Here is a 57,201-nt window from a genome sequence, read left to right as displayed (position 1 = left end):
CTCGCCATCTGCCCCGATCAACCGAACCGACCGATCTGACTTCCAACCCGGTGCTTTCCACGTCAGATCATGCACACGGGCCAAGTCCAACCAATCACCGTCCGCCCCGGCCACGAACCGCCCCCAAGTCCGAACCCTGTCCCCCACCCCGAACACCAAATCCCTCGCCGCCATAACAACATGCTGCTCCGCCCGAACGCTTTCGGCATGCCCCCACAGCCCGTCGTACCGCGGAACCAAGCCTCCAGGCGCCACGAGCTCGGCGTAAGTCCGCGCCAACCGAGACAGTTCCTCGGCGGACCTGGGCGACGGCTACACCCACACAACCTCGACAACGGCACCCGCACGACGTACGAACGCGAAGGCCTGACGCCTCGCTACCGACTGCTACCTTCGCCAACGACTGAGTGCCATCAATCGCCGTTCGAGTTCCCGGCCGTCGGCAGTGTGCTGTCCGTTGGCCTGGCCCACGATTCGGGGGGTGGACCGAATGCGCGACGGCCGGCTCTCACCGCCAGAGCGGCGGTGCCCGGCGTGCACTGGCGAGCCGCCGCCGACAGCCCCGCCCGCACGCGCGGCGTACCCATCGTCAGTCATGTGATCGAACCCGACTGGGCGCAGCCTGTACGGCGTCACTCCCACCGGCGCAGTCCTCGTACGCCCGGACGGCCACGTGACCTGGCGCTGCGCCACCTTGCCCGTGCCGGGCCAACCCACTGCCGATGGTCGGTTCCTCGCCGCCATTCAGACAGCCACGCGCGGTGACAGTCGCAGGTCACCTGCGATCCGGAGCGATCGCGCGCCCTTACCGTCTGGTGACGCTGCGCTGTGCCGGGATACAGCGGGGTCGGTTAGTGCCATCATCGGAGCGTGGCCGTGGTGATCTCTCCGCTCGAACGCGGCCGGCTCGCGCTGCGCGTCGGCGACGGGGTCGCGGCACGGGAGGCGTTTGCCGCCGCGCTGGCCGAGCGTCGCTCCGGCGAGGCGCTGGAGGGGCTGGGCAAAGCGGCGTACCTTCTCGTCGACCTCGACGAGGTGATGGAGCGCTGGCACGACGCGTACGTCGAGTACCGTGCTGCCGGTCTCGGCGCGGCCGCGGCCCGCGTCGCCCGGGTGGTTGCCTCGGTTCACGGGACCTACGCCGGCGACTGGGCGGTCGCGAGCGGGTGGATCGCGCGGGCGAAGGATCTCCTGGCCGGACAGGACGCTTCCGACGAGGTGGGCTGGGTTGCCCTCACGTCAGGCATGTTCGAGGGCGATCGGAAGCGCAAGCACGCCTTGCTGGAACAAGCTCTGCACGTCGCCGGTGAGGTCGGTGACCTGGATCTCCGGTTCGCGGCGGAGGCCTACTACGGTGCCAGCCTCGTACACGATGGCCGGGTCGAGGAGGGAATGCTGCGACTGGACGAGGCGCTGGCCGCGGTCGTCGGCGGCGAGGTCGACGACCAGATCGTGATCGAGGAGATCTTCTGCCAGATGTTCGCCGCGTGCGAGCACGCCCACGACCTGGTCCGCGCTGATCAGTGGATGCGCGTCGGGGACCAGGTCGCCCAGCGGCGGAGCCTTCCCGGTGTCGCGGCGTACTGCAACACCCACTTCGGCGGACTGCTGACGGCCGCCGGCCGGTGGCCCGAGGCGGAGGAGGCCCTGACCGAGGGCATCCGTCTTTGGGCGCTCGGCAAACGGACCCTGCGCAATGGCGCGCTGGCCAGGCTGGCGGAACTGCGTGTGCGCCAGGGACGGCTGGCCGAGGCGGCACAGCTCCTCGCGGAACTGCCGCTGACTGACGAGACCGCACGCCCGCTGGCGGCCTTGCAGCTTGGTGAGGGTCGGGCCGACGAGGCTCAGGAGACGCTCGAGCGATGCCTGACCGGGATGACGCTTGGCGGCGTCGAAACCGTGCCGTTGCTGGCCCTGCTCGTCGACGCCCAACTCGCGGCCGGCGACCCCGAGGGCGCCCGACGGACGGTCGGCATGCTGGAGGCGTGCCTCGGTCCGCGGTCGTCGTCCTTCGTCCGAGCCACGATCGCCCTCGCCCGAGGCCGCCTGGCCCTGGCTTCCAGGGAAGAGGACCCGCGGCCGTCCCTGCGGGAAGCGCTGGACGGGTTCATCCACGCGCAGTACCCGCTGGAGACGGCACTCTGCCGGCTGCAACTGGCGCTGGCTTCGACCGAGAACCGGCCAGACGTGGCCGTCGCCGAGGCCAGGGCGGCGTACGACGCGTTCGAGCGGCTACGCGCCGCACGCCACGTCGACGCGGCCGCAGCGCTGCTGCGCACGCTCGGCGTAAAGGTCGCCAGCGCGCCGGCCGACGGCGGACTGCTGACCCGGCGTGAAGCCGAGGTCCTCGAGCTCGTCGGCCAGGGCCTGAGCAACCCCGAGATCGCCGGCCGGCTGTTCATCAGCCGCAAGACCGTGGAGCACCACGTGGGCAACGTCTTCGCGAAGCTCGGTCTCCGCAGCCGCAGCCAGGCTGCCGCCTACGCGGCTCGGGAGAAGCAGGGTGCCGGATAGGGGAGTTCACCGATCCGGTCGTGGACCTCGGTGGCCACGCTGGAAGTCCCAGTGATCATCCAGGAGGCACCCCATGAACGACTACACCGCCATTGTCGTCGGCGCCCGCTGCGCCGGATCGAGCACGGCCATGCTGCTCGCCCGCATGGGACACCGCGTGCTCCTCGTCGACCGGGCCACCTTCCCCAGCGACACCCTGTCCACCAACGTGATCCATGCGCGGGGCGTGGCGCTCCTGGACAAGTGGGGGCTGCTCGACCGGATCGTGGCCAGCGGCTGCCCCGCGATCACGCGCTACCGGTTCGACTTCGGCCCAGTCGTCATCGACGGGACCACACGGCCCGTGGACGGGCACACCGACGGCTACGCCCCACGCCGGATCGTGCTGGACCAGATCCTTCTCGACGGCGCCCGTGCGGCGGGCGTGGAGGTGCGCGAGGGCTTCAACATGGACGACCTCCTGATCGAGAACGGCGCGGTCACCGGGATCCGCGGCCATTCCGGTCAGGGCGACGCCGTCGAGCTCCGGGCACGCGTCGTGATCGGAGCCGACGGACGCAACAGCCACGTCGCCCGCCTGGCCGGCGCGACGACGTACCACGAGAAGCCGAAGCTGCAGTATGGCTACTTCACCTTCTTCCGCGACCTGCCGGTCGACGGGATGCAGGCCTACATCCGGCCGTACCGCGCGTTCGGTGTGATGCCCAGCAACGACGGGCTCACCCTGGTCGTGATCGGGTGGCCGTACGCCGAGGCTGCGGCGCTCAAAGCGGATGTCGAAGGCAACTTCTTCGCCACACTCGAACTGGTCCCGGAATTCGCCGAGCGGGTGCGCCGGGCCACGCGGGTCGAGCCGTTCCTCGGTGGCGCGGTGCCGCACTTCTTCCGTACGCCGTACGGCCCCGGCTGGGCGCTCGTCGGCGACGCGGGCGTCACCCGCGACCCAATCACCGCCCAAGGCATCAGCAGCGCGTTCGCCGACGCCGAGCGGTGCTCCACAGCACTGGACACCTGGCTGCGCGGCTCCGCGACGTACGACGACGCGATGGCCGCCTGGCACCGCGAGCGTGACGCGGTCTCGCTGCCGATCTACGAGTTCACCGCCCAGATGGCCGCGCTCGAGCCGCCGCCGGAGGAACTGCAGCAACTGCTCGGCGCGATCCAAGGCGACAAGGAGGCCATGGACCAGTTCGTCAGCGTGAACGCCGGCACCCTCTCACCCGAGGTGTTCTTCGCGACAGACAACATCGCAGCACTCCTCGGACGCACCGCGATGCGAGGCGCGGGCGTGCCGGCATAGCCGGTGGGGCACCAGCCGGTCCATTGAAGCGCGAAGGCGGAGGTCTGCTTCGGGATAACCTCAAGGCAAACAGCGCCCCGACCCGACGACATGGCGCGATCCTTCCATCAGTCGCCGACGACCATGAGGCCGACATCGATGTTGCCACGTACCGCATTCAAGGACGGGCACACACCCTCTCCGCCTTGTCCCACCAGGATCTGTGCGTCGTTTCGCGGCGGTGCGGGAGCGGGACCGCCCGACTTCGCCATAGGGGTCCCTTACGCCGCGGCAGCGGCCATGTCATACCGCTTGTCGACCATGCTGGAGCTCAAGGTGTCGACGGTCAGGACGCTTGCGATAGAGCGCTTGCGATCACGGCGGCGGTCTTCTGCGGGGCCTCGTCAGGGAGAAGGAACACCGAGCCGGGAATCGTCACCAGGGTCACGTTGGGAGCCGCTTGGAGTGTGGCGCGCTCGGCGTCGGTGAGGCCTCCGTCCCCTTTCTCGGCGTGGACCACCCACACGGGATTGCCAGACGCGGCCAACTGGGCAGCGAAGTCTCGGTCTTCGGCGATGTAGTCGAGGTACTCGCCGCACACCAGAACCGCGTCGCTGGCTCTGTTCTGCTTGAAGTCCTCGATGAGTTCCTTCTTGTGCAACTCAGGTGTCTTCGCGGATTTGGCCATCATCGGCATCAACCGGAAGAGGGCGGCCATCGGCCAGTTGCCCACCTTCTGCGACGCCCGTACGACGACGCGGAAGAACCGAGCCTCATCCCCAGTCGTCAAGCTGATGCCGAGGAGAACTACCGGGCCTTGGAAGTGCCCTGACAGCACCATGTCCAGCGCCACTGTCGCGCCGTGGGAGAAACCCACGACCACGTCGCACCCGTGTGCTTTGGCCAGCTCACCGGCCCGACGCGACAGAGCGGGGATGGACACGTCTTCGGACACCGGCGCGCCTGCCATGCCGGGCAGCGTGGTGGCGACCAAGCGAACACCGGACAGCGCCGGGTCAGCCATCACAAGGTTGAACGAGCGAGCCGCGTTGGCCCCGCCCGGTAGAAGCAGGACCGTTCGATCCGCATCCGGCGACCCCGCGGTCAGAAGCTCCCACGACTCCCTCACGACTACCTCCCAAACAGCGCCTCTTACCCCACGAACGTAGAGCGCGACGATCCAGCGCGGAAGATGAGAGTCCTTAAGGTCCTGTTACGCACGCAGCAACGGGTTCCCGGCAGTAGTCGAGGGGATCGCCAAGCCAGTCCTGGCCCACGGGCTGCCAGACCGGGGTCAAATCGCCGCGTTGGCCTCGGTGTGCCACTCGGGCGACGTTGGAGCAGACCACCGAGGAGCACTTCGACCAGACGTTCGGTGTCAACGTCCGAGGCACACTGTTCACCGTGCAGAAGGCGTTGCCACTGCTCAACGACGGAGCCTCGATCGTTCTGGTCGGTTCGACCGCAGGTGATCGCGGAGTCGAGGCATTCGGCGCGTACGCCGCGTCGAAGGCGGCCGTCCGGTCCTTCGCGCGGACGTGGTCCAACGAACTCAAGGACCGCGGCATCCGGGTCAACGTGGTCTCGCCGGCCTGGATCGAGACTCCCGGAGGCACCGCCGCTTTCGGCGACGAGGAGACCGCCCGCACCGTCAAGGAGAATGTCGCCGCAACCGTGCCTCTAGGACGCATGGGTCAACCTGAAGAGGCCGCGGCGGTGATCACATTCCTGGCCTCGGAACAAAGCAGCTACGTCGACGGCGCGAACATCTACGTCGACGGAGGCACGAACCAGATCTGAGCAGACACCACACGGCAGGCGGCAGTTGACCTATCCCAAGTTCTCTGCCGCCACTCCAGGGCATCTCGAGCGACGATCAGCCGGCGGCGTGTCGACACCGAACCGAGTGGTGGGGTGCCTAAGCGTTCTGCGGCCCTGGGCTCCTGCACTGCTGTCGAGCGCCGCCTGGAGTTCGGTAAGGATCTCCTTGCGGGCCACGGCTCGCTGGTGGTCCGCTGAGCGGTCAAACAACGGCGGCTCGAACTGGTTGCTGGCGCCCGAAAGGCAGCGAAGATCCTGAGCTGGACGCGATGACCCCATCCACTCCAGATGGAACCCGCCCTAGCCTGATGCGGGTCCACAGCGGCACTAGGCCGCCGCAAAACCCGATCAACCTAGGGCTTTGCAGGCGAGTACGAACATCTGTGCAGAAACGACTTCGAACATCGTCAGACGACGCTGCGGTGCCGTACGACGTACGTCATCCGGTGACAACGGGCCCTTCGTGGTCTCGATCGCGGCGGGCGCCCAACCGCGTGACCGGATCAGCCGACACAGCCCCGCAATGCGGCCGGCCGATTCGTCCAGTCGCGGACGTTGCAATGGGTCCAGGTGCCGCCCACTGCGAGCTCCGCGGTCACTGGTTCCCACATCCCGACGACCGTATGCACACGGCGCCGACGAGGTCTCCGAGTGGCGATGCCGACCGGGAAGTAGGAACCGTACGGTGCGTACCGTGGTTACGGCGCAACAAGTTGAGGCGACGAGGTGGCGCCCGAGTATGCGCGACTGAACTCGCCGGATTAACTAATGACCTGACCTATTTCACTCCGATGAGTTGCCGCCCAAGAGAACCAGGTGGCATCGCCTAGGAACACGGTCGCCCCCGATCTGGTTCGCACCGCTCGCTGCGGTTCTGTCGGTGGAGGCTGGCAGGATCGCGGACATGAGCGATGGCTGGTTAAGTGCACTTCGGGAAGTCGCCGCCCGCCTGGAGCGCGCAGACGTGGAGTGGATGCTGGTGGGCAGTGCGGCGACTGCGCTGCCATCGCGCCAGGCGACCTCGATGTTGCGGTGGCAACATCGAGTGGCGTCCGTGCCGCTACGAAGGTGTTGCCGTGCCAAACAGATCAGTCTGCCGCGACTGATGGATTGTGGCTGAGCAGTCTGGTGGAGCCAACCATGACGTTCGTCGCCGCCGACGCGCGCTGGACCTTTGGACGATGGATGCTTGCGGGGGTCAAGGTCGAGCTCGCCCATATCGATGGCGGCGCTCCGCCAGATCTGCTCCGGGAAACCTCCGGCACGGCTGTGTGGCAAGAGCGCACGCTCTTCAACTGGAACGGAACCCTCATTCCCGTCGTACCCGTCGAGGTTCAGCTCGCGACGATGATCTTCCGCGACCAGGACGACCGGCTGCAGGCGACCCAATCAGTTCTTGACCCAACTTCACTTGACCTCGCCATGCTCCGAAGAGCACTGGCCGATCGAGAGACGGGAGGACCGATCCTTCGGCTCCCTGAAGCGGTCCGAAGCCTTCTCGCAGCGCGCCCATGAGCGATTCAACAATCACCTCGGCCCGAGTGACCAGCTCCACCACCCGCCGCCGCACGTCGTCGCCCTCCGCCCGCTTCCTGTCCACCTGAAGCCTCCGTCCATGTCTTGGTGCCACAGCCGGGGACGTCTGCCCCAGACCACGGCGACTCAACGGATGCCGCAGGCAAACTTTCATGTCGTCGCGACTTGTTCACCCGGCCAACTTCCCGACAGGGTGTCGCCACCGAGCGAGCCACGATGCGTCCCTGGAGATCCACAATGCCCTCCACCCACTCAGCTTTCGAAGGATGGTGTAGGTCTCTCCAGGCGAGCGCCCGCTTGGCCCGGAACGATCGAATTTGGCCTCTGAGCTGCGGCATCATCTTTCGTTGATGCGCAATGGTGATCGCGGTCTTTCAGCGTTCCACAGAGAGCAGCGACGGAGCAAGAATTTGCCTGAGCAGCGTTGGCGGCTTTGCCGGTGAGCGACGGTGCCCGAGGCGATCGGGCGTCCGCCGCGGGGATCGCGTCGGTGCTACACCCAACACCTACGCCAAGACTGCTAGCGCCAGCTCGTTCGTCAGCGCGGCAGCACCTGATCCAGTTGGTTCCGGGAGGTGATCGACAACTTCGTGAACACCTTGCGCAGGTGGTACTGCACTGTGTGGGCGCTGATGAAGAGTCGGGTCGCGATCTCCGGATTGGACAGCCCGTCCCGAGCCATTCGAGCAATCTGATTCTCCTGCGCGGTGAGTTCGCTCTGAGCCGGCACGACCCGCTTCCGCGCGGCGCCGCCCGCGGCCCGCAGTTCACGCCCCGCACGTTCAGCGAATCCTGCAATCCCCATCGCCTCGAACATCCCGTGCGCCGACTTCAAATGCTCCCGAGCATCCGTACGCCGACGCTCGCGCCGCAACCACTCCCCGTACAGCAGATGAGCACGAGCAAGGTCAACCTTCAGCCGGGTCTTCTCGAGATGCCCTATCGCCTCCCGATACAAGCGTTCCGCCGTCTCACCCGCGCTCAACAACGCCCGACACCGCGCATGCACGCCAAGAACCCAATCAGTGCCGCTCGCCGAGGCCATCGTCTCGAGCCGCTGGCAGGCGCGATGTGCAGCGTCGATAGCCCCGATCCGCACCGCAGCCTCCACCAGCTCACTCTGAGCCAGCATCATCGAGAGCGCGTCCCGTGGATCCTCGAGCGCCCGCGCTCCGGCATCAGCCGCGTCCTGATACCGGCCAAGACCATTGCCGAGGACTGCGGTCGCCCACTCGGCGAACACGATCCCGATTCCCTCACCCCGACGGCTGCCATCCTGCTTGGTCGCCTCAACCAGCGCGAGAGCCTCGGCCCGATCGCCACGGAAGGCAGCCAACGCCAGCCGCCCATACGGCGCCAGCTTCCCCCCGGTCGCCTCGTTCGCCACCTGAACCTCGTCAGCCAACGCCTCCGCGCCATCCAGGTCCCCGGCGAATACCGACACGTAGGCGAGCGAGGTGAGCGCCAGCGCAACGTTGCTGAGGATCCCAGTCTCCCGGGCAAGCTGAACGTGCCGCCTGGACAGTTGTTCCCAGCGGTCCGCATCCCACAGCCGCAGCGCCGAAGTGGTCGCCATCCACAGCAGCTGCAACTCCTCCTCGACTGTCAGCTCAGTACCGAAGTCGACCAATGCCTCGTGCAACGTCTTCGCCCCCGCCGCATACCCGTCCAGGTAGTACAGCGCCGTGCCGTCGAGCAGCAGATCCGGGGCGCGAAGTACCGAAGGCCGCGGCGCCGCGGCAGCCGCTCGCGCTACGTCAACCACATCGCCACCAGGAGTAGCCAGCCCACCAGCGAAGATCGCCGCCGACAAGGCATCCAGGTACGTCGCTCGCGACAACCCGACGTCGATCGTCTCGAGCCGCTTGGCCGCCTTCAGCATCAACTGCGGCGCGTCGTTACCTCGGTTGGTGACAAACGCGAGCTGCGCGCGAACGAGATCGGCCACAGCTCGCTGGTACTCGGTCAGGTGGCCGGCCTCGGCCACAGCCAACAGATCGGTCGCCGACTCGAAACCTCCCGCCTGAATCTCGGCCTGGGCGGCAGCGAGCGCCCGGTCGGCCCGCTTCGCCAGATCGACCGTCAACGCGGCCGAGCGCTGAAGGAAGGCCGCCGTCGCGGCGTATCCGCTCCGGGCCCGCGCCCGCCCGGCCGACAGTTCAAGCTCCGCAGCGATCTCCTCGTCCGGCCCCGCAGCGCCTTGCGCCCGGTGCCAGGCCCGACGGTCCGGATCGGCCTCTGCGTCGGTCTCTTCGGCGAGAGTCTGGTGGACCTGACGCCGTTCCGCAGCCGGGGCGGAGCAGTATGCCGCCGACCGAACCAGCGGATGGCGAAAACGAATCCGCGTCGCGAACTCCGCGAGCCCCGCCTCGGTCGCCGCAGCGGCGGCCTCGGGCGCGATCCCGAGTCGCACCGCTGTCCGTCGTACCAGGGCATCGTTGCCGGACGGCTCAGCGGCGGCGAGCACGAGTAGCCGCCGCGTCTCGTCCGGCATAGCGGTGACCCGACGGAGGAGGCTCTCCTCGATCCCACCCGCACCCGGCAGACCGAAGCCGCCGGCCAGTTCCGCCGGAGTTAACCCGCGGGGCAACTCCAGCAACGCCAGCGGGTTGCCGTGCGCCTCGGCCACCAGCTGATCCCGCACCTGCGCGTCGATCGGTCCCGTCAGTACAGCGTCCAGCAGCAGATGGGCCGCCGAGTCAGGCAGCCCGCCGATCGCGAACTCCCGCACGCCATCCAGCACCTGACCGACCGACCGCGTGGCGAAGATCAGCCCGACGGACTCGGCCCCCAACCGCCGCGCCACGAACGCGAGGATCTGCGCCGAACACCGGTCGAGCCACTGCTGGTCGTCGACCAGACACACCAGCGGCCGCTGCTCGGCAGCCTTGGACAGCAGACTCAGCACAGCCAGGCCGATCAGAAACATGTCAGGGGGCGGCCCAGCACTGATGCCGAACACCGTCCCTAGCGCCTCCCGCTGCGGCGCGGGCAGCCGATCGAGGAGATCCAACGCCGGTGCACACAACTGGTGCAGACCGGCGAACGCCAGCTCCATTTCCGACTGCACCGCAGAGACCCGGGTGACCTGGCAGTCATGCGCCCGTACAGCGAGGTAGTCGAGCAACTCGGTCTTACCGACCCCGGCTTCCCCGTGCAGGACCAGCGCCCGGCTCTCACCCGACCGCACCGCAGCGATCACCTGGTCGAGGACACCGCACTCCGCCTGGCGGCCGGTCAGTCGCCACCCCTTGGGATCCGTAGGCCCATGCATGAACTCACGCTAACTCTTACCGACGGCTGGCGGAGATGGCTAGCCACTGGTGGATGCAACGCCATCAGGCCTTACGACACGCTCGACCAGTGCGATTCCAACGCCTGGGAGTCGCACCGCACTTGTTCGTGATCCGTAATCACTCCGAAGGACCGCAGATGACCGAGACGCTCAAGGACAAGACCGTGCTCGTCGTCGGGCGCGGCGGCGGGATCGCACGCGCAGTGACGATGGCCGCACGCGGGGCCGGAGCACACGTCGTCACCGCCGGCCGCAGCCAGGAGAGCCTGGCCCAGACCTACGCCGACGAACCGCGGATCAGCACCGAGTACGTCGATCTCACCGACGAGGCGACGATCGCGGCGCTCGCTGAGCGGATCGGGCGCATCGACCACGTCGTCTCCACCGCGTCGGCCCGGGCCCGCGGCACGATCGCCGGCCTGGACCGGGACGCGGTCCGGTTATCGTTCGACACCAAGGTGATCGGTCCGCTGATGGCCAAGCACCTCGCGCCGCAGATCAGTGACGGCGGATCGATCACGATCTTCTCCGGTGTCGCCGCGGCCAAGATCGCGGTCGGCACCTTGGCGGTCGCGATAACCAACGGCGCGGCCGACGTACTGGCCCGGTCGCTCGCGCTGGAGCTCGCACCGATCCGGGTGAACGCCGTCGCCCCCGGGGTCATCGACACCGGCGCGTGGGACGCGCTCGGCGACGAGCGGAAGGCGGACTACTTCCACGACGTCAGTAGCCGCAATCCGGCCCGCCGGATCGGCACGACCGACGACATCGCCGAGGCCGTGGTGTTCGCGATGACCAACACCTTCCTGACCGGTACGACGCTGCGCATCGACGGCGGCGAACCGCTGACCTGATCGGAGTTGTGTGATGGGACTTTCGTGGCAACAGGGCCCACTCGCGACCGGTGCGATCGGTCGCTTCCTGGTTCCCGACCAGCTGCCCGAGCGGCTGCTGTTCGCTGAGCCGCTGCGCCGGCGGATGCGGGTCCGGTTCGGCGACCTGTGGATCGCCGACAGTGAGGACGTCGTACTGCTGCATGAGCCGGCGAGGTATCCGGTCGCGTACTTCCCCCTCGGTGACGTGGTGGCCGACGTACTCGAAGCGGCGGAACGCACGACGCGACACCGCGATCTGGGGACGACGACCTGGTACACGCTGACCGCGGGCGGCAGCAGCAAGGACCGCGCGGCGTGGCAGCACACTGAGCTGCCGGACTATGCGGGCGAGCTGAACGAGCGGGTAGCGTTCGCGTGGCGGGCGATGGACGCGTTTTACGAGGAGGACGAGCGGATCGTCGGTCACGCCGCCGACGCCTACCACCGGATCGACATCCGGCAGACCAGCCGTCACCTTGTCGTCCGGTCGGGCGATCATGTGGTCGCGGACTCCATTCGACCGCTGGCGCTGTTCGAGTCCGGGTTCGCCCCACGCTGGTATGTGCCGCGCGAGGACGTGGCTGAGGACGCGCTGACTCCAGTCGAAGGGCAGACGTTCTGTCCCTACAAGGGACTGTGCAGCTACTACGACATCGGCGACGCTCGCGGTGCCGCGTGGGGCTACGAGGACGCTTGGACCGAGGTTCGGCGGATCTCGGGCATGGTCTCGTTCGAGCCGGACAAAATCGACGTGGAGCTCGACGGACGGCGGCTGCGGCTGGAACCTGGTCAGAGTGTGATCTCACACGGCATCGACCGTGATCTGACCGTCGAGGAGCTGTCTGGATGAACAACGCCACAGTGCTATCGGTGAACGTCGGCCTGCCGATCGGCGTCGCCTGGAACGACAAAACCGTCTACACCGGCGTCTGGAAGGAGCCCGTCAGCGGACCGGTGATGGCCCGGAGGCTGAACCTCGACGGCGATGGGCAGGGCGACACCGCCGGGCACGGTGGTGAGCAACGGGCGGTGCTGGTCTATCAGCTCGACTCGTACCGCTACTGGTCGAAGCACTTCGGTCGGGCCGACTTCGTATACGGGCAGTTCGGCGAGAACCTGACCGTGGACGGGTTGCCGGACGACGAGGTGTGCATCGGGGACCGGTACCGGATCGGCGCGGCCGAGTTCGAGGTGACACAACCACGGGTGACCTGCTACCGGGTCGGCCTGCGGATGGGTGAGCCGGAGCTGCCGGCGCTGCTGGTCAGCCATCATCGGCCCGGGTTCTACTGCCGGGTCATCACGGAAGGTCAGATCGAAGCCGGTGACACGATCGTCAGGACCTCGACCGGTCCTGGCGCGCTGAGCGTCGCCGACACCGACGCCCTGCTCTATCTGCCGGATCGCGACCTCGACTCGGTTCGTCGTGCACTACAGATCCCGGCGCTGAGCCCCGGCTGGCAGGGCTCGTTCCGCGAGCTGCTCGAGGCCGAGAATGGCGCGGGCAGTTTCTCGGCGGCTGGGGCGTCGGTGGCGACGCCGCCCGCTTGGGACGGCTTTCGTCCGCTGCGCGTGACCGATGTGGTCGCGGAGAACGCGACCGTCTCGTCGATCCGCTTGGCCGCCGCGGACGGTCAGGATTTGCCTCCTGCTCGTCCTGGGCAGTACCTGACGTTCCGGCTGCCGGATGCCGGTCAACCGGCCCCGGTGCGCAGCTACTCGCTGTCCTCCGCACCCGGTACCGGCAGCTACCGGATCAGCGTCAAGCACGAGCCAAACGGGGTCGCGAGCGGCTATCTGACCAGTCGGTTGACGGCGGGCGCCGTACTGGAGGTAGCGGCGCCACGTGGTGAGTTTGTGCTCGAAGACGATCCTGGTCCGGTCCTCCTCGTTTCTGCCGGGATCGGGATCACTCCAGTGCTGTCGATGCTGCATGCGCTTGCGGAACAGCGCAGTACTCGCGAGGTCTGGTGGATCCACGCCGCTCGCCAGGCTTCGGACTATGTGTTGGTCGGGGAGGTGCACGGATTGCTGGAGGAGTTGCCGCACGTGCATGAGCACGTCTACTACAGCTCATCCGGTGGGCGGCTCACCAAGGACAAACTCGTCGACTTGGCGCTCCCCCTCGATGCGACGGCGTACCTCTGCGGCCCGATGCCGTTCATGACCGACATGCGCGAGGCACTGACCGCTGTGGGCGTGAACCGGATCCACACCGAGCTGTTCGGCGCGTTGCCGTCGACCAACCCCGGCATCACCGGCCAGACCGCCCGTCCACCGCACCAACCTGCCTCGCCTGGCAACGGTCCACTGGTGACATTTGCCCGCAGCGGCCTCTCCACAGCGAGTGGTGACGGCAGTCTGCTCGACCTAGCCGAGTCCTGCGACGTCCCGACCCGCTGGAGCTGCCGTACCGGCATCTGCCACACCTGCGTGACGCCACTGCTGTCCGGCGAGGTCATGTACTCGCCCGCCCCGGTAGAGCTGCCGGCCGACGGCCAGACGCTGACCTGCTGCGCCCGCCCAACCACCGAACTGGTCCTGGACATGTGATGGATTACAAACTCGAAGTCGTCACTCTGCCCGTCCGCGATGTCGACGCCGCGTTGGCCTTCTATACGTCACTGGGGTTCACGCTCGACGTCGACTACCACCCGCGGGACGGATTCCGCGTCGTCCAGGTCACTCCGCCCGGATCGGCCTGCTCGATCCAGTTCGGTGACGGGTTGACCGATGCCGAACCGGGGTCCGCGCGGGCCAACTACCTCGTCGTCGCGGACCTCGAAGCCGCGCACGCAGAGTTGGTTGCCCGCGGCATCAAGGTCGGCGACATCCGGCACAAGACACCGATCGACACCTGGGCCGGCGACCTCGCGCCCGGCATCGATCCCGGCCGTCGTTCCTACGCGAGTATGGCCGAACTGGCCGACCCGGACGGGAACACCTGGACCCTGCAGGAAGTCCGGCAGCAATGAGCGAGTCGCCAGCAGTCCGGCCCGCGCGCGGGTTGAACCCGCCCGGCATGTCGATGACCGGTCCGGCCACGAGCCCACTGCGGGCGTTCCTGCGCACCGAGGCCGCCAGCGCGTCCGTCCTCGTCGCCGCCATCACGCTCGCGCTGGTCTGGGCAAACCTCATGTGCACGGGGTACGACGCCTTCTGGGCAAAGGAACTGCCGATCCGGATCGGCCGGGCGTCGGCGACCTGGACCTACGCACCTGGGTCAACAACGCGCTGATGACATCCTTCTTCCTGGTCGTCGGGCTCGCGGCACGCCGCGAGTTCGACCTGGGCGAACTCAGAGAACGGCACCGTCTGATCCTGCCCGTCGCGACCGGACTCGCCGGCTGTCGGTACTGATCGTTCAACCACTCCGGGATCGGAGTGCACGGCTGGGGCGCCGCGATGTCGACCGACACTGGTCTGGCACTGGGTGTGCTCGCAGTGGCCGGCAAACAAGTCCCGGATCGGATCCGGACCTTCCTCCTCACGGTGTTCATTGTCGACGATGTCGTCGCGCTGGTGGTCATCGCGTTCGCGTACACCGCCAGGTGCGCCTGACCGGGCTGCTTGTCGCGCTCGCGTCGTACGCCGGACTTCTGGCCAGCAGCAGGTTCCGCCACACCCGATCGCCGACCGGTGTTCGTTGCGCTCGCGGTGATCCTCTGGTGCGGGTTGCTTGCCAGTGGCATCGATCCGGTGGTCGCCGGACTCGCGGTCGGGCTGGCGACTTCGCCGTACGTGCCTCGGCGCTATGCGCTGGAGGAGGCAACCGCGCTGGTCCGGGTGTTCCGGGAGCAGCCGACGCCGGAGCTCGCACAGGCGGCGACCCGAGGGCTGACCGGGACACTGTCGGCGAACGCACGCCTGCAGCACACCTACCATCGGGCCACCAGCTACGCGATCGTTCCTCTGTTCGCGTTGGCGAATGCCGGGATCACCCTCGACCCGGCGCTCTTCAAGGTAACGCCAGTCATGGCCGGCATCTTCCTGGCGTTCGTGGTCGGGACGCCGGTTGCGGTCGCGGCGGCCTCGTGGCTGCTCACTCGGACCAGCCATGGCTCAGTCCGGCCGCCGGTCGGCTGGGCGGGTGTCGTCGGCAGCGGGACGATCGCCGGCGTGCCGTTCACGGTCTCGCTGCTGATCGTCGACCTCGCCTTCACCGAGACGACGCTGGCCGAGGCGAAGCTCGGCGTACTCGCGGCTGCTCTCAGCGCGGCCGCGATCACCCTGGTCTTCTATCGAGTGATCGCGTTGCTGCCGGCCCGCGCGAGGACGCGTGCGCTGCTCGGCACCGGCCGTCAGCTCAGCGATCTCGCTTCGCCGGTCGACCCGGCCCGCGACCACATCCGTGGCCCGGCCGACGCGGGCGGCGTCGCGGGCACTCCGACGTTCTTCATCAACAACCAGCGTCACGACGGACCGCAGGATCTCCCGACCTTGACGGCAGCGATCCGGTTGGCGATCGCGACGGCCATTGCCTAGCGCAACTGAACTGTCCCGGCCGGTCCCGACATGTCGCGGTGAGAGGTGCCTCGCATTCACTGACTCGCAAGACGAGAGTGATCGTTTGGAGCACGGCGCTCACCGCACCGAAACGGCGATGCTGGACGCCGCCGATTTCGGCCGCAACTCCAACGGCCCGGAGTTCGGCGGCATATGGGTAGCGTGCCGGGTTTGCTGGCGTGGGTCGAGTGGTGGAGTTCGGGACCGTCGGTCCAACTCAAGTGGCTTTCGCTGTCACCACTCGGCGACGAGTGGGATCTCCGGTTCGTGCCGGCGCCAGGTGGTGGTGAGACGGGTCAGCCTCTCGGGTGCGGCGATGCCGCGCACTGTGGCGATCTTTCCGTTGGTGATGTCGAACGTCACGGCCCCGACGATTTGCTGGTCGACCACGAAGAGGATCGCGGGCCCGCCGTTGACCTCTGCGTAGTGGATCGCAGGTGTACCGCCGGCGAAGCGGCGTTTTGCAGGGGTGGGTTTGAATCCGCCGCGGACGATCGCTGCAATGCGCTGTGGTGTGTCGTACTGCAGTAGGGTCTCGGTCAGGCCGGCGCCGTCGGATATTGCCGTGGCGTTGTCGGTGAGAAGTGCCACCAGGCGCTCAGTGCGTCCTGAGGAGGCGGCGGCGAGGAATTCCTCGACGATGCTGCGGGCAGATGCGCGATTGACTTGTCGGCCGCGGTGAGGTGCGCTGGTGATGCGGTGCCGGGCGCGGTGGAGGTGCTGCTGGCTGGCGGACTCGGTGATTTCGAGGATCCCGGCTACCTCGGCGTGGCTGTAGGAGAAGGCTTCGCGGAGGACGTAGACGGCTCGTTCGACGGGTGTCAGGCGTTCCAGCAAGGTCAGCACGGCCAGCGAGACCGACTCGCGCTGCTCGAAGGTGTCGGCCGGGCCGAGCATCGGGTCGCCGTCGAGGAGCGGTTCGGGCAGCCAGTTGCCAGCGGTACGTTCGCGGCGGTGCTGCGCCGAGCGAAGCCGGTCGAGGCACAGGTTGGTGACGACCTTGGTCAGCCACGCTTCCGGCACCTTGACCAGTTCCCGATCGGTCGCCTGCCAGTGCAGGAACGCGTCCTGTACCGCGTCTTCGGCATCGACCGCCGAACCGAGTAGACGATAGGCCAACGAGGCCAGCCGGTTCCGGCTGGCCTCGAACCGATCGATGGCGATGCTGTCCATGAACGGTGACTCTAGTGGCGGTCAGGCGATCTCAGCCGGTGTATCCGGCCTGCGTACGGCGGTCGGCGTGCGCGGCGCGGCGGTGACCCGGTGCTTGCGCTTGGGCATGCAGAAGGTCGGATGCGAGGTGGCCCACAGCGACGCCTTGACGATGCCGGACTTGATGATCGCGGCGTTACGGCCGCCGGTGTGCTTCGGCTTCGCCGCTCCTTCGTCGTCGACCATCTGCACGATTCCGTCGCGCCGGCCGAGACTGATGTGGTTGCCGTAGTACAGCAGCTTGGTCTGGCGTACATCGCGGCCGATGAGTCGGGCGACGATCGCTTCGATCGCCTGCGTTCCGGTGTAGCCGGCTGATGCGCAGGACATCGGCAGCGGTCGTCCGTTGTCGCCGATGGCGTAGGCGGCGTCGCCGATCGCGTAGATACCTGGGTGTGACACCGATTGCATGGTGCGATCGACGACGATCCGGCCGTCGTCGGTAGCGTCTACTCCGGCCTCGGCGGCGATCGGATCGACCGCGAACCCGGCCGTCCAGACGGTCGCGTCGGAGGCCACGACGGTTCCGTCGGCGCAGAGCACTCGTTCGGGCTCGACGGCTTCCACGCTGGTGTGTTGGAGCACGGCGACCTCGAGCCGGTCACAGACCCGGCGCAGGTGCTTGCGCGCACCGGTCGAGAGCCTGGCGCCGAGTTCGCCGCGGGCGATCAGTGTCACCGACAGTCCGGGTCGGGACTCGGCGATCTCGGTGGCGCTCTCGATGCCGGTCAGCCCGTCGCCGATGACCAGGACGCTCCCACCTCCGGTTCGCTCGTCCAGCTTGTCCAGGCGCTCGCGCAGGCGTAACGCGGAGGGGCGGCTGGCGATGTCGAAGGCGTGCTCCGCGGCGCCGGGAAGGCCGCTGTTGTCGCCGTGGCTGCCGAGCGCGTAGACCAGCGTGTCGTATCCGAGCTCGCCGCCACCGTCGGCGTCGGCGACGATGGCAACCTGGCGCTCGGCGTCGACGGCGGTGACGCGGGCCAGCCGTAGCTGGATCTCGGTGCCGGCGAAGACCTCGGTGAGCTGCGGATTCTCGATCTTCTGCCCGGCCGCGAGCTGGTGGAGCCGCAGCCGCTGGACGAAGTCCGGCACAGCGTTGACGACGGTGATCTCGGTGTCGGCCCGGGACAGCCGACGGGCCAGCGTCCGGCCACGAAGGCTCCTGCGTAGCCGGCGCCGAGGACCACGATTCGGTGCTTCATGTGGTGCTCCTGACGGTTCGGTTGCTCTTGTGGGGTTGAGCGGGACAGCGCTCCGATTGCTGACAGGAACAAGGTGTGGCCTGAGCCACAGCACCGACCGCGTGACCTGCGCCACATGCTGTCAGGACTCGCAGGGCTGTGGCGTCTGGTGTTCGAGGTCGCTCGGAGGGACACAAACGCCATGGTCGGGGAGATCCCCGTTGTCGCCATCGACGGCGGGCCGGCGACGGCTCTGTACGTCGACGCGGAGTTCGACGTCGCGGTGCATGTCGGGGACACCCGGATCACCGGCCTCTACTACGTCCGCAACCCGCTGAAGCTGACCTATATCGACTCCCAAACCCGCACACACCGCGGTGAGCGCGGTTCAGGACCACTCAGATCGAGGAGCAGACATGACCCCGAGGGCACCGCTCGCCGTCACTTCGCGTCCGTCACCATGGCCGAAGGTGGCCGGCGCAGTAGTCCTTCTCACGGCGATCACCGGCATGTTGCTGATCGCGTTCGCCTGGCCATCGGCACGGTCTTCGCTTCACGATGTGCCGATCGCTGTAGCCGGGCCGACGAGTGCGGTCGGGCAAGTTCGTGCCGCACTGGACCAGCGTGTACCAGGTGGTTTCGACATCACCGAGGTCACCGACACGGCGGCGGCGGAGCAACTCATCCGCGATCGGGAGGTGTACGGCGCGATCGATCTCAGCGCCGGCATCCCGCAAGTGATCGTTGCCTCCGCCGGCAGCACGGCCGTCGCCCAGACCCTGCAGAGCATGGCGGCCGGCCTGGCTCAGGCGGGGAAGCCCGCGGCACCGTCCGGTGTGCGTGACATCGCCGCGCTGCCGGCAGACGACCCTCGCGGTGCCGGCCTTTCCGCAGGCGCGATGCCATTGGTGATGGGCAGTCTGCTGGGCGCAGTACTGCTGACCAGACTTGTTCGCGGCAGCGGCCGTCGCATCACCGGAGCACTCGGCTACTCGGTCTGCGGTGGTCTCGCTGTGGCAGCGATTCTGCAGTTCTGGTTCGGGTCGCCGAGCGCGGACTATCTGGCCAACACCGGCGCTGTCGCCTACACCATCGCAGCGACGTCCCTGACCATCCTCGGCCTGGAATCGCTGCTCGGGTTCGCCGGAATCGGCATCGGTGCCGTCGTGATGATGCTCGTCGGCAATCCGCTCTCAGGTACATCGACTGCACCCGAGATGCTGCCAGGTTGGTCCGGCGTACTCGGGCAACTCATGCCTCCGGGCGCCGGCGGCCGGCTGCTGCGTTCCACCGCCTTCTTCGAAGGCCGTGGCATCGCCCAAGCCGTCACCGTGCTGGCCGTCTGGGTCGCGCTCGGCGCAGGGCTGTGCCTGATCGGCGGTCTTCGCGCCCGCAGTACCCCGGAACTCAGGTCACCCTCAAACGAAGCAGTCGCAGCATGACAGCTCATCGCCTGCCCACCCGTCGCCTACCCCGCTGACCTACACGCTGCCGGCCGGAACATGTTCGAAGACGAACCGGGACGGTTCGGTCTGACGCTGTTCCTCGCGGACCGGGCCTTCTGGCTCTCAGCTCACCTGCACTCTGGAGGCGCGGCAGTACGCCGGGGGCAAATGCAGTCCCTCACGGGGACAGCCAGGGGTTGCACCTGGGGTTCTGACGGACGCGTCCGCCGATCGATGAACGGGAGACTCCAGACCGGGCCCGCTGACGCGGCCACGATCAACACGAGGAGAACCCCACACATGTCTCTACTGCAACCAGGCGATCCCTTTCCTGACCTCTCGTTCCCGGTTCCCGGCGGCGACAAGGTGACCGTCCCAGAGGTCTTCGCCGGCGGCTTCGGCGTGATGCTGTTCTACCGTGGTTCCTGGTGCCCGTACTGCAACGCCCAGTTGCGCGGGTTCCAGCGCGCAAGTAGCACGCTGGAGGAGCTCGGCGTCGGGGTGGCGGCGCTGTCGGTCGACGACGAGGCCACAACCGCCGAGCTGATCGCCAGGCACAAGCTCACCTTCCCGGTGGGCTTCGGGGCTGATGCCGGAGCAGTGGCCGAGCTCACCGGAGCCTTCGTGAACTCGGATCCGGCCTACCTGCAGTCCACAGGCTTCGTCCTGGATCCCGACGGCGAGGTGATCGTGAGCGTCTACTCCAGTGGAGCAATCGGCCGCCTGGTACCCGACGACGTCGTCGGCCTCGTTCGCTATCTCCGCGAGCCCGCCGGCCACTGACCGGCGAACCGCCGCGGCCCGTTCGGGACACACCATCTCGAACAGGCCGCGGCGAAGCTGTCCGTCGACGTTCCGTTGCCGTTCAGCCGTTCAGCCGCTCCTCGGTGGAGGTGGAGAAGAGGTGCAGCTTGTCGGGGTCCGGCGCCAGATGGACGACCGTGCCCTTGTCGTTGTGCAGCCGGGTGCCGACCCGGGCGATGATCTGGTCACTGGTGTGCTCGGCGGTCCCGTACAGGAACGCGTCCGACCCCAGCTCCTCGATCACCGACACCTTCACCGGCAGACCGTCGTCCGCGAGGTGCAGCGCCTCCGGACGCACGCCGAGCGTCAGCGTCTTGTCGTCACCGGCCTTGGCCAGTACGTCGCGCGCGATCGGGACCACGTAGTCGCCGACCTTCGCACCGCCTTCCACGATCTCGGCCTCGATCAGGTTCATCGCGGGCGATCCGATGAAGCCGGCCACGAACTTGTTCCGCGGCCGGTCGTACAGGTTCAGCGGGGTGTCGACCTGCTGCAACACGCCATCGCGAAGGACGGCGACCCGGTCGCCCATCGTCATCGCCTCGATCTGGTCGTGGGTGACGTAGACGGTGGTGACACCGAGCCGGTGCTGCAGCTCGGCGATCTGGGTGCGGGTCTGGACCCGCAGCTTGGCGTCGAGGTTCGACAGCGGCTCGTCCATCAAGAAGACCTGCGGGTCACGCACGATCGCGCGACCCATCGCGACGCGCTGGCGCTGACCACCGGACAGGGCCTTCGGCTTACGGTCCAGGTACTCCTCCAGACCGAGCAGCTTCGCGGCTTCCAGCACTCGCTTGGCGCGGTCGTCCTTGTGGATGCCCTGCATCTTCAGGGCGAAGCCCATGTTGTCGGCCACCGACATGTGCGGGTACAGCGCATAGTTCTGGAACACCATCGCGATATCGCGCTCCTTCGGCGGGGCGTTCGTGACGTCCCGGTCGCCGATGAAGATCGCGCCCTCGTTCACCTCTTCGAGCCCGGCCAGCATCCGCAGCGCCGTCGACTTCCCGGACCCGGACGGCCCGACGAGCACCATGAACTCGCCGTCGGAGATATCCAGGTCGAGCTTGTCCACCGCCGCGAGGTCGGTGCCCGGGTAGACCCGGGTAGCTCCCTTGAACGAGACAGTTGCCATGTCGCGCTTCCTTTCCTTCGCCGGCAGGAACGTGCCGGACGATCCGTAGCAAAGGCCCCGGCGGACCGGCCGTCAGACCACCCGCCCCGGCCTGTCCGTCGGGTACGAACTGCTATCTCTCGTAACGCCCGTCGAACCGGTTGCCGCGGTCGTCTGACTTCCACGAGTCGCTCATCGGCCCCTCCTTTGCTCGACCACGAACCCCAGCTTGCCCAGGACTCTGACCGCACCGGTCTTTCCGCCCTCGAAGTCCACCGGGGCGAGCTTGGTCCCGGTGGCGTGCTCGTACGCGGCACCGAGAATCGCCTTCGGCGGGTACCGGAGCTCCTCCCACACCAGGTCGTACGTCGTCGTCGGACCGAAGCCGTGCGCCGCGAAGAAGCCGTCGGCCCCCAGCCGCCGGTAGTCCTCCATCGCGATGATCACGTCGGCACGCGTCACCGGAGTCCAATCGATCGAGTGCGTCATCCAGCCCTCCAACAATTCACTTCACCTACCGGCACAGATGTTCTAATTGCGGCCGGCCATCACACCGCCGTCGACATTCAGGATCGTGCCCGTTACCCAGCTGGCGTCGTCCGAGAGCAGATAGGTGATGGCCGATGCGACATCCTCGGCCGAGCCGACGCGGCCCAACGGGTGGAAGCCGTTGAAGCTCTCGATCGTTGCCTCGATCTGTTCCGGTGGGACGAATGCCTGGTAGATGGGCGTCGCGACCACTGCCGGCGCGACGGCGTTGACACGGATCTGCTGGGCACCGAGCTCGAGAGCCAAGTTGTGGGTCAGTGCGTGCAGCGCCGCCTTGCCCATGGAGTAGGCACTGGAAGGAGTCGCCGCGATGGCCTGGTGAGCCCACATGCTCCCTATGTTGACGATCGCGCCGCCACGGCCGGCTGCCACCATCCCTCGCGCCACTGTTTGTGTCAGGAAGAAGATGGCTCGGGTCAGCTCGAGATAGGAGTCGTAGTCGGTGCCTTCGTGGTCGAGGAACGGCTTCGGCACGAAGACACCGGCGGCGTTGACAAGCAGGGTCGCGTCGGAGTGGTCGGTAGCCAACTGGTGCTGAAGCGCGGCGACCTGATCACGGTCCGTCAGATCGGCCGCGATGCCCCATGCGCTGCCGTCAGCGGACAGCGCCATCACGGTCTCGTCGACGTGTTCCTTGTTCCGGCCGACGATGACGGCTGAACCGCCGCACCGCACGACATCGATGGCGGTCTGCCGCCCCATCCCGCTACTTCCTCCGATGGCGATGAGCTTGCGCCCCTCGAAGTTGTGCGTCATCAGCGTTCTCCGTTCCGTTTCATCTGGTGTCCAGGGACGGCCGACATAGGCAGAGCGACTCTGCGGCCGAGAAAGTCGTGGATCATTGCGGCCACTTCGGCTCCGGCGCTCTCGAGTAGGAAATGCCCACCGTCGAGCAGGTGGATCTCGGCGTCGACGGCGTCGTGTGCGAAGGCCTCAGCGCCGGCCGGGCCGAAGATCTCGTCGCCACGGCCCCAGACGGCCAGCACCGGGACGCCGCTCGAGCGCAGATACTCGTGCAGGCGTGGGTACATGGGCGCGTTTGTCGAGTAGTCGCGGAACAAGGCCAGCTGAATCTCGTCGTTGCCGGGCCTCGCGAGGAGGTTGTAGTCGTGATGCCAGGTGTCCGGGCTCACGAGCGTTTCATCGGCCACACCAGTCAGGTACTGCCAGCGCGTAACCTCGAGAGTCAACGCCTGCCTGATGGCCGCCTCGGTGTCCGCCGTCTGCTCTCGCTGGTAGTTCCAGACCGTCCGCCAGAACCCTTCCACGAAGCCGGCGTCGTAACCGTTTCCGTTCTGCGTGATGATTCCCGTGATCGCATCCGGAGCACGCAAGGCCAGGCGCCAGCCGATCGGCGCTCCATAATCCTGCACGTAGAGCGTGTAATGCTCGACGCCCAACTCACGCAGCAGACCGGACGTCAGATCGGCGAGCGCATCGAACGTGTAGTCGAACTCCGCTGCCGGAGGAGCATCCGACAAACCGAACCCGAGGTGATCCGGCGCAATGACTCGATAATGCTCGCCGAGCACCGGAATCAGATTGCGAAACATGAACGAGCTGCTCGGGAACCCGTGCAGGAGAACGACGGCAGGTGCGTCCCGGGAGCCGGCCTCCCGGTAGAACAGTTTTCGTCCGTCGACGTCCGCGTATCGGTGATGGACAGATGTCATTTCGGGTTCTCCTCGCTCTCCTTGGACGGTCGCCGGCCGGCCTCCACGGGGCACGACCTACGCCGACCCGATATCTCAAGATGTCCGCCCTCGATGAGGGCCTTCCGCAACTTCCGCCGGGCGTCGAACATCGCCTTGTACAGAGCGTTCTGCGTGCAGCCGAGCTGCCCGGCCGCGTGGCTCATCGGCGTCCCCTGAACGGCGACTGCCTCGAAGACCGTCCGCTGCCGCTCGGTGAGCCTGCCGGTACAGGCTCTCCGCACTGCGCGAAGCAGGTCGTGTGCCTCTGCCTGTTCCTCGGGGACCAGTCCGCCGTCCGGTAGCCGGGCCCATTTGTCCGGGTCGACGCTGACTGCGCAGCGTTGCCAGAAGTGCCGGTTGATCTTCGAGGACACCGCGCGCGCGACGAACCTGTACGCCCACGTCGTGAAGCGGCAGTCGCCCCGGAAGGTGTCCACCTTTCGACAGATCGTCATGGTCGCGTCAGCCGCAGCCTGGTGCGCGATGTCGTCCAGTTCGGGACCTTCCAGCTGCAGGCGTGCTCCATGCCTGCGCGCCTCCGCGTATCCGAACTTGACCAGAATCGGATAGAGCCTCTCGACGCCCGCGTCCCGCTCTGCCGTGCCGGCCGTCAACGCACTCACCCACAGAGCGTTCTCTGCGGCGATGGCCGCTGCGTTCACTTCCTGCTGTGCGAGTGCCATGTCGAGCCCTTCCTGATGAGCTGGGCCCTTGCAGGCCCACTTCTCCACCATGCAGCGGGCTCTCTTCTATTCGCCTCCGGCGATACCCCGGTCGGCCTCCCCAGATCTACGCGGTTCGACCCGTAGATCACCCCAGGGGCCGCCGACGAAGCTCCTGCACGGATGACGCACGCGGACGGGCAATGCACCGCTCCTGGACGGAGAGGCATAGAGGATGAGGTCCTCGTACTCGGCGTGCGCGCGAATGAACGCGCTAACGAACCCGCACGATGGCGTCACGGTGCCGTCCGCACTACGGATGGCGTCGAGAGCAGCAGCCAGCAGCGCACCTGCAACACCTCTGCTGCGCCGCGAAGGCAGCACGAAGGTGTACCGAAGGTCGAAGTGCCGACCTGACCGAGCATAGGCAAGTATCCCGATAGTTTCTCCGCCCGCGACCGCCTCGAACTGAGAAGAGATCGAGTTGATCAGCACGTTGACCGAGTCCCTGGGCGCGTTGTCAGTGGTCATGGTCACGGCGCTCTGCTTCTGCCACGGTCAGCTCGGCGGCCGGATCGATCTCGAGGCGCTCGTCAGGAATGAAGACACCGCTTTCGATCGACATGCGGTACGTACCTTCGTCCAGCCTCTTCTCAGCCCGCGACAGCGCGTCCAGCCGTTCCAGTAAGGCCGACTGGACGGCTAGATCGACCTCCTCGTGCTCCAGAGGCTGTGCACCATCGGTGTCGCCGTCGCCGGCCTCCTGCTCGGCCACGTTGTCGTCCATGCGTGCGACGGCAGTGCTCCTGAGCAACTCGCTGATCCGCTCGCGCTCCGCCACGATCAATTCTCTGGCCCGTTCGAGGTCCATGCCGTCCTCCTGTGTCTTGTCCGTTCGGTGCTCGACGCGCTCCCTCACCGCCCGGCGAGATAACCGTTCACGTACTCGCGGACGTGCAGGCGTGCTCGAGCGAGGTCTCGTTGAAGCTGAGCGGGTTCGCGATCGAGCAACCCGCCGGCCGTCTGGAGCGAATGGCCTTCGATGTCGACCAGGTACAACGCGTCGCCCAGATCCTGGGGCAGTGCGTCGAGGGCTGCGTCCACGACGGCGTACAACTCAGAGGTTTCCACCTCGGCTTCCGGACCCAGGAGCCTGGTGATCGTAGGCCACGCACTCGGCGGGCTCGGCCACTCGCCTCGGTCAGGACCGTCGCCGTAGAGGTCGGGGAGCAGGAGTTCCGCACGATCTGCGTCCGGGTCGAGCGCGTCGAGCTCGGCCAGCTCCCGGAGGGACCCGTAACCACCCGGATCGGGCGGAAGGTCGGACTCCGCGAGATCGGCTGCGTTGTGCGTGTGATGACGCGCCAGGCTGTCGGCCCACGCGCCGGCGTCGACATCATCCTGTTGCTGGTGGTCGGCGATCCGCTGCAGCAGGTATGTGACAAGTTTGTCCCGGCCAGGAACATCCTCGGGTGCCGCGCTGAGGAAGTGCTCCCAGGTCTCTTGCACCAGGTCTTCGGCGTGCTCCGGGTCTGCTGCGCGCGCGAGGGCCGCGAGAGTCCGCTGGCTTCTTCCGAATGCCGATGATTGGTCGGTGCCCGTGCCCTCCCGCCGACCCGCCGCGGCACCTGCCCGTTCGGTCTCTTGCGTTACGGTCCGGACACCGAGCACGGCAGCGGTCGTCGCCAGTTGGCCGACGTGGGCTGCGCAGTCGCGGCATCGTTGAAGGTGCTGGGCTACTTCGAGCACGTCCTCAGGTGGCAGATAGCCGTCCAGGGCCAGGCTTCCATAGCGCGCAACGTTTCTGCAGTCAGCCAATTCGTCGTCGGCGGCGGAGGCCCGATGACCTTCCCGACGCCGCCTCCCTTCGAGTGCGGGTTCATCGTCGAGAGGTTCGTGTCCGCGAACGCCCAAGTTCTTTCCGAGCACACTCAGCCTTGCGATCAGGTCTCCGACCAGCGGATCAGGCTCACCGCGGTCCTCGCGTCAGGGAATACCCGAGGCGCCACACCGGTCGACGAGCAACGAGTTACGGCCCACTTACAGGCACCGTTCGAGCGCTCGCGGGGCAGTTCTTCACCACGGTGATCGGCTCATCCGAAATCCCCTGATCCTTGATCGCCGTGATCAGCGACCTGCTAGGCATCCCGGCGGCCCTGCGGACCGGGTTCCGCGAGTCCGTCGACCGGATCTGGGACACGACGAACACCGCGGACCACGCGAGTCCCGAAACACGACCGATCCGCCACTTCAACGGCCTTCGTGGCCATCACCAGCGAATCAGATGGAGATGCCGCGTTCGGTCGCGATGCGCGCCAGCTCGACGCGCGACCGGATCCGCAGCTTGCCGAACACGTGCCGCAGGTGGGAGTTGACTGTGTACGGCGACAGGAAGAGTCGCTCGGCGACCTCACGGTTCGTTGCTCCTCGGGCGACCAGGCTCACCACCGCGAACTCGGACTCGGTCAGCTCCTGCCATTGCGGTGCCGAACGGCGGCCGCGGGCAGCCGGTCGGACTCCCCGGATGCGCAGCAGACTGCGCACCCGCGAGGCGTCCCGCTGGGCCCCCGCGGCGGTATACAACTCGAGTGAGGACTCCAGCAGCGGCACCGCTTCCGGCGTACGAGACTCCGGAAGCAGCCGCCCGGCGTCCTCCAGCACCGAAGCGACCACCAGGGAGCGGGGATCACCGTTGCTCCTGGCAACAGCTAGGAGCGCGGTGTCCGCGTCGGAGTCCAGCACCGCACGGGCATGCATGACAGCGCAGTCGAGAAACGGGAAGTCCGGCTGCCGGGCGGCGAACCGCTCGAGGTTGGCGACGACCGACACAGCATCGACGCGCCTGTCGGCCGCCAGCAGGATGCGCGTCAGAATCGCGACATCGGCGTACATTCGCGGGCTGCTCGTGCTGAGCGCGCCGCCGGCCAATGGGTCGAGCATCTCGACTCCGATAGGCGCGATCTGCTGAAGATCGCCGTCCGCGTCGGCCACCAGGGCCATCAACCAACCGCCGAGCCACTGCGCGGACGGGCAGCCTCGTGCTTCCAGGAGCTGCCTCGCCGACTGGCGCGCGTGCACGAGTTCGGCCGGGTCACCGGCATGCAGCGCGACTCGTCCCAGGATATAGAGACACAGCTGGTTGAGGTTTCCGGAGCTCCCGTCGGCCGTGATCTCGTCCGCCATCTCGATGGCGGCCTCGGCGTCGGAACGAGCATCGGCCAACTGCCCGGCGGCGTACATCGCGCGGCAGCGGATCATCGACCAGTTCCGGAGGTGGGACTCCACGCCCTCCCGCTGAGCGTCGCGCATCCCGGCGTCGATCAGCGCGAACGACTCCTGGAGACGGGACAGCCGGATGTACATGATGGCGATCCAGTTGTCCAGGTGCCAGATCTTCACAGCCACGGCAACCTGGTCGTCACTCTGCCGGGCTGCCGCTTCGTCGAGAAGATCGAGAGCCTGCCGCCAGGCGCCTCGCGTGAGCAGCAGCGCGGAGCGCGGGAACAGGGTGATCACCTCGCTCGCCGGATCGCCGCTTGCTCTGGCTAGCTCGGTGGCGACCGCGGTGGCCTCCTCGGCTCCCGCGATGTCACCGAGGAGGTCGAGCGCCAGCGCCAGATTGATCTGCAGATGAATCCGCAGCGTCACTGGCAAACGGGGCAGCTCCAACGCCCGGCGACACTGCTCGACACTGTCGGCCAGCCCGTACTGGGTCAGCAGGATCGCGATCCGCAGCCTGGCCTCGGCCTCGATCTCGGGCTCGGTCAGGTCGCGGGCGCCGGCCGTGATCAACCGCATTGCCTCGGCGGCTTTGCCGGCGAACACGAAGTAGGTGAGAGTCTCCGCGGTCAGCGCGGCGCGGTCCGGGTCCCCGGGCGGCGTCAGCTCCAGCGCACGTCCGCTGAGCCTACCGGCCACAGCGGCGACACCTTTCCCGTCTCGATGGCCGCTCTACGCAGAATCGCGGTCGCCTCGGTGTCGCCGGGCGTCGCTGACTTCAGCACCAGTTCCGCGACATCCGCAGGCGAGGCCCCGTGTCCCAGCATCACGTCGACGGCCTGACGGCGCAGGCTCTGACGAACCGTCGCGGGCAAGGCGGCCTCGACCGCCTCGCGGACGAGGTCGTGACGAAAGGCGACCCTGTCACCGTCTTCGGTCACGAAGCCGGAGGCCAGTGCCTGGCGCAGCGCAGCGAAGACCGCCGCCGGCGACCGTCCGGTGAGCGTCGCGAGCTCGGCAGCCGAGAACCGACGACCCCGAACCGACGCCATCTGCACCGCGTCGCGTGTGCTGCGCGACAGCCGAGCCAACTGCTCGCCGATCGAATCGACGAATCGCAGCGGTATCTGCGTACCAGTACGCCGAACGTGCCCGCCGACCACTTCGACGAGACCCTCCTCCCGCAGTCCACGCGACAGCTCGGTCAGCAGGAACGGGTGACCCTGGACCCTCTCGAGGACCTGCAGTAGCCCGTCGTCAGGAGTCCCGCCGAGCAGATCCGTCGCAAGCTCGATCACCGCGGCATCGCTCAACGGCCCGAGGGCGATCGTCAGGGCCCCGGCGGCCTCAAGCCTGGACAGCATCGTGTGAGCCGCTCCGGACAGATCCTCCGACCGCGCGCACAGCACCCACAGCACCGGGTAACTGGCCAGCTGGCGGGTGAGCGCGGCCAGCGCGGCGAGCGTCGCCTCGTCGGCCCACTGGACATCATCGATCGAGATCAGCACCGGAGTTTCGAGCGCGACACGTTCGATCGCTTCCTGGAGTTCGCGCAGCAACCAGAACCTCTGGTCCGGAGACTGCGAGAGTTCGCGCAGCACGGCTGGGTCCACCGGAGCACCGGGGCCGTGCACCAGAGCCTGAAGCAGCGGTGCGAGTGGAATCGCGTGCCCGGCGATGTCGCAAACACTCCGGAACACCGTGACCCCGGTACCGGCGGCCTCCACCACCGAATCCAGCAGAACCGTCTTTCCCATCCCGGCAAGTCCGGTGACGACGACGGTGTCGCCCGCACCCGCGCGCACGGCGTCGAGCCGTTCGTGCAGGACCTCGATCTCCGCCTTGCGTCCCCGCAAACGGATCGCAGGCGCAAGCTCGCCGACGCCACGGCCGTTCTCTTTCACCTGCCCGCTCCCCTTCTCGAGTACCCGCAATTTTGGCATCCGTGCGACGTCAAGATCGCTCATTCGGGTGATGCGCCCCGAGAAGGCCGTCCAGCAGCCTTGCCACATGTCCGGTAAATCCCACCGCCCTTACGGCTGGCGAACGAGACCACCAAATCGGCGTTCAGGGGTTAGATCGGGGTCGAAGTCAGGTTACTGTCGCAGGGTTTCGAGGAGTTGGGAGATGACTACGGCGACGGTCACGCCGGCAACTGGCAACGAGCAGGCAGACAGGTCAGGTTCCAATGGCTGACAGGTACGGCGCCGGAATGCGACTGCCCGCTGATCTGTCGAGATGGCGGCGCGCAGCAGAGCTGGTCGGGCGGCGGGCGGAGTGCTCCTTCCTCGATCGGTTGATCGCGACTGTGCGTTCGGGTAACAGCCAGGCGTTGGTGGTGCACGGAGAGCCCGGCGTCGGCAAAACCGCCTTGATCGAGTACCTGGCTGTACAGGCGCTGGGGTACCGACTGGTCCGCAGCGGTGGAGTCCAGTCGGAGATGGAGTTGCCGTTCGCGGGACTGCACCAGCTGTGCGCTCCGTTGCTCGAGCGGCTCGACGACCTCCCTGAGCCACAGGCCGGAGCATTGCGTACGGCGTTCGGCCTCGAGTCGGGGCCACCGCCGGACCGGTTCCTGGTTGGTTTGGCAACACTGAGCTTGCTCTCGGTGACCGCGGAGGATCAGCCGCTGTTGTGCCTGGTCGATGACTATCAGTGGCTCGACGGCGCCTCGGCACAGGTCATCGCGTTCGTCGCGAGGCGGTTGGACACGGAGTCAGTGGCTCTGGTTGTGGCGACACGATCGCTGGGTGAGGAGCTCGCGGGTCTGCCTGAGCTGCAGGTCAGCGGGTTGCCGGTGGCCGATGCCGGTGCGCTGCTGGACAGCGTGCTGACCGGTCCGGTCGATGCCGCGGTGCGTGACCAGTTGGTCGCCGAGACCCGGGGCAATCCATTGGCGTTGCTGGAGCTGCCACGGGAGTTCACCGCTGCCCAACTGGCCGGAGGGTTCGGACTGCCCGCGGGCGGGCCACTGTCGGGACGGATCGAAGAAAGCTTCGCCCGCCGCGCCGCCGCTCTCGACGAATCGGCCGGCCAGTTGCTGCTGGTCGCAGCCGCTGACCCCTCAGGAGATTCCGCGCTGGTCTGGCGCGCGGCCACCACGCTCGGCATTGACTCCTCGGCCGCAAACCCCGCGGTCGAAACAGGTCTGCTCGAACTCGGCGCCCGAGTTCGGTTCCGCCATCCCCTGGCCCGCTCAGGCATCTACCACTCCGCCACGTTGCACCAACGCCAGCAGGTCCACGACGCCCTGGCCCAGGCCACCGATCCCCACGTCGACCCAGATCGGCGCGCCTGGCACCAGGCCCAAGCAGCCGCCGGCCCCGACGAACACATCGCCGCCGAACTCGAACGCTCCGCCGGCCGCGCCCGCGCCCGCGGCGGACTCCCGGCGGCGGCCGCCTTCCTGCTGCGCGCCGCCACTCTCACCCTCGACCCCGGACACCGCGCCACCCGCGCTCTATCGGCCGCCGAAACCCAGCTTCAAGCAGGCTCCTACGACGCTGCCTACGACCTGCTGACCATGGCCGAGGCAGGTCCTCTCACCGACCACCAACGCGCCCACACCGATCTCATCCGCGCCCACCTCGCGTTCGTCACCAACCGCGGCAAGGACGCGCCACCCCTGCTCCTACGTGCCGCGAAACACCTCCAGCACATCGACCCTCAACTCTCCCGAACTACCTACCTCGACGCACTCTCAGCCGCGATCTTCGCCGGCCGTCTGGCCACCCCCGGCGGCGACGTAGTGGCAGTTGCGCAGGCAGCCGGTACCGCACCGCCTGCGGCCGCGCCCCGTGTGCCCGATCTTCTGCTCGCCGGCACAGCGGCCAATCTCAACGACGGCTACGCGGCGTCCTTGCCGACGTTGCGCGAGGCATTACGCCAGGTCGACGCATCGAAGCCGGCCGAGGAGGAACTCCGGTGGCTGTGGCTCGCCTGTACGAGCGCGCTGCGCGTCTGGGACGACGAACGATGGGACGTGCTGTCGGCCCGGCATCTCAAGCTCGCCCGGGAGGCTGGTGCGCTCAGCGAGCTGCCGTTGGCCCTGACGTCGCGCGCCTACCTGCTGCTTTTCCAAGGCAAGCTCGATGCCGCGGAAGCGATGGCCGACGAGGAACAGGCCATCAAGGAGTCGGCGGGAACCGCGCTGGCGCCGTACATCGCACTGGGGTTGGCAGCCTTCCGTGGCGGCGAGGACCGGATGGCCGAGTTGCACGGCGCGATCGTGCCTGGCGTGACGCAACGCGGCGAGGGGGTCGGGATCACGTTCGCCGAATGGGCGAGAGCCCTGCTGTACAACAGCCTCCGCCGGTATAGCGACGCAATGTGCGCTGCGCAGCGAGCCACCGAGTACCTCGCTGACCTCGGATCCCTGATCTGGCCGCTGGTGGAGCTCGTCGAAGCCGCGGTACGCAGTGAGGACCACGATGCGGCTGTCGACGCCTATAACCGCCTCGCCGAGATGACCGCCGCGAGTGGAACGGATTGGGCCTTGGGGCTGCAGGCCCGCTGCCGGGCGTTGCTGAGCAACGACGACGTGGCCGAGAACTTGTTCCGCGAATCGATCGAGCGGCTGGACCGGACCATGCTGCGGGTGGACCTGGCCAGGGCTCACCTCCTGTACGGCGAATGGCTTCGCCGCGAGCGACGCCACAACCAAGCCCGCGAACAGCTCCGCACCGCCCACACCATGTTCGGAACCATGGGCCTGACGGCGTTCACCGAGCGCACCGCCCACGAACTGCGTGCCGCCGGCGGCGCGGCCAGCAAACGCGTCGACGCCAGCAGGTACGACGACCTCACCGCCCAGGAAGCCCAGATCGCCCGAATGGCCCGCGACGGCCTCTCGAATCCCGAGATTGCCGGCCGCCTCTTCATCAGCCCACACACCGTCCAGTACCACCTCCGCAAGGTCTACACGAAGCTCGGCGTCACCTCCCGCAAGCAACTCGAGCTCGTCCTTCGGCCGAGCCACGGCACTTGACCGGGGCCGGCACCGGTAGATTCCTGGACGCGACCGGTCTACCCGACCCCGACCATGACCGTGTGCCCGAACGCTTGCCGTGTCAGAAGACCGAACTCCGGACGTTGTTCTTGTTCGAGAAGCTCGACGACGCCCAGCTGGACTGGTTGTGCCGCAACGGGTATGTCGAACAGTTCGAGCCCGGCTACATCTACCGCGAGGACGATCTCGCGACCAGCTTCTACGTACTGCTCGAGGGTGAGCTGGCGATCTCACGCCGGGCCGGAGACGAGGACGTCGAGATCAACAGGACGAGCCAGGTTGGCGCGTATGCCGGCGCCTGGCGGTCGTTCTTCGGCGACGGGGTGAGTCAGACACTGGACAATACTCTGCGCACGACCCGGCCGTCACGAATGTACGTCCTTGCCGCCGACAAGTTCGCCGCGGTCATGCGGGAATGGTTCCCGATGCCGCTGCACTTGCTCGAAGGCCTGTTTCTGGGCATGAAGAACACGCAGCGGGCGATCAGTCAGCGCGAGCGGTTGCTGGCCCTGGGGTCCCTGTCGGCCGGCTTGATGCACGAGCTGAACAACCCGACCGCGGCGGCGATGCGCGCCACGGCCGCCGTGCGGGAGCGGCTGGCCGGCCTCCGCCGATCACTCGCGGGCAGGGCCTTGAGTGACCTCGACGGCGCCACCTGGGCTTCGCTGGCGACCATCCAGGAGGAGGCACTTCACCGCTTGCCGCAGGCCGCGACGTTGACTCCGCTGGAGGTAGCCGACCGCGAGGACGAGCTGACCGACTGGTTCGAGACCCACGGCATCGCCGACGGCTGGCGAATGGCTCCGACGTTCGTGCAGGCGGATTTGGATGCGGACTGGCTGGACACCATTGCCCACATGGTCGGCGACGCAGCGACCCTTGGAAGCGTCCTGGACTGGCTCCACCACACGATCGACCTGGAGTCTTCGATGAACGAGATCGACGACTCCACGACCCGGATCTACACCCTCGTGACGGCCGCCCAGCAGTACTCGCAGCTGGACCGTACGCCGTACCAAGACATCGACGTGCACCAGTTGCTGGACAGCACGCTGGTGATGCTCACCCACAAGATCGGCGACGGAGTCACGGTGGTCACAGACTTCGACCGCGACCTCCCCGCGATTCCGGTGTACGCGGCAGAGATCAACCAAGTGTGGACGAATCTGATCGCCAACGCGGTCGACGCGATGCAGGGCCATGGCACGCTGACCGTCCGCTCGTCGCGCGACAACGACCGACTGCTGGTAGAGATCGGTGACACCGGACCGGGAGTACCCGACGAGATCAAGGACCGGATCTTCGAACCGTTCTTCACGACGAAGCCTGTCGGTGCCGGGACAGGGCTCGGCCTGGACATCTCGTGGCGGATCGTGGTCGACAAGCACCACGGCGCACTGTCCGTGAACTCCTCCCCCGGAAACACCCGGTTCCTCGTCCACCTACCGCTGGTCGCACCTTCGGAGCCGGACCCCAACTGACAATGTGTCAGGACAGCGCCGGCCAGTATTGCGCCCACGGGGCAGCGGCCTCGAAGGCGGCCGAGGCGCGCAGTACGTCGGCGTCGGCGAGGTGGCGACCGACGATCTGCAGCCCGACCGGCAAGCCGTCCGTCGTGAAGCCGGCTGGGACCGACGCGGCCGGTTGACCGGTCAGATTGATCGGGAAACTGAAGCCGAGCCATGCGGTCGAGGGGACCATGTGCTCGTCGACAATCTCCGGGCCTTGCATGTACAGCGGGAACGGAGGTACGGCCAGCGTTGGTGTGATCAGCAGGTCGTAGTCAGCCATCAGCCGCCACATCTTGTTGTTCACGGCCTTGCGCGTCATCCTGGCGCTGGTCAGTTCCTCGGCGGTCCAGTGCCGGCTCAGGATGTCCACCAGGTGCGGCGACATCTGAGCTCCATGCTTGTCGAGCAACGCGCGGAGCCCCGCCAGATCGGTGTCGGCGACCACCACCGCCCAGAAGGCGTGGAAAGGATCCTCCCAGCCGGGGTGGGCCTCTTCGAGCGTGCACCCCAGGTCCCGCTCGAACACTTCGGCCGCCCGCGCTGTGATCTCCCGGACCGCCGGGTCGACATCCAGGTAACCCCAGTCGGGCGAGAAAGCGACCCGCAGACCACGGATCCCACCCTCGGGTGCCGACAACCAGTCGACATCACCGGCCGGCAGCGAAAGCCGGTCCCGCGGATCGGGACCGGCCACCACCGACATGACGAGCGCAGCGTCGGCGACGGACCGGGTCAAGGGGCCGATATGCGCGAGAGTTTCCCAGCTGGACGCGCCCGGGTACCGCTCGTCGCGGGCGCCGGGGTACATCGGCACCCGGCCCATCGACGGCTTGAATCCGTAGATCCCACAGTGCGCCGCCGGAATGCGCACCGATCCACCCCCGTCGGTGCCGAGCGCCAACGGACCGATCCCTGCCGCGACCGCGGCACCCGACCCGCTGCTGGACCCACCTGGAGTCATCGCGATGTTCCACGGGTTACGCGCAGCGGGTGACACCGGGTTGTGACCGGCGCCGCTGTAGCCGAACTCCGGCACCGTGGTCTTTCCCAGAACGACGGCGTCGGCAGCCTCGACCCGCTCGACAACGACATCGTCCTCGTCCGGCACGAAATCGCGGTAGATCGGCGATCCCATCGCCGTCCGGACGCCCTTGACGCTGATCAGGTCCTTGATCGCGATGGGTACGCCGGCCAGCGGGCCGACCGGCTCGTCACGTGCGATCCGGCCGGCGACCTCGGCCGCCTTCGCGCGGGCCGCTTCCTGGGTGGGCTCGCAGAACGCGTGCAGGACCGGATTGAGCCGGTCCATCCGATCCAGTACGGCGTCGGTCACCTCAACCGGCGAGATCTCCTTGGCGCCGATCCTGGCAGCCAGTTCGGTCGCCGGCATTCTCCATACTTCCTCAGTCATCGATCTCCTCATGTCGTCAGCGCTGGTGTGCCGCGCCCTCGATGATCGTGATCAAGCGACCACATCGCGTCAGGGAGTGCACTAGCGAGGTGACGAGTGGAGACTCACCGCACCGCGGCGCAGCGTCGATGGCCTGCCGATCGCTGGCGGGGTCGGCTAGCCACCGGGGGATGCCGTCGGCAACCAACAGGCAGCACTCTGAAACGGACCGAGTACATCGGTGCCGGGCAAAGGAGCGAGATGACGACGGTGCACCACCGCTACGCGACGGTCGCCGGGCAGGAATTGTTCTACCGGGAGGCCGGACCGGCCGACGCACCGGTGGTCGTGCTGCTCCACGGCTTTCCGACGAGCTCATTCATGTTCCGCCATCTCGTCCCACTGCTGGCAGACCGGTACCACGTACTCGCTCCCGACCACCTCGGCTTCGGGCTGTCCGATGCGCCGGCGGCGGACGAGTTCGGCTACACGTTCGACGCACTCGCAAACTTGACGGCAGGTCTGCTGGATCAGCTCGGTGTGAACAGGTTCGCGATGTACGTCCAGGACTACGGTGCGCCGGTGGGCTGGCGGTTGGCGCTCGATCGGCCCGATGCGGTGACGGCCGTCATTTCGCAGAACGGAAACGGTTACGAGGTCGGTCTGGCCGAGGAGTTCTGGCGGCCGGTGCGTGCGTACTGGGACCGGCGGACGCCGGAAACCGAGGCCGCGCTGCGGCAGGCGATGACGCTGGAGGCCATCAGGTGGCAGTACTTGCACGGTGTGCCGGACCAGAGCCTGGTCAGCCCGGATACCTGGTACCACGACTTCGCAATGGTTTCGCGTCCGGGGAACGACCGGGTGCAGCTGGAACTGCTCGCGGACTACGTGAGCAACATGCCTCTCTATCCGCGGCTGCACGCGTACCTGCGGGACAGCCGAGTTCCGCTGCTCGCCGTGTGGGGGCGTAACGACGAGATCTTTTGCCCCGAGGGCGCGCTCGCCTTCGCCGACGACGCTCCGCACGCCGAGATCTCCCTGCTCGACGGTGGTCACTTCCTGCTGGAAAGCCACCTGGACACAGTGGCGAGCACGGTCGGGCAGTTCCTGGATCGAATCCACCTGTGAGCTGATCTGTTCGGAAGGAATAGCTGAACCGCACTGATCGAAGTCCCTGCAGCAAATCGAGGAAAGCCCACCACCATGACGGCAGACGGTCTGACTGTTCCGGCTCCGAAGGTCCCTCTCGCCGGGCGGGGCGCGGAACGTGCACGCCTTCGCCAACTACTCGCGACCACCGCGGCCGGGGGCAGCGCGGTGCTGGTGCTGCGTGGCCGGGCTGGACTCGGGAAGACCGCCCTCATGGAAGACCTGGCGACGAACGCTAACGGCTACCGGGTGGTGCGCGTACGCGGGACTGCGGCGGAGGCCGGCATGGCGTTCGCGGCGCTGCACCTACTGTGCTCCGCCCTCCCGGCCGAAGTGGCGCGGCTGGAAGCCCATCAGCGCGACGCCCTGGAGACAGCTATCGGACTGCGCGCCGGCCCGCCACCGGAGCGGTTCCTCCTCTGCGTGGCGGTCATGTCGCTACTCACACTCGCTGCGGCGGAACAACCGGTGCTCTGCGCCGTGGACGATGTCCAGTGGCTCGACGAACCCTCGACCCACGTCTTGTCCTTCGTGGCCCGACGAGTCGGTCCGGTCCCGGTTGCGCTGTTGTTCGCCGATCGCGGCGAGCGCGTCACGGGCCTGCCGGAGCTTGTTCTCGACGGGCTCTCACACCTCGAGGCGCACCAACTGCTGGACGCCGCACTGCCGACTGTCCTGGACCACGCGGTTCTGGAGCGCATGATCGCGGAAGCGAGAGGGAATCCACGAGTGCTGCTGGAATCGGTCCGTACTGCGTCGCCGGTGGCCCTGGCGGGTGGGTACGAAGCCGACACGTCCTACGAAGGCGAGCCGGCCCTGCTCGACGGACTCGCGCCGGAGAGCAGGCTGCTGCTGATCCTCGCGGCTGCCGAGCCGATGGGCGATCCCGTCCGCCTGTGGCGCGCAGCAGCACGGCTCGGACTCAAGGCGAGTGCCACTCAGCAGCTCGAAGCGGCGAACCTAGTGTCGTTCGGCGCCTGGGTCGTGTTTCGGCACCCCCACCTGCGATGGACGATCTACGGGACGGCCTCCGCCGAGGAGCGGCGCCGCGCGCACGAGGCACTCGCATTGGCGACCGACCCGGTGACGGAACCCGACCGGCGCGTGTGGCATCTCGCGCACAGCAGGAGAGGACCCGACGACGCACTGGGCGACCAACTGGCCGGATCGGCCGGCAAGGCCCGTGAGCGCGGAGGCCTTGCCGCCGCAGCGGCCTTCCTGGAGCGCGCCGCGATCTGCACCGCCGACCCCGGACTCCGGGTCGAACGTGCCGTGATGGCGGCCGACGCGTACCACTCCGCAGGCGCCGTCGACGCCGCCGTCCGGCTGCTCGCCACCGCGGAACTTGCCTCACCCGATCCACTGGGCCGAGCGCGGATCCAGCGCGTTCGGGCCCGAATGGCCTTCGATGCGAGCCGCGGCAGCGCCGCCGTGGCCCAGTTGATGGACGCCGCGCGCGAGCTCGAGGAGTGCCGGCCGACACTCGCCGGGCCGGCCTACGTCGAGGCACTGGGTGCAGCCGTGTTCACCGGTCATGTCGACATCGTCCACGAGGCCCTCGCCCGACTGTCCGAGCATCAACCAGGAGGAAACGACCGGCTGATCGAAGGTGTTGCCCAGCTTTGCACGACCGGCTACGCCTCAGCTGTGGAACCGCTGAAACTGGCCCTGAAGGCACTCGACCGCGATGCCGAGGACGACACTCGCTCACGGTCGCTGTCTTGTCTGGTGGCGGCGGATCTGTGGGACGACGTCGCCTGGCACGAGCTCACCGGAAAACAGCTGCAACTGACCAGGCTGACAGGAGCCCGAACGCTGCTGCCGTACGTACTGACCCACCGCGCGCTGCTGGAGATCCTGACCGGCGAGTTCGGAGCAGCCGAATCGCTGGTAGCGGAGGCGACGTCGACCGCCGGAGCAGTCGGAACGCCGCCCTTCCCGCACGCAGCGTGGCTGCTCGCGGCATGGCGCGGTGAGGAGGCGCTGCCGATGCCGGAGCTGAGCGGTCGAGGCGCGGCTGCCGGCCTGGCGCGCTATGCCGCCGCGGTCCTCGCGAACGGCGTCGGTGCGTACGGAAAAGCTGTCGAAGCGACCCGCGAGGTCCTCGAACGTGACGCCTTCGAGCTGCAGGGATGGTCGTTGACCGAACTCGTCGAAGGTGCCGTCCGGTCCGGCGACCGGGACACGGCGGCCGAGGCGCTCGACCGTTTGTCGGAGCGAGCTTGCCTGGCCGGGACGGACTGGGCCTTGGGCGTCGAAGCCCAGTCGCGCGCTCTGCTGCGGGCGGGCCGAACCGCCGAGGACCTTTACCAGGAAGCGATCGAGCGGCTTGGCCGGTCCGGTATCAGGACTCAGTTGGCTCGAGCGCAGCTGTTGTACGGCGAGTGGCTGCGCAGGCAGGGCCGGCGGGTCGATGCGCGTGGTCCTCTGCGGACGGCCCACGACTCGTTCGTGACGATGGGCGCCGACGCTTTCGCCGAGCGAACCCACCGCGAACTGCTGGCCACCGGAGAACGGGCGCGCCAGCGCCAGTCCGCGGCGCCTCCCGAGCTCACCGCGCAGGAGATCCGGATCGCGTCGCTGGCGCGCGACGGCCGTTCGAACCCGGAAATCGCGACCACGCTGTCAATCAGTCCACGAACCGTCGAGTACCACCTGCACAAGGTCTTCACCAAGCTGTCCATCACCTCTCGGACCGAGCTCCACCTGGTCCTGGTCGACGGATCGCGCTGACGTGTCATCCTTTGCGGAGATCGGGCGCGGGCGCCCCGAGCACCTCGACGCGCGCCCGGTTCCAGACAGTGCGCATCGCCGCCTGAACCACCTTGGACGTGTGGCCGAGAACGCGCACCGCCGCACCACGACCGGCAGGCAGCTCGGTCACTCCGGCCAGAATCTCTGGTACGCCGGCCAGCGCCTCCCGCAGAACTGCGACCAGTTCGGCGGGCGGCGTACTGGCGCAGATCACGTACAGGCCGGCCAGGACGTCGTACTCCCCCAGCGCTCCTGGTGAGTTCGGGTCGTCGATGTCACCGGGCCGCAACCGCAACGTGTCAGCCAACACCAAGGATCCGTCCTCGGCCCGTACCTCGGTATCGGCCCAGTACACGTCGTACACATGTGCTTCGCCGCGCGCCACCCTGCCGGGCAGGAGGACTTCCCCGAGGATGACCGTGGCGTCGTCGGCCACGGTCAGGCAGGTGCGCTGATACAGCCGGGACCCTCGGAACGGAATCACGGGATCGGGCAGATACTCGAGCACACCGGCGGTACCGACCCGCAGGTTGACCAGTTGCGTCGCGAAGTTGTCCTGGGCCCTGAAAACCTTCGTCGCCGCCTGCGAGGTGAGGTGGACGGCCGAACCCGGCGCGCAGTCGACGTCTATTCGGTACCGGTCACCCTGAACGAACCCGTCACCTTGCTGCTGCAGGAACACGAAAGCCATGTCCGGCCGCACAGGGTCCAGGTAGATCGGCCGGTGCACGTACAGCGGTGAGCGTTGGTACTGCCGCACGAGCCTGGTGCTTCCGGCCCTCGGCGCCAGCGCCAGGTCCAGCACCCCGAGCTTTCCCGCGGCGCCGACACCCAGGGCGTCCTGAATGTCCCCACCGAACGCGAGCACCTCCTGCGGCAACGCCGTTGGAGTACACCAGGCCCGATCATCGCGTCGACTCATACGGGATCGACGGCAGGGGTATACCGGGCGATCACCGCACCGATGCGACCCGCCACGTCGTCCAGTCCGTCGCCGGTGAAGCAGTTCGTGAACACGAACGGGCGGCCTTCGCGCACGGCACCGGCGTCGCGATCCATCACCGACAGGTCGGACCGGACCAGGTCGGCCAGGTCCACCTTGTTGATCACCAGCAGATCCGAGTGCGTGACGCCCGGACCCCGCTTCCGCGGAATCTTGTCACCCTGCGCGACGTCGATCACGAAGACGAAGTAGTCGGCCAGCACCGCGCTGAACGTCAGCGTGAGATTGTCACCGCCGGACTCGACCAGTACGACATCCGCGTCGCTGAACTGCTCGGTGAGCTCGGCGACCGCGTCGAGGTTCATCGTCGGGTCGTCCCGCACCGCAGTGTGCGGACAGGAACCGGTCTCGACGCCCACCACTCGTTCAGGCGCCAGCACGCCGGCGAGAGTACGCCGTACGTGCAGGGCGTCCTCGCTGGTGAAGATGTCGTTGGTGACGACCACCGGGCGGTGGCCGGCGGTGATGAGCAGCGGAACCAGCGCCTCGATGAGAGCCGTCTTGCCGGATCCGACGGGTCCGCCGATGCCGATCCGGGGGATCCCCGGAGCCCGGACCTCGGCGAACCGTGAGTCCCGGCCGTCGTCGTCACCGTGCCCGTGCCCGTGGCCGTGCCCGTACGCGTTTGCCTCCATGGACCTGTATCTCCTTTGTCAGCTGGCGAACAACCGAAGCTCGGATTCCTCATGCCGCATCGCCATCACGTCCAGCAGCGGTGTGCAGCTGCTGATGTCGGGAACGTCCTTCCCGGCAGCGCACCCCGCGGCCGCGGCCAGATGCGGACGTACGTCGTTCAGGACTGCCTGCGCCGTCACATGATCGGTCACGGCGAGCCGGACAGCCGCGCCCACCCAACTGGCGGCGAACGCGAACAGCTCGCCGGCCACCGCCTCCAGACACGGCACGCCCAGGCAGGCACTCAATACACCAAGAACCACTGCGTGGTTGCCCGGCAACCGTCTGTTCGTCACCTCTCGCGCAAGAGCCACCACCGGTTCGGCGGCGAAGGCAGACGTCGCCACGCGCAACAGCGCTCGGCCGCTACGGGTGGACGTCTCCCGTGCTTCCCGCGACAACTTCACAGCGGTCAGTCGCTGGTCGGCGCAGCTCACCAATGCGAGATCGAACGAATTTCGGTTGCTCGACGCACGGTGGGCACAGGCCAGCGCGACGCCGTCCGACGGTCCGACCGACAGCCGCACCTGGTCCCGCAGCAGCGCCGCCAGCACCGCCGGGTCGCTCGGCATCGTGAGCCGGCCGGACTGCACCTGCGTCTCCAGACCGTACGACAGCGTGTAGCGGCCGCTCGGGAACGCCGAGTCGCTCAGCTGCAGCATGGACAAGAGCCCGGCCAGCCCTCGCTCCACTCCCGCTCGATGATCGAGCATCAGACGATGTAGTAGAGCTGGGACATCGATACTTCGTCCGACGCGGGCACGACGGCCGGTTCACCGTCCACAGCTACCTGATACGTCTCGCTGTCCACAGTGATCTCCGGTATCAGGTTGTTGCGGACCATCTGAGCCTTGCCGACCGTCCGGCAGCCACGCACCGCCTCGGTCCACCGATCGACACCGAGCCGTTCCATCACCCGTGCCTCCGCCGCCGCCCGGGACACGAACGTCACCGACGTCCGCCCGGCCGCCTTGCCCAGTCCGGCGAACATCGGTTGCAGCAGCACCGGCTCCGGGGTCGGAATGGACGCGTTCGCGTCGCCCATCACCGACCAGGCGACCATCCCGCCTTTGATCATGTACTTCGGTTTGACCCCGAACGTGTTCGTCGGCCACAGCACGATGTCGGCCAGCTTTCCCGGCTCCAGTGACCCGACCAGATGCCCGATACCGTGCGTGAGCGCCGGATTGATCGTCAGCTTCGCCAGGTACCGCAGGATCCGCTGATTGTCGTCGCCGCCGGTCTCCCCCGGCAGGCTCCCCGTCACCTTCTTCATCTTGTCGGCGGTCCGCCAGCAGGTCGCCACCGTGTCCCCGACCCTTCCCATCGCCTGCGAGTCCGACGAGTACATGCTGAGCACACCCCTGTCGTGCAGAACGTCCTCGGCCGCCTCGGTCTCCGCGCGGATCCGGGACTGCGCGAACGCCACGTCCTCGGGGTTGTCCGGGTTCAAATGGTGCGTCACGATCGTCATGTAGAACAGGTTGTCGGTCGTATCGGTGGTGTACGGACGCGTCGGATTGGTTGACGAAGGCAACACGTTCGGCAGCGATGCGATAGCCATCATGTCCGGTGCGTGACCGCCACCGGCGCCCTCGGTGTGATAGCTGTGGATCGTCCGCCCGTCGATCGCGTCCAGGGTGTCCCCCAGGTACCCGCTCTCGTTGAGAGTGTCGGCGTGCAGTGCGACCTGTACGTCGTACTCGTCGGCAACCGTCAGCGCACAGTCCAACGTCGCCGGCGTCGCGCCCCAGTCCTCGTGCACCTTGAGTCCGCACGCCCCGGCCTCCACCTGCTCACGCAGACTGTCCGGACGGCTGCTGTTGCCCTTACCCATGAAACCCACGTTCACCGGCAGGGTCGCGGTCGCCTCCAGCATCCGCGCCATGTTCCACGGGCCGGGTGTGCAGGTTGTTCCCTTCGAACCGTCGGCGGGACCGGTGCCGCCGCCGAGCATCGTCGTGATCCCGCTGGACACGGCGTGCGGGATCTGGGCAGGCGTCAAGAAGTGCACGTGGGTGTCGATCGCGCCGGCGGTCGCGACCAGGCCCTCCCCCGAGATCACCTCGGTGCCGGGGCCGATCAGCAGATCGGCCGACACTCCGTCCTGGAGGAACGGATTGCCTGCTTGCCCGACCCCGACGATCCGGCCGTCCTTCACGCCGATGTCGGCCTTCACGATCCCGATCACCGCATCCATCACGATGACCGACGTGATGACCAGGTCCAGCGCTCCGTCGGCGTTGCGCAGTCCTGGCACCTGAGCCATCCCGTCACGGATCGACTTGCCGCCGCCGTAGATCGCCTCCTCACCCGGAAGGATCAGGCTGCGCTCTACCCGAGCGAACAACTCGGTGTCGGCCAGCCGGAACCGATCGCCCGCGGTTGGACCGTACAGCGACGCGTACTGCCTTCTGGAGATCGTCGTCATTCTGGCTCCCCCGCTCCGGAGAAGCCGCGGTCACGTGCCTGGGCCAGAGCCTGGGCACGCGACCGCGGATTGGACGCCGCGCCGTCGAGCAGGCCGCTGAACCCCACCACCCGCCGGGAACCGCCGAACTCGACAAGGTCGACGTCACGCTCGTCCCCCGGCTCGAATCGGATCGACTGGCCGGACGGGACGTCGAGGCGCATTCCCAGCGCCGACGCCCGGTCGAAGTCCAGCGCTCGGTTGATCTCGAAGAAGTGGTAGTGCGAACCGACCTGGATCGGCCGGTCGCCGGTGTTCCGGACCGCCAGATGCGCGGTACGGCGGCCCGCATTGATCTCGATCGGCTCGTCCGACAACAGCCACTCGCCTGGAATCATCTCGTCCCCTACGGAATCGGGTTGGCCACGGCCACCAGTTGGGTCCCGGTGCGAAACGTCGCCTCGACCTGGACGATGTTGACCATCTCGGGTACGCCCCGCATCACGTCGTCGCGAGACAGCACCTGCTTGCCGAGCTCGGTCACCTCGGCGACCGACCTACCATCCCTGGCTGCTTCGAGCAGCGTCTCGGTGATCAGTGCGATCGATTCCGGAAAATTCAGCTTCAGGCCGCGCTCGCGGCGCTTCCGGGCCAGCTCGGCGACCTGGTAGATCACCAACTTCTCGACCTCCCGGGGAGTCAGCATCAGCGACGAGACCCACGTCTCGATGCGCGGCTCCCCGGGACCCTCGTCGGTCATCTCGTCAGAACCCGGCCAGCCCCTGCGGGCTGTTGTACGGGATCTCCGCACTCGTCACCTCGCTGAGCGAGCCGTCGGCCTGGACGGCGTACCCGATCAACTTCGAGGCGTTCGCGTAGATCTGGTACAGGTAGCTGCCGTCCGGGGTGATCAGATTGTCGCTCGGTCCGCTGCTGACCGTCCCGTTCAGTGCCCGGAACGTCCCGTCGCCCGGCACCTTGGGGCAGGCTGAGTTGTGCACCAGCGAGACCACGTCACCGTCGATGCGGAAGCTGCTGATGTTGCTGTAGCCGAAGTTCGTCGCGAACACCCACTGGTCGTCCGGAGAGACCGCGAGCCAGCACAGCTCGGATGGCAGACCGGCGCTGGTGTCGATCTTCACGACCGGGCCGGTGCCGATCTTCCCGTCCTCGGCGAGCGCCGCGAGGGCAACCCCGTCGGCGACGGCGTAACCGATGACGAACTGGTCCGGCCGGTGATGCAGGAAAGCCGGGTAGAAGGGTGAGCCGCCACCACCGTCCTGGAACATGCCCTCGCCCAGCGAACCGTCCTGCTTGACGGCGAACACGATGATTCCGTCCGGGTCGGGCGCGTTGGACGCCACCGACTTCTTCGAGCCGTCCGGCTGGTCGGCCCACAGGATCGGGGACCCGTCCGGGTTCGCCTTGGCAGGCTCGTCGAATGTAGTGCCGACCACGAGGAACTTCTCGTCCGGAGAGAGCACCACCATCGTGGACACCCGCAGCGGCTTCTCCGGGGTGTTCACCGTGTAGCCCTCGGGTCGCGCCTGAAGCTTGCCCTCGGCATCGACCGACATCAACCGCACATGATCCGGACCGAACGAGTGCAGCACGAACAACGTACGGCTGGACGGCAGGTAGGCCAGCGACTTCGCCGTACCGCTGCGACCGGTCACCACGTTGCCGGTCCGCTTGACGTCGATCAGCGTCAGCTTGCCGTCCTCACCCACCCCGAAGCTCGAGACCGAGTTGTCCCCGCCATTCGTCGTGAAGAGGAACCGCTTGTCGGCGCTCAGGATCACGCTACCGGCCGCCTCGAACGCGTTCGGCGCGCTCTCCTGGCCGCTGATCGGCTTGTACACACCAGACCCGGCACCGCCGGTCGCGATTCGCTCCACCTCGCTGATCGTCCCGTCGGTGTGCCGCGCGTAATGGATCACGAAGTTCTTGACCTCGTTGGTCTGGATGTACAGGTGCCCGGAGGCGCCCATGCTTTGCTCCATCACTGTCTTGTCCTCGATTCTTGGTTGGTTCAGAGCTCGTCGGTGCGTACGACAGCGCCGATGACGTCGTTGAACGCCTCCGACGACGAAGGGTGGGTGTAGACGGCGTCACGCAGGTCACTCGCTTTCACGCCGGTGCGCATCGCCAGCGCCACCAGGTTGATCAGCTCCTGCGCATCCACGCTGAGCAGCGTCGCGCCGAGGATCTCGTCGGTTGCGAGGTCGATCACGAACTTCATCACGCCCCGGGTCTCGTGCACCACGTACGCCCGCGGCATCGCGATGATCTCGCCCACCGGCTGACTGGCCACCTTGATCCGGTATCCAGCGGCACGTGCCTCCTTCTCGGTGAGGCCGACGTTCGCCAGCGGCGGAGTCATGAACAGTGTCCGCGGAACCGCGACCCGGTCCGTCGTGGCCCGTTTCCCCTCGCCGACAAGCTGGTCCAGCACGATGCGGCTGTCGTCCAGCGAGATGTAGGTGAACTGCGGGCCACCGTTGACATCGCCCAGCGCGAAAATGTGCGGGCGGCTCGTGCGCAAGTGCTCGTCGACCTCGACAGCTTCTCCGGAGGTCGTCCGCACTCCCGCGGCCGCCAGACCGAGACCCTCGGTCGCCGGCCGGCGACCTGCCGCAGCCAGCACGACATCGGCGGAAAGTTCCTTCTCGCGGCCGTCGTTCGTGTAGGTGATCGTGACTTCGCTGTCGCCGTCGCGTACCTCGGTCACGTTGGCGCCGGTGACGATCTCGATCCCCTCGTCGACCAGGATCTTCTCCGCCACCGCGGCAATGTCGTCGTCCTCACGGTCGAAGATCGCCGAACCCGACTCGAAGAGCGTGACCTGTGCGCCGAAGCGGCGATAGATCGCCGCGAACTCGACTCCCAGGTAGCCGCCGCCCACGATCGCCAAGTGCTTCGGCAGTTCGGTCCGGTGGATCAGGTCCGTGCTGGTCACCAGGTACTTACTGTCCCGCAGGCCGGGAATGTCCGGGATGACCGGTGTGGACCCGGTGTTGATCAGGATGTGCTCGGCCGTCACCGTCACCGGCCCATCCAGGGTGTCCACCCGAACCGTATGTTCGTCCGTGAACTCCGCGTGTCCGGTCAGGACCGTGGCCGTCTCCAGGCTGTTCATCCCGTCGAAATTGCCCTTACGGAACAGCGACGTGATCTGGTGTACCTCGCCGACGGCACGTTCGTACCATTCCTGCGGTACGTCAGACGGCCGGCGGTTGCCGGCTTCGTGGACCAGTGCCTTGGTCGGCACGCAGCCGACGTTCGGGCAGGTGCCGCCGTACATCTGGTCGGACTGCTCGACGACCACCACTTGCTTGCCCAGTCGCGCCATCGCTCCCGCGACCGCCTTGCCTCCCTTGCCGAAACCGACAACCAGGAGGTCTACCCGCAGTGAATCTTCCATGCTTTGCATGATGATTTCGGCCTTTACACATCAGGAGGGACGAGCAGTACGTCTCAGCCTGGAGCGCGAACGGGCACCTCGCATCTGGGAACACCCCAGCCTCCGTCCCTGGCCGATCACTGCCGCGCCTCGGACCAAGGACCCAGTCGGCAGTCCGACCCGGCGATGCCCTAGGGGGACACGGATGCGATCAGAACCGCCGCCCGCTTGGCTCGACCAGTTCCCGATCGACTGTCAATCTCGTTCATCCCTTTCCTGTCGGAGGAATCACCATGCGCAATCCGTTCGTCCGTTCCCTGTCGCCACTGCTTGCCGTCGCGGCTGCCGCCACCGGCGGCGCCGGTATCACCAACGCCCAGGCGGCGATACCAACCACCGGCGCGCAAGTCGTTGGGCATGTCTACGAAGCGACCAACTCGCCGGCCGGCAATGTCGTCCAGATCTTCGATCGGCTGCGTGACGGGCGACTGCGCCCGGGCGGCGCCGTCGCTACCGGCGGGCTGGGTCTCGGAGCGTCTTTGGCGTCACAGAACGCGCTGGTCCGAAGGGACGATCTGTTGTTCGTGGTGAACGCGGGCGACGACACGATCTCGACCCTGGCGATCACTCGACGAGGCCTCGTGAAGCGGGACGTCGAGCCCACGGGCGGCGACCGGCCAGTGAGCGTCACGGTCCACGGAAGCACTGTCTACGTCCTCAACCAGGGAAGTGGAACCATCAGTGGTCTTCGCCTTGGTCCGGACGGTCAGTTGAGTGCCCTTCCGCGTTCGACCAGGCAGCTCAGCAAGATCGGCGGTGCAGACCCCGCAGCTGCGCAGGTTTCCTTCACCCCAGACGGACGTCATCTCCTGGTCACGCACAAGGGCGATCAGACGATCGACACCTTCGCGGTACACGGCCGGTACGCCGGGGCTGCCGTTCCGAATCGATCCGCTGGTTCGACGCCCTACGGCTTCGACTTCGACCGGCGCGGGCACGCGATCGTGTCCGAGGCGGGACCGAGTGCGGTTGTCATACGCCGTCCGCTTCGGCCGGCTACGCACCATCAGCCCGTCCCTGAGCGACACCCAGGCGGCCGCATGCTGGCTCGTCACGACCCGCGACGGCCGCTACGCCTACACAGTCAACGCGGCCAGCTCGACGATCTCGTCGTACCGCATCGGCACGGACGGACGTCTCTCCTTGCTGGCGGCCGTCGCAGCTCGCACAACCGGCGGCGGCACCGACGCCGCGCTCAGCCCGGACAACAAGACCCTCCAGGTTCGCCTCGGCAACGGCGCCATCGCGTCGTACGCCGTCGCGCACAACGGCAGTCTGACGTCCCTGCAGGACACTTCAGGCGCCGCCACGAGCGGAACCGCGGGCCTCGCAACCGACTGACGCCGTAGGCAACCAACCTCTCGACCGTACCTGCTGTGGCTGTCCGCATCGGGCCTTCCGACGCGGGCAGCCGACCCTCTCCGATGCACAAAGAGGTCTACTCAGTCCATTGCAGAGCCACCGACCCTCAGGGTCTTTCCTGAGAATCGATACTCCTGGCAACCTGCAGTCGAAGAGGGTGGCCGCGATGCGCCATTCACTAGAGGACTATATAGTCCTTTCATGGATGCGAGCACCTCCGCAGTCCGTTCAGAGCGCAGTACAGAGGAAGTAGCGATGACTGACCAGGTTCTTCGGCCCGACGGAACGGGCTTCTACCTCGCCAGCGGCGAGCTGTCCGTGAGCACTCCGGACGAGCAGACAATGACCAGCACTCCGCCGGTCGACTTCAGCGTCACCGCGGGCTTGTTCGGCAACCCCGATATGGACTTGATGCTGGCCAGCTGGAGCAGCGCGCGGACGGACGAGCCAGACAGCGTGCGGTCTGACGAGGGACGCCTGTTCCTGCCGTTGCGGACACAGCCGGTGATGCTCAGCTCGCTTCCGAGCAAGGTGCGGGTGCAGCTGCGTACAGGAGCGGGCGTCCACGAAACCCAGGGCGCCTGGCAACTGGTCCTTCACTTCCGCAACCAGGCGGGATCGGGCCTGACCTGGCACGCCGATCTTCCCATCGAGGCGTTCGGTACAGGCTGGCTGGCCCCGTTGGCCGACCTGCTGACCATCGACGACCCGGTGGCCGTCGCGCAAACACCCACCAGCACGCCGGATTCCCCGACGATCAGTGTGGTCCACCACGCAGACGACGAGTACTACGAGCTCCTCGTCGACGGTCAACAGGCCGGGCTCCTCGTCTACCACCTGATCGGCTCGCACCTGTCCATCACCCACACGGTCGTCGAACAGACATACCGCGGACGAGGACTTTCATGGGTACTGGTCGGCCGCGCTCTCGACGACATCCGCACGCGCTCCGTGACGGTGTCGAACTACTGCGCAGTCGTCAGCCGCTTCATCGAGAAGCACCCGGAGTACGCCGATGTACTCGGCGCGCCGCGGCCTGCCCCGACCTCGTGACCAGGACGGGTCAAGTAGGCGCGTGGACGGCTACTTCCTGCCGGCCGGCTTCGCGTACGCCCGGACCGAGTTCATCGCCAGATCGAGGGCGACCTGCATCGGTCCGGGATCACGGGCGGCCTGGGCGAGAACGTATCCACCCTGGAGAGCAGCCATGATTCCCGTCGCCAGCGCTTGTGGATCGGCGGCCTCGGACAGCGTGCCGTTCGACTTCATCCGCTCAAGCGCTCCGGCCAGCAGCGAGATCCAGGATGTCAGGTGCGCCTCGAGATCGATGCGTGCCGCCTCATCCTGGTCGGAGAGCTCGGTCGACAGTGAGCCCAGTTCACAGCCGCGCGCCCCACGGCGCGCCGTGACTCGCTGGAGGATGGCCCGGCACCAGCGATCGAGTCCGCTCAACGAATCGACCCTGCGGAGATACTGCTCCTCACGCTCGAGTACCCGGCCGCCCCGCAGTGCGACCACTGCCTGGACCAGGGCACTCTTGTCGCTGAAGTGCCGGTAGAACTGTGACTTGCTCGTCCCACTCGCCGCAGTCACCTCGTCGAGCGTGGTCGCCGCGGCACCCTTCAGCGACATCAACTCGTCGGCAGCGGCAACGATCCGGGCTCGCGTGGCCGCGCCGCGGGCGGTCAGGCGGCGATCGAGCTCGTTCACTGTCTCGGACACGAAACGAGCTTATCGGGACCGAGCAACGATTGCTGCCGCTTCTGGAGATGAACGGTCCGCCATCAGAGCAGGATACCCACCGTACCGTCCGTGGTCCTGCTCGACGAGTAAGTACGCGTGCTGTGGCCGACACGAACCCCGTGAGGAGCCGGCACACTCGCCGGCCGGTCGGCAGGAGAACAGATGAGCGAGGTCAGTCGGGAACGCGCCGGACGTCCGGTAGCTCCGGACGAGGTCAACTGATGAGAACTCTGGTGAACGACGCGCAGCGCGAGCTGACCGTGGTCGAGGACGACGAGTTGCGGAGGTACGAGTTACTCGTCGCAGGCACGACGGTAGGAACCCTCGACTTCCGTCTCCTCGGTCGTCGGCGTGTTCTGGGACACACCGAGATCGCGGCCGATCAGCGGGGACGCGGACTCGGCACGACCCTGATCAAGGCAGTCCTCGACGACCTCGTCGCCACGGGCGTCCGGGTGACGAACTACTGCCCTGCAGTCGAGCGTTTCCTTCAGGACCATCCGCAGTACGTCGTGGTACTCGATCCGTCGCACCCGCCGATGCAGGCTCAGATGGATCGTTCCGCCCCACTGCAGCGGCTTGTGCATGCCCAGCACCGCAGGCTCAGAGCACTGGCCGCGCAATCGCAGGACCCGAGCCTCGATGGGTTCGAGCGGCGTCGCGTCGCGGACCAGTTCGCGGCGGTCGCCGCACAGCATGCCGCGGCCGTCGCTGACGTCTTGCTGACCGCGGCCAGGTCGCAACCCGGTGCTGACGCAGCGGCCCTTCTGGACAATCTGAAGCAGTTCGAGCAGGCACTGCGAGTACTCAAGGGCAGGGCGTACGGCGACGCGCGATTTCTGAATCTCAGCGCAACCGAGACCTGGCAAGAGGTTGAACGTCTGCTGGCCGAGCACGAATCGTGGGAGACCAGGATCGTGTCCAGCCTCGAGCGGCTCCACGGCACCGACAAGGCCGCGGACCTGGCCCTGACCCTGGCGAAACGGCAGTGGAGTTCACCGACGCGGCCGCACCCCAACTCGCCGCATACCGGAGCCGCCGGACGACTCGCACACCTTCTGTGGCGCCTGGCGGACGCAACCTGGGACGAACTGGAGGGACGCGGGCTCCCGACCGAGTCGGCAGACCACGCGAACCAGCATTCGGCGTTGTCTCATTACCTGCTCGGCACCACCGACGACGCCGATACTCCTCAGGACTCTGGCAACGAGTAAGGCCGCCGGCGTTGCCGGTAAGAAACCGATCTGTCGGTGCGGCCAACTCGTACGAGCGCGGGCAGCGGATTGATCAGGTCGTCCCGAGCAACGTCGCTGACCGCAAGATGACGTCCCTGCGGAATGAGTGTGGAGTGCTGATGACGAGTTTTCAGACCGTGTCTGCCGGTGGGTTGGAGGTCTTCTACCGCGAAGCCGGGAAACCGGGGGCGCCGAAGCTCTTGCTGCTGGGCGGATTCCCCTCCTCGTCCCACCAGTTCCGGAACCTGATGCCGGCACTTGCCGACAGGTTCCACCTGGTCTCGATCGACTACCCCGGCTTCGGGAACACGGACATGCCAGATCCGGCGGAGTGGGAGTACACCTTCGACCACCTCGCAGAGATCGTCGACGAAGCATTGCTCGCCATCGACTTCACCGGACCGATGGGGCTGTACATGCATGACCACGGTGGACCGATCGGGAATCGGCTGATCTCGCTTCATCCGGACTGGCTGCAGTGGCAGGTCATCCAGAACTCCAACATCTACGAAGAGGGGTTCACCGAGATCTGGGACCCGATGCGTCACGCCTTCTGGACCGACCGCAACACTGAGAACGAAGCGCCGCTCGACGCATTGCTCGAACCGGAAGCCGTCAAAGCGATCTACCTCACCGGCCATCCCGATCCGACGAAGATCAGTCCGGACAACTGGAATCTGGACCTGCACTTCCTGGCCCGGCCGAACGTGCGCCGGGCACAACTGGATCTCTTCTTCGACTACCGGACGAACGCCGCGCAGTACCCAGCCTGGCAACGGCGGCTGCGCCGTGACCAGCCCAGAACCCTGATCTTCTGGGGTCAGGGCGACATCTTCTTCACCCCGGCTGGCGGCGAGGCCTACCTGCGCGATCTCCCTGACGCGCAACTGGTCCGCCTCGACTCCGGACACTTCGCAACCGAGGACTGCCTGCAGGAGATCGTTGACGGCATCAACAGTTTCTACGACGAGATCGTCAAATAGTGTCCGGCAGGCTTCCAGCGAACCGCGATCCGATACGCCGTGCGCGGGTCCGTCTGACAATCGAGGACGGGCTGGCGAGGATAGCGGTCTGCGGAGTGTTCGACGTCAGCGTCGCCACCGTCGTACGGGCGGAGTTCCACGAGCTCAGCGCACTCGCAGACGCCGTACTTCTCGATCTCGAGCCGTGACCCGGCTCGAGGAGGGGTTCGACCTGTCCGCGCTCGTCGACGAGATCGAGCGGCATTGCTGGATCTCGGGCTGCCGGCTGCGGTTGACCGCAACGCACCCCGGCCCTCGTGACGTCGCCTTCGACACCACGCGAGTGATCGACGCAGCCGACACAACTCAGGCGATCTGCTGCTCCGGCAGGTAGCCGGTGTCGACCAACGCGGCGCGCAGCTTCCGGCGAGCGTCGAACATCATCTTGTAGATCGCATTGTGTGTCGCGCCGAGCTGATCGGCGAGCACGTCGGTAGGCATACCGTTCAGCACCAACGCGACGAAAACCATCCGTTGCTTCGCCGTCAGATTCTCGTCGACGGCACGGCGTACCGCGGTCATCAGGTCCCGGCTCTCGGCATGCGCCTCCGGTTCGAACCCCATCCGTGCAGGCAGGCGGTCCCAGTCCTCCTCGTCGAACGCGACACCGGCACGTTGCCAGAAGTGCCGGTTGACCTTGGCGGCCACGTCGAAGATCACGAACTTGTACGCCCAGGTGGTGAACTTGCAATCACCGCGGAACGTCTCGACCTTGCCGCAGATCGCCAGTAATGCATCCGCAGCGGCCTGGTGGGCAATGTCGTCCAGCTCCGGGCCGACGAGCCGCAGCCTCGCCGCCCGTCGGCCGGCCTCCGCTCTCGCCGCGCGCAGGAGAACTTCGTACAAGCGTCGGCTGGCAAGCTCACGCCGATCCCCGCAGCTGCTCAGGTCGCGAACCCATGCACGGTTCTCCCGGGCCACCTCTGCGGAAACGACCCGTACCTGCGACAACGGCTCGGAACCTTCGCTCTTCATGGATCTCCGGCTATCAGCGGAACGTAGTGATCAAAGGTCCGGCACCTCGGCGTGCCGAACGGTGGAACAACAACATGGACGATACCGTCCACTTGTGTCTCCGTCCACTTAGCGCCGAGCGACGCAGATCACCATGGGCCCATGGCCAATCACCCCTAGATCAGCGATGCTGGTCCGCAATAACTGGCCTACTCAGTCCTGTTATCGCAGTCGGACGGGAGATTCGGATGGACGAACTCACTGCGATACGCCAGGAGATCAGGAGCCACGCCTCGAACGCGTGGGCCAGGGAACGCGGCTACGAGCCGATCTACTCCGCATCGCCGCGCTCGAGGATCGTTGTCATCGGCCAGGCGCCCGGCAAGCAGGCTCAGGACAGCCAGATCCCGTGGAACGACGCCAGCGGCATCAAACTGCGGCAATGGCTGGGCGTCACCGACGCCCAGTTCTACGCCCCGGACACGATCGCGCTGCTGCCGATGGATTTCTACTATCCGGGCAAGGGCACACACGGCGATCTCCCGCCGCGGCCGGCGTTCGCGTCGCTGTGGCACCCGAGGATCCTGATGCTGATGCCGGCCGTTCGTCTGACCGTCCTCATCGGGAGCTACGCCCAGAAGCACTATCTGGGTGCCAGCGCCAAGAAGAACCTCACCGAGACCGTCCGCACCTATCGAGACTATGCGCCGGACCGGATCCCGCTGGTGCACCCCTCACCCCTGAACTTCCGGTGGCAGGCGAAAAACCCCTGGTTCGAGACGGACGTGATTCCCGCTCGGCAGACCCTGGTCGCGGACGCTATTCGTAGCGGCCTTCGAACCTCACGCCATCGCTGAGCCCGGTGAATCCGAGGCCGACGATCCGCCCGTCCTCAACCATCCACCGAAGCACGTAACAGGCTCGATAGGACGGCGGCCAGAACGAACAGAACCGGCCCTGGTCATCGACGTACCACTCTCCCGAGCTGTCGCCGCCTCGTTCGGTATAGGTCGTCCGCCCGTCGATCGCGAAGACCTGAGTCGCACCGTCGGCGTACACCAACCGCCCCGCCGTCACCGCCTTCGGGATATCGGCAGCCGCAACCGCTGCACCGTCATCGGCTTGGATTCCCTGCAACATCTCACTCATCGCGCCCGGGCCTCTCCCGCTCGACTGTGTTCGACTCATTGGTGACCGCCGATCCACCCCTGCTTACCGGCTCGCGAGGATCTCCGCGACACCACGGAACCAGCGAGGGTGTGCCCGTCGCGTCGGCGACGGGCACACCCCCGGGGTCGGATCAGGCGGTGGTGGCACGCCGCGGCAGCACCCAGTCCGGGCGTACGAAGTGGCACGTGTAACCGGCCGGGTACTTGATCAGGTAGTCCTGGTGCTCCGGCTCGGCCTCCCAGAACGGACCCGCAGGCTCGATCGTCGTCACGGCCTTGCCCGGCCACAGGTCCGAGGCGTCGACGTCGGCGATCGTGTCGCGAGCGACCTTCTCCTGCTCAGGTGTGAGCGGAAAGATCGCCGAGCGATAACTGGTGCCGATGTCGTTGCCCTGACGGTCCACCGTCGACGGGTCGTGGATCTGGAAGAAGAACGCCAGGATGTCGCGGTACGTCGTCTTCGCCGGGTCGAAGACGATCTCGACGGCTTCGGCGTGCCCGGCATGATTACGGTACGTCGCATGGTCGTTCTGCCCGCCCGTGTACCCGACACGGGTCTCGAGTACGCCGGTCTGCCGGCGAATGAGGTCCTCCACACCCCAGAAACACCCGCCGGCGAGGACGGCTGTCTCGGTGCCGGGCTTGCGTGTGACCTGCCCGGTGTCGTCGATTCCACTGGTCATGATGCAGGCTCCTCTGTGCTCGTGATGTCGCTGGACCTGTCCGCCGTCTCGAACAGCGACCGATACTCGCCGTACCCCTGACTCTCCAGTTCCGAGACCGGGATGAAGCGCAGTGCGGCGGAGTTCATGCAGTACCGCTGGCCTCCCGCCGCGGCGGGGCCATCATCGAAAACATGACCGAGGTGGCTGTCGGCTCCAGTGGACCGCACCTCCGTGCGGGTCATCCAGAGCGACCTGTCCCTAACTGTGCGAACTGTGTCCGCCGCGATCGGCCTGGTGAAGCTTGGCCACCCGGTGCCGCTGTCGTACTTGTCGGTCGACGAGAACAGCGGCTGGCCGGAGACCACATCCACATAGATCCCGGGCTCGTGGTTGTCCCAGTACTCGTTCCGGAATGCGGGTTCCGTCCCGTCCTTCTGCGTCACGCGGAACTGGCTGTCGGTGAGGCGACTGATCGCCTCCGGAGTCTTGCTGTAGTCGTGTGACACGGTTTCTCCTTTTCTGACGTCGCTGGCTGCGCCGTCACTGAGAACAACATCGCAGGCAGTTGATTTGGTCCCGGGTTCCGCAGAACTCGCTGTGACCGCGATCTCAGTTCGGATCGTGGTCCCGCACCGCGGCCAATAGCCCATCAGCAGCTTCCGCGCATGCTGCACAGGCGGCAAGGTGAGTCGCCACTCCGGGATAGCGCTCGGCAGCGTCGACTCCGGCCGCGAGGAGTTCGGCGTAAAGGTGCAGAGCAGCCATCGCCTCGTCACAGCCGACGTCGTCCGGGTCGGTGGCGAGGAATCGCTCGAGCCCCTCCCTCCACCCGGTCAATGAACTTCACCTCTACCTGTTGATCAGAATCCGTCGGTGCTCTGTACAGATATTCGTTGGTGGTTGGACAGGCACGGATCTTACGGCCTGCATCGAAACAATTTCGCGATGTTCCCGATTCCCATCTGTCGCGTGGTAAGACGTCGAGGATGAGGTGCCGCGAATACTTACCAGCCGAAAGTGCCACATAGGCGAAGAACCGGATACAAGGAGGTGCCTGATGAGGGCGATCGTGGTGACGGACAAGGCAGCGGGGACGGCAGGGATGACGCTGGTGGAGCGTCCCGAGCCGCCGGCGGCGATCAACGACGTCGTCGTCGAGGTTCATGCCTCGGGCTACGTCCCCACCGAGCTGGAGTGGCCCTCGACCTGGACCGACCGTGCCGACCGGGACCGATCACCGTCGATCCCCGGGCACGAACTGGCCGGAGTGGTCACCGCACTCGGCTATGGCACGACGGGGCTGTCAGTGGGACAGCGCGTGTTCGGCCTCGCCGACTGGCATCGCGACGGAACCCTGGCCGAGTATGTGGCGATCGAGGCACGCAACCTCGCACCACTCCCGGGCGACGTCGACTTCACCGTCGGCGCGAGCCTGCCGATCTCCGGACTGACCGCCTGGCAGGGACTGTTCCAGCACGGCCGCCTTCAATCCGGGCAGACCGTCCTCGCGCACGGTGCGGCCGGCGCGGTCGGCACCCTGGTGACGCAACTCGCCCGCGAGGCCGGAGCGTACGTCATCGGCACCGGACGCGCCGCCGACCGGGAGAAGGCGCTCGACTACGGCGCGAACGAGTTCGTCGACCTCGCCAACGACTCACTCGAGGAGATCGGGCAGGTCGATCTGGTGTTCGATGTCATCGGCGGCGACATCCAGAAGAGGTCCGCGGCCCTGATCAAGACCGGCGGAACGCTGGTCACCGTCGTCGGACCGCCGGAGTCACGGCCCGCGGACGGCCTGGCGATCGACTTCGTCGTCGAGGCCGATCGCGCCCAGCTGACCGAGGTCGTCCAGCGGGTGCGGGACGGGCGACTGCGGACGAACATCGGTACCGTCGCATCTCTCGACGACGCCGTCACCACCTTCAACTCGACCGAGCGGCTCAAGGGGAAGACCATCATCAGCGTTCGTGCTTAGCCATCTC

Annotated in this window: 50 protein-coding genes and 3 pseudogenes; 24 read left to right on the top strand and 29 right to left on the bottom strand. The window is 67.0% G+C overall.

Going from position 1 to position 57,201, the window contains the following annotated elements:
• The first annotated feature begins 870 nt into the window (after positions 1-870).
• The gene (locus tag AB0E63_RS30220) at positions 871-2,514 is read left to right on the top strand and encodes a LuxR C-terminal-related transcriptional regulator (protein ID WP_360373760.1); all 1,644 of its coding nucleotides are present in this window, start codon (positions 871-873) and stop codon (positions 2,512-2,514) included.
• A gap of 73 nt (positions 2,515-2,587) precedes the next feature.
• Positions 2,588-3,814 (top strand): NAD(P)/FAD-dependent oxidoreductase, encoded by a 1,227-nt coding sequence (locus tag AB0E63_RS30215; protein ID WP_360373757.1) that lies wholly within the window; start codon positions 2,588-2,590, stop codon positions 3,812-3,814.
• A 325-nt stretch (positions 3,815-4,139) separates the two neighbouring features.
• On the opposite strand, the gene AB0E63_RS30210 is transcribed toward AB0E63_RS30215, so the two are convergent.
• Complete coding sequence (locus tag AB0E63_RS30210; RefSeq protein WP_360373754.1) at positions 4,140-4,922, bottom strand: alpha/beta hydrolase; 783 nt, start codon at positions 4,920-4,922, stop codon at positions 4,140-4,142.
• 206 nt (positions 4,923-5,128) lie between these two features.
• Between AB0E63_RS30210 and AB0E63_RS30205 the strand changes: the two genes are divergently transcribed.
• Together AB0E63_RS30205 and AB0E63_RS30200 are read left to right on the top strand one after the other, a co-directional pair.
• On the top strand, positions 5,129-5,593 hold the full coding sequence (locus AB0E63_RS30205) for an SDR family oxidoreductase (RefSeq protein ID WP_360373751.1): 465 nt from the start codon (positions 5,129-5,131) through the stop codon (positions 5,591-5,593).
• 1,161 nt (positions 5,594-6,754) lie between these two features.
• Positions 6,755-7,129: a hypothetical protein gene (locus AB0E63_RS30200; RefSeq protein ID WP_360373748.1), complete on the top strand. Its 375-nt coding sequence runs from the start codon at positions 6,755-6,757 to the stop codon at positions 7,127-7,129.
• Between the two features lie 559 nt (positions 7,130-7,688).
• Here AB0E63_RS30200 and AB0E63_RS30195 read toward each other — a convergent pair.
• Entirely contained in the window at positions 7,689-10,424 is a 2,736-nt protein-coding gene (locus tag AB0E63_RS30195; protein WP_360373745.1) for an AAA family ATPase, read from the bottom strand.
• Between the two features lie 158 nt (positions 10,425-10,582).
• On the opposite strand from AB0E63_RS30195, the gene AB0E63_RS30190 reads away from it, so the two are divergent.
• The 6 genes and pseudogenes from AB0E63_RS30190 to AB0E63_RS30165 all read left to right on the top strand — a co-directional run bounded on the left by AB0E63_RS30190 (position 10,583) and on the right by AB0E63_RS30165 (position 15,805).
• Positions 10,583-11,299 carry an SDR family oxidoreductase gene (locus AB0E63_RS30190; protein ID WP_360373742.1) on the top strand — a complete coding sequence of 239 codons (717 nt, stop codon included), beginning with the start codon at positions 10,583-10,585 and terminating at the stop codon, positions 11,297-11,299.
• Positions 11,300-11,312: 13 nt separating this feature from the next.
• Positions 11,313-12,170: a DUF427 domain-containing protein gene (locus tag AB0E63_RS30185; RefSeq protein WP_360373739.1), complete on the top strand. Its 858-nt coding sequence runs from the start codon at positions 11,313-11,315 to the stop codon at positions 12,168-12,170.
• Positions 12,167-13,873 (top strand): MOSC and FAD-binding oxidoreductase domain-containing protein, encoded by a 1,707-nt coding sequence (locus tag AB0E63_RS30180; RefSeq protein WP_360373736.1) that lies wholly within the window; start codon positions 12,167-12,169, stop codon positions 13,871-13,873. Before AB0E63_RS30185 ends, AB0E63_RS30180 begins: the two co-directional genes overlap by 4 nt.
• Positions 13,873-14,295, top strand: a complete 423-nt coding sequence (locus AB0E63_RS30175) for a VOC family protein (RefSeq protein ID WP_360373733.1) — start codon at positions 13,873-13,875, stop codon at positions 14,293-14,295. Before AB0E63_RS30180 ends, AB0E63_RS30175 begins: the two co-directional genes overlap by 1 nt.
• Entirely contained in the window at positions 14,292-14,558 is a 267-nt protein-coding gene (locus tag AB0E63_RS30170) for a Na+/H+ antiporter NhaA (RefSeq protein WP_360373730.1), read from the top strand. The genes AB0E63_RS30175 and AB0E63_RS30170 overlap by 4 nt, the downstream gene beginning before the upstream one ends.
• Positions 14,558-15,805: pseudogene (locus tag AB0E63_RS30165) on the top strand (Na+/H+ antiporter NhaA). Before AB0E63_RS30170 ends, AB0E63_RS30165 begins: the two are co-directional and overlap by 1 nt.
• A gap of 255 nt (positions 15,806-16,060) precedes the next feature.
• On the opposite strand, the gene AB0E63_RS30160 reads toward AB0E63_RS30165, so the two are convergent.
• On the bottom strand, positions 16,061-16,999 hold the full coding sequence (locus AB0E63_RS30160; protein WP_360373727.1) for a sigma-70 family RNA polymerase sigma factor: 939 nt from the start codon (positions 16,997-16,999) through the stop codon (positions 16,061-16,063).
• Between the two features lie 21 nt (positions 17,000-17,020).
• Positions 17,021-18,334, bottom strand: a complete 1,314-nt coding sequence (locus AB0E63_RS30155; protein WP_360373724.1) for an FAD-dependent oxidoreductase — start codon at positions 18,332-18,334, stop codon at positions 17,021-17,023.
• 301 nt (positions 18,335-18,635) lie between these two features.
• Between AB0E63_RS30155 and AB0E63_RS30150 the strand changes: the two genes are divergently transcribed.
• Positions 18,636-19,661 carry a hypothetical protein gene (locus tag AB0E63_RS30150; protein WP_360373721.1) on the top strand — a complete coding sequence of 342 codons (1,026 nt, stop codon included), beginning with the start codon at positions 18,636-18,638 and terminating at the stop codon, positions 19,659-19,661.
• Positions 19,662-19,964: 303 nt separating this feature from the next.
• Positions 19,965-20,447 carry a peroxiredoxin family protein gene (locus tag AB0E63_RS30145; protein WP_360373718.1) on the top strand — a complete coding sequence of 161 codons (483 nt, stop codon included), beginning with the start codon at positions 19,965-19,967 and terminating at the stop codon, positions 20,445-20,447.
• An 82-nt stretch (positions 20,448-20,529) separates the two neighbouring features.
• On the opposite strand, the gene ugpC is transcribed toward AB0E63_RS30145, so the two are convergent.
• The 10 genes from ugpC to AB0E63_RS30095 all read right to left on the bottom strand — a co-directional run bounded on the left by ugpC (position 20,530) and on the right by AB0E63_RS30095 (position 29,610).
• Positions 20,530-21,603: a sn-glycerol-3-phosphate ABC transporter ATP-binding protein UgpC gene (gene ugpC / locus AB0E63_RS30140; RefSeq protein WP_360373715.1), complete on the bottom strand. Its 1,074-nt coding sequence runs from the start codon at positions 21,601-21,603 to the stop codon at positions 20,530-20,532.
• Positions 21,604-21,774: 171 nt separating this feature from the next.
• Positions 21,775-22,071, bottom strand: a complete 297-nt coding sequence (locus tag AB0E63_RS30135) for a hypothetical protein (protein WP_360373712.1) — start codon at positions 22,069-22,071, stop codon at positions 21,775-21,777.
• A 42-nt stretch (positions 22,072-22,113) separates the two neighbouring features.
• Positions 22,114-22,887: an SDR family oxidoreductase gene (locus tag AB0E63_RS30130; protein ID WP_360373709.1), complete on the bottom strand. Its 774-nt coding sequence runs from the start codon at positions 22,885-22,887 to the stop codon at positions 22,114-22,116.
• Entirely contained in the window at positions 22,887-23,804 is a 918-nt protein-coding gene (locus AB0E63_RS30125) for an alpha/beta fold hydrolase (RefSeq protein ID WP_360373706.1), read from the bottom strand. The genes AB0E63_RS30130 and AB0E63_RS30125 overlap by 1 nt, the downstream gene beginning before the upstream one ends.
• Positions 23,801-24,508 (bottom strand): sigma-70 family RNA polymerase sigma factor, encoded by a 708-nt coding sequence (locus AB0E63_RS30120; RefSeq protein WP_360373703.1) that lies wholly within the window; start codon positions 24,506-24,508, stop codon positions 23,801-23,803. The genes AB0E63_RS30125 and AB0E63_RS30120 overlap by 4 nt, the downstream gene beginning before the upstream one ends.
• Positions 24,509-24,574: 66 nt before the next feature.
• Positions 24,575-25,018 carry an N-acetyltransferase gene (locus AB0E63_RS30115; protein ID WP_360373807.1) on the bottom strand — a complete coding sequence of 148 codons (444 nt, stop codon included), beginning with the start codon at positions 25,016-25,018 and terminating at the stop codon, positions 24,575-24,577.
• The gene (locus AB0E63_RS30110; protein ID WP_360373700.1) at positions 25,008-25,358 is read right to left on the bottom strand and encodes a hypothetical protein; all 351 of its coding nucleotides are present in this window, start codon (positions 25,356-25,358) and stop codon (positions 25,008-25,010) included. The genes AB0E63_RS30115 and AB0E63_RS30110 overlap by 11 nt, the downstream gene beginning before the upstream one ends.
• Positions 25,359-25,402: 44 nt before the next feature.
• Positions 25,403-25,996 (bottom strand): hypothetical protein, encoded by a 594-nt coding sequence (locus AB0E63_RS30105; RefSeq protein WP_360373697.1) that lies wholly within the window; start codon positions 25,994-25,996, stop codon positions 25,403-25,405.
• Between the two features lie 771 nt (positions 25,997-26,767).
• Positions 26,768-28,405: a LuxR C-terminal-related transcriptional regulator gene (locus tag AB0E63_RS30100; RefSeq protein ID WP_360373695.1), complete on the bottom strand. Its 1,638-nt coding sequence runs from the start codon at positions 28,403-28,405 to the stop codon at positions 26,768-26,770.
• The gene (locus AB0E63_RS30095; RefSeq protein ID WP_360373692.1) at positions 28,369-29,610 is read right to left on the bottom strand and encodes an AAA family ATPase; all 1,242 of its coding nucleotides are present in this window, start codon (positions 29,608-29,610) and stop codon (positions 28,369-28,371) included. The genes AB0E63_RS30100 and AB0E63_RS30095 overlap by 37 nt, the downstream gene beginning before the upstream one ends.
• A gap of 284 nt (positions 29,611-29,894) precedes the next feature.
• Here AB0E63_RS30095 and AB0E63_RS30090 point away from each other — a divergent pair, with 284 nt between their 5' ends.
• Complete coding sequence (locus tag AB0E63_RS30090) at positions 29,895-32,693, top strand: AAA family ATPase (RefSeq protein ID WP_360373689.1); 2,799 nt, start codon at positions 29,895-29,897, stop codon at positions 32,691-32,693.
• A 62-nt stretch (positions 32,694-32,755) separates the two neighbouring features.
• A complete protein-coding gene (locus tag AB0E63_RS30085) occupies positions 32,756-34,195 on the top strand; it encodes an ATP-binding protein (protein WP_360373686.1) in 1,440 nt (479 codons plus the stop codon).
• Positions 34,196-34,202: 7 nt separating this feature from the next.
• Here the strand turns inward: AB0E63_RS30085 and AB0E63_RS30080 are convergent, their stop codons facing one another.
• Positions 34,203-35,636 carry an amidase family protein gene (locus AB0E63_RS30080; protein WP_360373683.1) on the bottom strand — a complete coding sequence of 478 codons (1,434 nt, stop codon included), beginning with the start codon at positions 35,634-35,636 and terminating at the stop codon, positions 34,203-34,205.
• 240 nt (positions 35,637-35,876) lie between these two features.
• On the opposite strand from AB0E63_RS30080, the gene AB0E63_RS30075 reads away from it, so the two are divergent.
• Together AB0E63_RS30075 and AB0E63_RS30070 are read left to right on the top strand one after the other, a co-directional pair.
• Complete coding sequence (locus tag AB0E63_RS30075; RefSeq protein WP_360373680.1) at positions 35,877-36,743, top strand: alpha/beta hydrolase; 867 nt, start codon at positions 35,877-35,879, stop codon at positions 36,741-36,743.
• A gap of 75 nt (positions 36,744-36,818) precedes the next feature.
• Entirely contained in the window at positions 36,819-39,497 is a 2,679-nt protein-coding gene (locus tag AB0E63_RS30070) for an AAA family ATPase (protein WP_360373677.1), read from the top strand.
• 4 nt (positions 39,498-39,501) lie between these two features.
• On the opposite strand, the gene AB0E63_RS30065 is transcribed toward AB0E63_RS30070, so the two are convergent.
• The 8 genes and pseudogenes from AB0E63_RS30065 to AB0E63_RS30030 all read right to left on the bottom strand — a co-directional run bounded on the left by AB0E63_RS30065 (position 39,502) and on the right by AB0E63_RS30030 (position 47,030).
• Entirely contained in the window at positions 39,502-40,440 is a 939-nt protein-coding gene (locus tag AB0E63_RS30065; RefSeq protein WP_360373674.1) for an urease accessory protein UreD, read from the bottom strand.
• Positions 40,437-41,156, bottom strand: coding sequence for an urease accessory protein UreG (ureG, locus tag AB0E63_RS30060; protein ID WP_360373671.1), 720 nt, complete (start codon positions 41,154-41,156; stop codon positions 40,437-40,439). Before ureG ends, AB0E63_RS30065 begins: the two co-directional genes overlap by 4 nt.
• An 18-nt stretch (positions 41,157-41,174) precedes the next feature.
• Positions 41,175-41,909 (bottom strand): urease accessory UreF family protein, encoded by a 735-nt coding sequence (locus AB0E63_RS30055; protein WP_360373668.1) that lies wholly within the window; start codon positions 41,907-41,909, stop codon positions 41,175-41,177.
• A complete protein-coding gene (gene ureC / locus AB0E63_RS30050) occupies positions 41,909-43,627 on the bottom strand; it encodes an urease subunit alpha (protein WP_360373665.1) in 1,719 nt (572 codons plus the stop codon). Before ureC ends, AB0E63_RS30055 begins: the two co-directional genes overlap by 1 nt.
• 80 nt (positions 43,628-43,707) lie before the next feature.
• Positions 43,708-44,004 (bottom strand): annotated as a pseudogene (locus AB0E63_RS30045) (urease subunit beta); the annotation flags it as partial.
• An 8-nt stretch (positions 44,005-44,012) separates the two neighbouring features.
• Positions 44,013-44,315 (bottom strand): urease subunit gamma, encoded by a 303-nt coding sequence (locus tag AB0E63_RS30040; RefSeq protein ID WP_360373804.1) that lies wholly within the window; start codon positions 44,313-44,315, stop codon positions 44,013-44,015.
• A 55-nt stretch (positions 44,316-44,370) separates the two neighbouring features.
• Positions 44,371-45,597: a beta-propeller fold lactonase family protein gene (locus AB0E63_RS30035; RefSeq protein ID WP_360373662.1), complete on the bottom strand. Its 1,227-nt coding sequence runs from the start codon at positions 45,595-45,597 to the stop codon at positions 44,371-44,373.
• Between the two features lie 41 nt (positions 45,598-45,638).
• Positions 45,639-47,030: an FAD-dependent oxidoreductase gene (locus AB0E63_RS30030; RefSeq protein ID WP_360373660.1), complete on the bottom strand. Its 1,392-nt coding sequence runs from the start codon at positions 47,028-47,030 to the stop codon at positions 45,639-45,641.
• Positions 47,031-47,302: 272 nt separating this feature from the next.
• Here AB0E63_RS30030 and AB0E63_RS30025 point away from each other — a divergent pair.
• The 3 genes and pseudogenes from AB0E63_RS30025 to AB0E63_RS30015 all read left to right on the top strand — a co-directional run.
• Positions 47,303-48,007: pseudogene (locus AB0E63_RS30025) on the top strand (beta-propeller fold lactonase family protein); the annotation flags it as partial.
• A gap of 25 nt (positions 48,008-48,032) precedes the next feature.
• Positions 48,033-48,410: a beta-propeller fold lactonase family protein gene (locus tag AB0E63_RS30020; RefSeq protein WP_360373657.1), complete on the top strand. Its 378-nt coding sequence runs from the start codon at positions 48,033-48,035 to the stop codon at positions 48,408-48,410.
• Positions 48,411-48,686: 276 nt separating this feature from the next.
• The gene (locus tag AB0E63_RS30015; RefSeq protein WP_360373654.1) at positions 48,687-49,484 is read left to right on the top strand and encodes a GNAT family N-acetyltransferase; all 798 of its coding nucleotides are present in this window, start codon (positions 48,687-48,689) and stop codon (positions 49,482-49,484) included.
• A 30-nt stretch (positions 49,485-49,514) separates the two neighbouring features.
• On the opposite strand, the gene AB0E63_RS30010 is transcribed toward AB0E63_RS30015, so the two are convergent.
• On the bottom strand, positions 49,515-50,153 hold the full coding sequence (locus AB0E63_RS30010) for a TetR/AcrR family transcriptional regulator (protein WP_360373651.1): 639 nt from the start codon (positions 50,151-50,153) through the stop codon (positions 49,515-49,517).
• Positions 50,154-50,395: 242 nt separating this feature from the next.
• On the opposite strand from AB0E63_RS30010, the gene AB0E63_RS30005 reads away from it, so the two are divergent.
• The 3 genes from AB0E63_RS30005 to AB0E63_RS29995 all read left to right on the top strand — a co-directional run bounded on the left by AB0E63_RS30005 (position 50,396) and on the right by AB0E63_RS29995 (position 52,765).
• Positions 50,396-51,388, top strand: coding sequence for a GNAT family N-acetyltransferase (locus tag AB0E63_RS30005; RefSeq protein WP_360373648.1), 993 nt, complete (start codon positions 50,396-50,398; stop codon positions 51,386-51,388).
• 140 nt (positions 51,389-51,528) lie between these two features.
• The gene (locus AB0E63_RS30000) at positions 51,529-52,392 is read left to right on the top strand and encodes an alpha/beta hydrolase (protein WP_360373645.1); all 864 of its coding nucleotides are present in this window, start codon (positions 51,529-51,531) and stop codon (positions 52,390-52,392) included.
• Positions 52,393-52,576: 184 nt separating this feature from the next.
• Positions 52,577-52,765 carry a hypothetical protein gene (locus AB0E63_RS29995; RefSeq protein ID WP_360373642.1) on the top strand — a complete coding sequence of 63 codons (189 nt, stop codon included), beginning with the start codon at positions 52,577-52,579 and terminating at the stop codon, positions 52,763-52,765.
• On the opposite strand, the gene AB0E63_RS29990 is transcribed toward AB0E63_RS29995, so the two are convergent.
• Positions 52,738-53,406 (bottom strand): sigma-70 family RNA polymerase sigma factor, encoded by a 669-nt coding sequence (locus AB0E63_RS29990; RefSeq protein WP_360373640.1) that lies wholly within the window; start codon positions 53,404-53,406, stop codon positions 52,738-52,740. The genes AB0E63_RS29995 and AB0E63_RS29990 overlap by 28 nt on opposite strands.
• A gap of 227 nt (positions 53,407-53,633) precedes the next feature.
• On the opposite strand from AB0E63_RS29990, the gene AB0E63_RS29985 reads away from it, so the two are divergent.
• Positions 53,634-54,242, top strand: coding sequence for a uracil-DNA glycosylase family protein (locus AB0E63_RS29985; protein WP_360373637.1), 609 nt, complete (start codon positions 53,634-53,636; stop codon positions 54,240-54,242).
• On the opposite strand, the gene AB0E63_RS29980 is transcribed toward AB0E63_RS29985, so the two are convergent.
• The 4 genes from AB0E63_RS29980 to AB0E63_RS29965 all read right to left on the bottom strand — a co-directional run bounded on the left by AB0E63_RS29980 (position 54,205) and on the right by AB0E63_RS29965 (position 56,056).
• Complete coding sequence (locus AB0E63_RS29980) at positions 54,205-54,534, bottom strand: hypothetical protein (protein WP_360373634.1); 330 nt, start codon at positions 54,532-54,534, stop codon at positions 54,205-54,207. The genes AB0E63_RS29985 and AB0E63_RS29980 overlap by 38 nt on opposite strands.
• Before the next feature lie 151 nt (positions 54,535-54,685).
• The gene (gene msrA, locus AB0E63_RS29975; protein WP_360373631.1) at positions 54,686-55,237 is read right to left on the bottom strand and encodes a peptide-methionine (S)-S-oxide reductase MsrA; all 552 of its coding nucleotides are present in this window, start codon (positions 55,235-55,237) and stop codon (positions 54,686-54,688) included.
• A complete protein-coding gene (gene msrB / locus AB0E63_RS29970) occupies positions 55,234-55,725 on the bottom strand; it encodes a peptide-methionine (R)-S-oxide reductase MsrB (RefSeq protein WP_360373628.1) in 492 nt (163 codons plus the stop codon). The genes msrA and msrB overlap by 4 nt, the downstream gene beginning before the upstream one ends.
• 103 nt (positions 55,726-55,828) lie before the next feature.
• The gene (locus AB0E63_RS29965; protein WP_360373625.1) at positions 55,829-56,056 is read right to left on the bottom strand and encodes a hypothetical protein; all 228 of its coding nucleotides are present in this window, start codon (positions 56,054-56,056) and stop codon (positions 55,829-55,831) included.
• 220 nt (positions 56,057-56,276) lie between these two features.
• Here AB0E63_RS29965 and AB0E63_RS29960 point away from each other — a divergent pair, with 220 nt between their 5' ends.
• On the top strand, positions 56,277-57,194 hold the full coding sequence (locus AB0E63_RS29960; RefSeq protein ID WP_360373622.1) for an NADP-dependent oxidoreductase: 918 nt from the start codon (positions 56,277-56,279) through the stop codon (positions 57,192-57,194).
• Positions 57,195-57,201: the final 7 nt, after the last annotated feature.

It is taken from the genome of Kribbella sp. NPDC026596, from assembly GCF_040638415.1.
Classification (GTDB): domain Bacteria; phylum Actinomycetota; class Actinomycetes; order Propionibacteriales; family Kribbellaceae; genus Kribbella.
Note: the sequence above shows the minus strand (reverse complement) of the source record. Positions and strands in the feature narration are given on the sequence as shown.

Bases quoted from the DNA above. Each gene is read 5' to 3' on its own strand.
- AB0E63_RS30035 (WP_360373662.1), bottom strand. From the start codon at position 45,597: ATGGGCGCCTCCGGGCACCTGTACATCCAGACCAACGAGGTCAAGAAC.
- AB0E63_RS30110 (WP_360373700.1), bottom strand. From the start codon at position 25,358: ATGGACCTCGAACGGGCCAGAGAATTGATCGTGGCGGAGCGCGAGCGG.
- AB0E63_RS29960 (WP_360373622.1), top strand. From the start codon at position 56,277: ATGAGGGCGATCGTGGTGACGGACAAGGCAGCGGGGACGGCAGGGATG.
- AB0E63_RS30075 (WP_360373680.1), top strand. From the start codon at position 35,877: ATGACGACGGTGCACCACCGCTACGCGACGGTCGCCGGGCAGGAATTG.
- AB0E63_RS29980 (WP_360373634.1), bottom strand. From the start codon at position 54,534: ATGAGTGAGATGTTGCAGGGAATCCAAGCCGATGACGGTGCAGCGGTT.
- AB0E63_RS30195 (WP_360373745.1), bottom strand. From the start codon at position 10,424: ATGCATGGGCCTACGGATCCCAAGGGGTGGCGACTGACCGGCCGCCAG.
- AB0E63_RS30000 (WP_360373645.1), top strand. From the start codon at position 51,529: ATGACGAGTTTTCAGACCGTGTCTGCCGGTGGGTTGGAGGTCTTCTAC.
- ureG (WP_360373671.1), bottom strand. From the start codon at position 41,156: ATGGAGGCAAACGCGTACGGGCACGGCCACGGGCACGGGCACGGTGAC.
- AB0E63_RS30215 (WP_360373757.1), top strand. From the start codon at position 2,588: ATGAACGACTACACCGCCATTGTCGTCGGCGCCCGCTGCGCCGGATCG.
- msrA (WP_360373631.1), bottom strand. From the start codon at position 55,237: ATGACCAGTGGAATCGACGACACCGGGCAGGTCACACGCAAGCCCGGC.
- AB0E63_RS30135 (WP_360373712.1), bottom strand. From the start codon at position 22,071: ATGACGCACTCGATCGATTGGACTCCGGTGACGCGTGCCGACGTGATC.
- AB0E63_RS30090 (WP_360373689.1), top strand. From the start codon at position 29,895: ATGGCTGACAGGTACGGCGCCGGAATGCGACTGCCCGCTGATCTGTCG.
- AB0E63_RS30125 (WP_360373706.1), bottom strand. From the start codon at position 23,804: ATGACATCTGTCCATCACCGATACGCGGACGTCGACGGACGAAAACTG.
- AB0E63_RS30005 (WP_360373648.1), top strand. From the start codon at position 50,396: ATGAGAACTCTGGTGAACGACGCGCAGCGCGAGCTGACCGTGGTCGAG.
- AB0E63_RS30015 (WP_360373654.1), top strand. From the start codon at position 48,687: ATGACTGACCAGGTTCTTCGGCCCGACGGAACGGGCTTCTACCTCGCC.
- AB0E63_RS30115 (WP_360373807.1), bottom strand. From the start codon at position 25,018: ATGACCACTGACAACGCGCCCAGGGACTCGGTCAACGTGCTGATCAAC.
- AB0E63_RS30055 (WP_360373668.1), bottom strand. From the start codon at position 41,909: ATGCTCGATCATCGAGCGGGAGTGGAGCGAGGGCTGGCCGGGCTCTTG.
- AB0E63_RS30200 (WP_360373748.1), top strand. From the start codon at position 6,755: ATGACGTTCGTCGCCGCCGACGCGCGCTGGACCTTTGGACGATGGATG.
- AB0E63_RS29985 (WP_360373637.1), top strand. From the start codon at position 53,634: ATGGACGAACTCACTGCGATACGCCAGGAGATCAGGAGCCACGCCTCG.
- AB0E63_RS30190 (WP_360373742.1), top strand. From the start codon at position 10,583: ATGACCGAGACGCTCAAGGACAAGACCGTGCTCGTCGTCGGGCGCGGC.
- AB0E63_RS30170 (WP_360373730.1), top strand. From the start codon at position 14,292: ATGAGCGAGTCGCCAGCAGTCCGGCCCGCGCGCGGGTTGAACCCGCCC.
- AB0E63_RS30160 (WP_360373727.1), bottom strand. From the start codon at position 16,999: ATGGACAGCATCGCCATCGATCGGTTCGAGGCCAGCCGGAACCGGCTG.
- AB0E63_RS30030 (WP_360373660.1), bottom strand. From the start codon at position 47,030: ATGGAAGATTCACTGCGGGTAGACCTCCTGGTTGTCGGTTTCGGCAAG.
- AB0E63_RS29990 (WP_360373640.1), bottom strand. From the start codon at position 53,406: ATGAAGAGCGAAGGTTCCGAGCCGTTGTCGCAGGTACGGGTCGTTTCC.
- AB0E63_RS30175 (WP_360373733.1), top strand. From the start codon at position 13,873: ATGGATTACAAACTCGAAGTCGTCACTCTGCCCGTCCGCGATGTCGAC.
- AB0E63_RS30180 (WP_360373736.1), top strand. From the start codon at position 12,167: ATGAACAACGCCACAGTGCTATCGGTGAACGTCGGCCTGCCGATCGGC.
- ugpC (WP_360373715.1), bottom strand. From the start codon at position 21,603: ATGGCAACTGTCTCGTTCAAGGGAGCTACCCGGGTCTACCCGGGCACC.
- ureC (WP_360373665.1), bottom strand. From the start codon at position 43,627: ATGACGACGATCTCCAGAAGGCAGTACGCGTCGCTGTACGGTCCAACC.
- AB0E63_RS30185 (WP_360373739.1), top strand. From the start codon at position 11,313: ATGGGACTTTCGTGGCAACAGGGCCCACTCGCGACCGGTGCGATCGGT.
- AB0E63_RS30145 (WP_360373718.1), top strand. From the start codon at position 19,965: ATGTCTCTACTGCAACCAGGCGATCCCTTTCCTGACCTCTCGTTCCCG.
- AB0E63_RS30070 (WP_360373677.1), top strand. From the start codon at position 36,819: ATGACGGCAGACGGTCTGACTGTTCCGGCTCCGAAGGTCCCTCTCGCC.
- AB0E63_RS30080 (WP_360373683.1), bottom strand. From the start codon at position 35,636: ATGACTGAGGAAGTATGGAGAATGCCGGCGACCGAACTGGCTGCCAGG.
- AB0E63_RS30065 (WP_360373674.1), bottom strand. From the start codon at position 40,440: ATGAGTCGACGCGATGATCGGGCCTGGTGTACTCCAACGGCGTTGCCG.
- AB0E63_RS30130 (WP_360373709.1), bottom strand. From the start codon at position 22,887: ATGACGCACAACTTCGAGGGGCGCAAGCTCATCGCCATCGGAGGAAGT.
- AB0E63_RS30120 (WP_360373703.1), bottom strand. From the start codon at position 24,508: ATGGCACTCGCACAGCAGGAAGTGAACGCAGCGGCCATCGCCGCAGAG.
- AB0E63_RS30150 (WP_360373721.1), top strand. From the start codon at position 18,636: ATGACCCCGAGGGCACCGCTCGCCGTCACTTCGCGTCCGTCACCATGG.